52 protein-coding genes and 2 pseudogenes are annotated in these 57,671 nt (G+C 39.9%); 27 read left to right on the forward strand and 27 right to left on the reverse strand.

The features are described 5' to 3' along the window. Positions 1–128 precede the first annotated feature (128 nt). Positions 129–1,769, reverse strand: a complete 1,641-nt coding sequence (locus tag ABMQ40_RS12465; RefSeq protein WP_370900072.1) for an AraC family transcriptional regulator — start codon at positions 1,767–1,769, stop codon at positions 129–131. A 519-nt stretch (positions 1,770–2,288) separates the two neighbouring features. Between ABMQ40_RS12465 and ABMQ40_RS12470 the strand changes: the two genes are divergently transcribed. Then, a complete protein-coding gene (locus tag ABMQ40_RS12470) occupies positions 2,289–2,492 on the forward strand; it encodes a hypothetical protein (RefSeq protein WP_370900074.1) in 204 nt (67 codons plus the stop codon). A gap of 20 nt (positions 2,493–2,512) precedes the next feature. On the opposite strand, the gene ABMQ40_RS12475 is transcribed toward ABMQ40_RS12470, so the two are convergent. Both ABMQ40_RS12475 and ABMQ40_RS12480 read right to left on the reverse strand, forming a co-directional pair. After that, positions 2,513–4,354, reverse strand: a complete 1,842-nt coding sequence (locus ABMQ40_RS12475; RefSeq protein ID WP_370900076.1) for a chloride channel protein — start codon at positions 4,352–4,354, stop codon at positions 2,513–2,515. Between the two features lie 116 nt (positions 4,355–4,470). Then, a complete protein-coding gene (locus ABMQ40_RS12480) occupies positions 4,471–5,751 on the reverse strand; it encodes an NAD(P)/FAD-dependent oxidoreductase (protein ID WP_370900078.1) in 1,281 nt (426 codons plus the stop codon). 125 nt (positions 5,752–5,876) lie between these two features. Between ABMQ40_RS12480 and ABMQ40_RS12485 the strand changes: the two genes are divergently transcribed. The 11 genes from ABMQ40_RS12485 (at position 5,877) to ABMQ40_RS12535 (ending at position 17,839) form a co-directional block, all read left to right on the forward strand. Beyond that, positions 5,877–6,878 carry an aldo/keto reductase gene (locus tag ABMQ40_RS12485; protein ID WP_370900080.1) on the forward strand — a complete coding sequence of 334 codons (1,002 nt, stop codon included), beginning with the start codon at positions 5,877–5,879 and terminating at the stop codon, positions 6,876–6,878. Between the two features lie 289 nt (positions 6,879–7,167). Continuing rightward, positions 7,168–8,112: an aldo/keto reductase gene (locus ABMQ40_RS12490; RefSeq protein WP_370900082.1), complete on the forward strand. Its 945-nt coding sequence runs from the start codon at positions 7,168–7,170 to the stop codon at positions 8,110–8,112. A 336-nt stretch (positions 8,113–8,448) separates the two neighbouring features. Further along, positions 8,449–9,504: an alpha/beta hydrolase gene (locus tag ABMQ40_RS12495; RefSeq protein WP_370900084.1), complete on the forward strand. Its 1,056-nt coding sequence runs from the start codon at positions 8,449–8,451 to the stop codon at positions 9,502–9,504. Between the two features lie 262 nt (positions 9,505–9,766). Next, positions 9,767–11,308 carry a DHA2 family efflux MFS transporter permease subunit gene (locus ABMQ40_RS12500; RefSeq protein WP_370900086.1) on the forward strand — a complete coding sequence of 514 codons (1,542 nt, stop codon included), beginning with the start codon at positions 9,767–9,769 and terminating at the stop codon, positions 11,306–11,308. Between the two features lie 28 nt (positions 11,309–11,336). Further along, entirely contained in the window at positions 11,337–12,518 is a 1,182-nt protein-coding gene (locus ABMQ40_RS12505) for an acetyl-CoA C-acyltransferase (protein WP_370900088.1), read from the forward strand. A gap of 143 nt (positions 12,519–12,661) precedes the next feature. Continuing rightward, positions 12,662–13,486, forward strand: a complete 825-nt coding sequence (locus ABMQ40_RS12510; protein ID WP_370900090.1) for an oxidoreductase — start codon at positions 12,662–12,664, stop codon at positions 13,484–13,486. 110 nt (positions 13,487–13,596) lie between these two features. Continuing rightward, positions 13,597–14,487, forward strand: a complete 891-nt coding sequence (locus ABMQ40_RS12515; RefSeq protein WP_370900092.1) for a helix-turn-helix domain-containing protein — start codon at positions 13,597–13,599, stop codon at positions 14,485–14,487. Between the two features lie 187 nt (positions 14,488–14,674). Then, positions 14,675–15,610 (forward strand): NADP-dependent oxidoreductase, encoded by a 936-nt coding sequence (locus ABMQ40_RS12520; RefSeq protein WP_370900094.1) that lies wholly within the window; start codon positions 14,675–14,677, stop codon positions 15,608–15,610. Between the two features lie 205 nt (positions 15,611–15,815). Then, positions 15,816–16,016, forward strand: coding sequence for a putative periplasmic lipoprotein (locus tag ABMQ40_RS12525; RefSeq protein WP_370900096.1), 201 nt, complete (start codon positions 15,816–15,818; stop codon positions 16,014–16,016). 29 nt (positions 16,017–16,045) lie between these two features. Next, the gene (locus ABMQ40_RS12530; RefSeq protein ID WP_370900098.1) at positions 16,046–16,825 is read left to right on the forward strand and encodes a cyanophycinase; all 780 of its coding nucleotides are present in this window, start codon (positions 16,046–16,048) and stop codon (positions 16,823–16,825) included. A 138-nt stretch (positions 16,826–16,963) separates the two neighbouring features. Next, positions 16,964–17,839 carry an SDR family oxidoreductase gene (locus ABMQ40_RS12535; RefSeq protein WP_370900100.1) on the forward strand — a complete coding sequence of 292 codons (876 nt, stop codon included), beginning with the start codon at positions 16,964–16,966 and terminating at the stop codon, positions 17,837–17,839. A 73-nt stretch (positions 17,840–17,912) separates the two neighbouring features. Here the strand turns inward: ABMQ40_RS12535 and ABMQ40_RS12540 are convergent, their stop codons facing one another. The 5 genes and pseudogenes from ABMQ40_RS12540 to ABMQ40_RS12560 all read right to left on the reverse strand — a co-directional run. After that, positions 17,913–19,328, reverse strand: a complete 1,416-nt coding sequence (locus ABMQ40_RS12540) for an aldehyde dehydrogenase family protein (RefSeq protein WP_370900102.1) — start codon at positions 19,326–19,328, stop codon at positions 17,913–17,915. Between the two features lie 248 nt (positions 19,329–19,576). Next, entirely contained in the window at positions 19,577–20,185 is a 609-nt protein-coding gene (locus tag ABMQ40_RS12545) for a DNA-3-methyladenine glycosylase (RefSeq protein ID WP_370900104.1), read from the reverse strand. A 613-nt stretch (positions 20,186–20,798) separates the two neighbouring features. Then, positions 20,799–20,951 carry a hypothetical protein gene (locus ABMQ40_RS12550; RefSeq protein ID WP_370900106.1) on the reverse strand — a complete coding sequence of 51 codons (153 nt, stop codon included), beginning with the start codon at positions 20,949–20,951 and terminating at the stop codon, positions 20,799–20,801. A gap of 124 nt (positions 20,952–21,075) precedes the next feature. Further along, positions 21,076–21,237 carry a Tn3 family transposase gene (locus ABMQ40_RS12555; protein ID WP_370900184.1) on the reverse strand — a complete coding sequence of 54 codons (162 nt, stop codon included), beginning with the start codon at positions 21,235–21,237 and terminating at the stop codon, positions 21,076–21,078. 4 nt (positions 21,238–21,241) lie between these two features. Next, positions 21,242–21,350: pseudogene (locus ABMQ40_RS12560) on the reverse strand (Tn3 family transposase); the annotation flags it as partial. 204 nt (positions 21,351–21,554) lie between these two features. Here ABMQ40_RS12560 and ABMQ40_RS12565 point away from each other — a divergent pair. From ABMQ40_RS12565 to ABMQ40_RS12610, 10 genes are all read left to right on the forward strand, one after another. Then, positions 21,555–23,699 carry a DUF418 domain-containing protein gene (locus ABMQ40_RS12565; protein ID WP_370900108.1) on the forward strand — a complete coding sequence of 715 codons (2,145 nt, stop codon included), beginning with the start codon at positions 21,555–21,557 and terminating at the stop codon, positions 23,697–23,699. 21 nt (positions 23,700–23,720) lie between these two features. After that, positions 23,721–24,002: a hypothetical protein gene (locus tag ABMQ40_RS12570; protein ID WP_370900110.1), complete on the forward strand. Its 282-nt coding sequence runs from the start codon at positions 23,721–23,723 to the stop codon at positions 24,000–24,002. Between the two features lie 393 nt (positions 24,003–24,395). Beyond that, complete coding sequence (locus ABMQ40_RS12575; protein ID WP_370900112.1) at positions 24,396–24,878, forward strand: hypothetical protein; 483 nt, start codon at positions 24,396–24,398, stop codon at positions 24,876–24,878. Positions 24,879–24,895: 17 nt separating this feature from the next. After that, entirely contained in the window at positions 24,896–25,612 is a 717-nt protein-coding gene (locus ABMQ40_RS12580; RefSeq protein WP_370900114.1) for a hypothetical protein, read from the forward strand. A 139-nt stretch (positions 25,613–25,751) separates the two neighbouring features. Further along, positions 25,752–26,075 carry an ArsR/SmtB family transcription factor gene (locus ABMQ40_RS12585; protein ID WP_370900116.1) on the forward strand — a complete coding sequence of 108 codons (324 nt, stop codon included), beginning with the start codon at positions 25,752–25,754 and terminating at the stop codon, positions 26,073–26,075. A 4-nt stretch (positions 26,076–26,079) separates the two neighbouring features. Continuing rightward, entirely contained in the window at positions 26,080–26,550 is a 471-nt protein-coding gene (locus ABMQ40_RS12590; protein WP_370900118.1) for an SRPBCC domain-containing protein, read from the forward strand. Positions 26,551–26,580: 30 nt separating this feature from the next. Beyond that, entirely contained in the window at positions 26,581–27,159 is a 579-nt protein-coding gene (locus ABMQ40_RS12595) for a YdeI/OmpD-associated family protein (protein ID WP_370900120.1), read from the forward strand. Positions 27,160–27,177: 18 nt separating this feature from the next. Continuing rightward, positions 27,178–27,594 (forward strand): DoxX family protein, encoded by a 417-nt coding sequence (locus ABMQ40_RS12600; RefSeq protein WP_370900122.1) that lies wholly within the window; start codon positions 27,178–27,180, stop codon positions 27,592–27,594. A gap of 1 nt (position 27,595) precedes the next feature. Then, positions 27,596–28,153 (forward strand): DUF4256 domain-containing protein, encoded by a 558-nt coding sequence (locus tag ABMQ40_RS12605; RefSeq protein ID WP_370900124.1) that lies wholly within the window; start codon positions 27,596–27,598, stop codon positions 28,151–28,153. A gap of 135 nt (positions 28,154–28,288) precedes the next feature. Beyond that, complete coding sequence (locus tag ABMQ40_RS12610; protein ID WP_370900126.1) at positions 28,289–28,789, forward strand: hypothetical protein; 501 nt, start codon at positions 28,289–28,291, stop codon at positions 28,787–28,789. 110 nt (positions 28,790–28,899) lie between these two features. On the opposite strand, the gene ABMQ40_RS12615 is transcribed toward ABMQ40_RS12610, so the two are convergent. From ABMQ40_RS12615 to ABMQ40_RS12625, 3 genes are all read right to left on the reverse strand, one after another. Continuing rightward, positions 28,900–30,708 (reverse strand): S8 family serine peptidase, encoded by a 1,809-nt coding sequence (locus tag ABMQ40_RS12615; RefSeq protein WP_370900128.1) that lies wholly within the window; start codon positions 30,706–30,708, stop codon positions 28,900–28,902. Beyond that, positions 30,701–31,495 carry a hypothetical protein gene (locus ABMQ40_RS12620; RefSeq protein WP_370900130.1) on the reverse strand — a complete coding sequence of 265 codons (795 nt, stop codon included), beginning with the start codon at positions 31,493–31,495 and terminating at the stop codon, positions 30,701–30,703. The genes ABMQ40_RS12615 and ABMQ40_RS12620 overlap by 8 nt, the downstream gene beginning before the upstream one ends. 292 nt (positions 31,496–31,787) lie before the next feature. Then, positions 31,788–32,825, reverse strand: coding sequence for a threonine aldolase family protein (locus ABMQ40_RS12625; RefSeq protein WP_370900132.1), 1,038 nt, complete (start codon positions 32,823–32,825; stop codon positions 31,788–31,790). 85 nt (positions 32,826–32,910) lie between these two features. Between ABMQ40_RS12625 and ABMQ40_RS12630 the strand changes: the two genes are divergently transcribed. After that, positions 32,911–33,564: a metal-dependent transcriptional regulator gene (locus tag ABMQ40_RS12630; protein WP_370900134.1), complete on the forward strand. Its 654-nt coding sequence runs from the start codon at positions 32,911–32,913 to the stop codon at positions 33,562–33,564. Positions 33,565–33,617: 53 nt separating this feature from the next. Here ABMQ40_RS12630 and ABMQ40_RS12635 read toward each other — a convergent pair whose 3' ends face one another. The 6 genes and pseudogenes from ABMQ40_RS12635 to ABMQ40_RS12660 all read right to left on the reverse strand — a co-directional run bounded on the left by ABMQ40_RS12635 (position 33,618) and on the right by ABMQ40_RS12660 (position 37,666). Beyond that, entirely contained in the window at positions 33,618–33,848 is a 231-nt protein-coding gene (locus tag ABMQ40_RS12635) for an EamA family transporter (RefSeq protein ID WP_370900136.1), read from the reverse strand. Positions 33,849–33,872: 24 nt separating this feature from the next. Beyond that, the gene (locus tag ABMQ40_RS12640; protein WP_370900138.1) at positions 33,873–34,304 is read right to left on the reverse strand and encodes an EamA family transporter; all 432 of its coding nucleotides are present in this window, start codon (positions 34,302–34,304) and stop codon (positions 33,873–33,875) included. A gap of 97 nt (positions 34,305–34,401) precedes the next feature. Then, a pseudogene (locus ABMQ40_RS12645) lies at positions 34,402–34,521 on the reverse strand (EamA family transporter); the annotation flags it as partial. A 73-nt stretch (positions 34,522–34,594) separates the two neighbouring features. Next, positions 34,595–35,734, reverse strand: a complete 1,140-nt coding sequence (locus tag ABMQ40_RS12650; protein ID WP_370900140.1) for a hypothetical protein — start codon at positions 35,732–35,734, stop codon at positions 34,595–34,597. 17 nt (positions 35,735–35,751) lie between these two features. Then, the gene (locus ABMQ40_RS12655; RefSeq protein ID WP_370900142.1) at positions 35,752–36,654 is read right to left on the reverse strand and encodes a TssN family type VI secretion system protein; all 903 of its coding nucleotides are present in this window, start codon (positions 36,652–36,654) and stop codon (positions 35,752–35,754) included. Between the two features lie 52 nt (positions 36,655–36,706). Then, a complete protein-coding gene (locus ABMQ40_RS12660) occupies positions 36,707–37,666 on the reverse strand; it encodes a type VI secretion system baseplate subunit TssG (protein ID WP_370900144.1) in 960 nt (319 codons plus the stop codon). A gap of 234 nt (positions 37,667–37,900) precedes the next feature. Here ABMQ40_RS12660 and ABMQ40_RS12665 point away from each other — a divergent pair, with 234 nt between their 5' ends. After that, on the forward strand, positions 37,901–38,698 hold the full coding sequence (locus ABMQ40_RS12665) for a S1/P1 nuclease (RefSeq protein ID WP_370900146.1): 798 nt from the start codon (positions 37,901–37,903) through the stop codon (positions 38,696–38,698). A 220-nt stretch (positions 38,699–38,918) separates the two neighbouring features. Further along, complete coding sequence (locus ABMQ40_RS12670) at positions 38,919–39,785, forward strand: sigma-70 family RNA polymerase sigma factor (RefSeq protein WP_099767369.1); 867 nt, start codon at positions 38,919–38,921, stop codon at positions 39,783–39,785. Positions 39,786–40,501: 716 nt separating this feature from the next. Here ABMQ40_RS12670 and ABMQ40_RS12675 read toward each other — a convergent pair. The 9 genes from ABMQ40_RS12675 to ABMQ40_RS12715 all read right to left on the reverse strand — a co-directional run bounded on the left by ABMQ40_RS12675 (position 40,502) and on the right by ABMQ40_RS12715 (position 54,557). Further along, on the reverse strand, positions 40,502–41,281 hold the full coding sequence (locus ABMQ40_RS12675; protein ID WP_370900148.1) for a phytanoyl-CoA dioxygenase family protein: 780 nt from the start codon (positions 41,279–41,281) through the stop codon (positions 40,502–40,504). A 660-nt stretch (positions 41,282–41,941) separates the two neighbouring features. Beyond that, a complete protein-coding gene (locus ABMQ40_RS12680) occupies positions 41,942–44,407 on the reverse strand; it encodes a multicopper oxidase domain-containing protein (protein ID WP_370900150.1) in 2,466 nt (821 codons plus the stop codon). A gap of 90 nt (positions 44,408–44,497) precedes the next feature. Next, the gene (locus ABMQ40_RS12685; RefSeq protein ID WP_370900152.1) at positions 44,498–44,971 is read right to left on the reverse strand and encodes a DUF3347 domain-containing protein; all 474 of its coding nucleotides are present in this window, start codon (positions 44,969–44,971) and stop codon (positions 44,498–44,500) included. A 108-nt stretch (positions 44,972–45,079) separates the two neighbouring features. Further along, the gene (locus ABMQ40_RS12690) at positions 45,080–45,457 is read right to left on the reverse strand and encodes an HYC_CC_PP family protein (protein WP_370900154.1); all 378 of its coding nucleotides are present in this window, start codon (positions 45,455–45,457) and stop codon (positions 45,080–45,082) included. 144 nt (positions 45,458–45,601) lie between these two features. Then, positions 45,602–47,815 (reverse strand): TonB-dependent receptor plug domain-containing protein, encoded by a 2,214-nt coding sequence (locus tag ABMQ40_RS12695; RefSeq protein WP_370900156.1) that lies wholly within the window; start codon positions 47,813–47,815, stop codon positions 45,602–45,604. Positions 47,816–47,859: 44 nt separating this feature from the next. Then, positions 47,860–48,669 (reverse strand): 3-deoxy-8-phosphooctulonate synthase, encoded by an 810-nt coding sequence (kdsA, locus tag ABMQ40_RS12700; protein WP_370900158.1) that lies wholly within the window; start codon positions 48,667–48,669, stop codon positions 47,860–47,862. Between the two features lie 233 nt (positions 48,670–48,902). Beyond that, a complete protein-coding gene (locus ABMQ40_RS12705) occupies positions 48,903–49,430 on the reverse strand; it encodes a DUF1697 domain-containing protein (RefSeq protein WP_370900160.1) in 528 nt (175 codons plus the stop codon). A 69-nt stretch (positions 49,431–49,499) separates the two neighbouring features. Then, positions 49,500–50,987, reverse strand: a complete 1,488-nt coding sequence (locus tag ABMQ40_RS12710) for a DUF8728 domain-containing protein (RefSeq protein WP_370900162.1) — start codon at positions 50,985–50,987, stop codon at positions 49,500–49,502. An 87-nt stretch (positions 50,988–51,074) separates the two neighbouring features. Next, positions 51,075–54,557, reverse strand: a complete 3,483-nt coding sequence (locus ABMQ40_RS12715; RefSeq protein WP_370900164.1) for a protein O-mannosyl-transferase family — start codon at positions 54,555–54,557, stop codon at positions 51,075–51,077. A gap of 222 nt (positions 54,558–54,779) precedes the next feature. Between ABMQ40_RS12715 and ABMQ40_RS12720 the strand changes: the two genes are divergently transcribed. Together ABMQ40_RS12720 and ABMQ40_RS12725 are read left to right on the forward strand one after the other, a co-directional pair. Beyond that, positions 54,780–55,817 carry a PLP-dependent cysteine synthase family protein gene (locus ABMQ40_RS12720; protein ID WP_370900166.1) on the forward strand — a complete coding sequence of 346 codons (1,038 nt, stop codon included), beginning with the start codon at positions 54,780–54,782 and terminating at the stop codon, positions 55,815–55,817. A gap of 87 nt (positions 55,818–55,904) precedes the next feature. Then, a complete protein-coding gene (locus ABMQ40_RS12725; protein WP_370900186.1) occupies positions 55,905–57,176 on the forward strand; it encodes an aminotransferase class I/II-fold pyridoxal phosphate-dependent enzyme in 1,272 nt (423 codons plus the stop codon). A gap of 132 nt (positions 57,177–57,308) precedes the next feature. Here the strand turns inward: ABMQ40_RS12725 and ABMQ40_RS12730 are convergent, their stop codons facing one another. After that, entirely contained in the window at positions 57,309–57,671 is a 363-nt protein-coding gene (locus ABMQ40_RS12730) for an iron chaperone (RefSeq protein WP_370900168.1), read from the reverse strand.

Genomic DNA, 57,671 nt, shown 5'->3' on the forward strand with positions numbered 1-57,671 from the left:
TGGTGGATCACAGGGCAGACCATTTTTGCCAACGGAGGATATACTACCAGATAAGCTGAATCATTCCGGACAGAATGCCGGAGAATAAATATACAATTGGCTGCCTCACATTGTGGAGCAGCCTCTTTTCATCTTTTATCAGCATCCATTGGATCATTACCTTCCTTCTTCAGCTGGTTGATAAAATACGAGGGAGAAACACCCGTCTCTTTTTTAAAGATCACCGCAAAAACCTCTCTGGATGAAAATCCGCATGCTTCGGCAAGATAGCTGATCTTATATTCCCTGTAGACAGGATTTTCATATAGCTTGTTGGTAATATAGCGGATGCGCAGACCATTAATGTAACTATTGAAACTCTTTCCTTTATGTTGTTTAATAATTTCCGAAAGATACCGGGTATTGGTGTTCAGGGCATTGGCCAGGCTGGTCAGCGTAAGATCTTTTTTAATGAATCTTTCGGATCTTTCAAATCTGGAAAGTTTACTGAGCAGGGAAAGAGAAGTATTTTCAGCCATGCTCAAAGGTGTTGTCACCCTGTCTGCGGCTTCGCTGCGGATATCCGACTGTAATGGAGAATTTTTTCTTTCCTTATTCAGGCTCCTGATTATGGATTGATATCTTTTGTGCAGCACGGTCTGATTCCTTTTCCATAAAAACCAGCTGCACAGCATTACAATAAGAAGAGCAGCAACGGCTATATAGACAATTCTGAGCATATTGCTCTTATGGACTTTCTCTTTTACCGTATTCATTTTTTTCACCGTAGAATTGGTTGTCTGCTTACCTACATAGCTTAAGCTGTCACTAAGATTGGTATACAATTCCATATATTTTATTGTAGAATCTTTATTTTTAAGACCTTCATAAGAATTGGTGGCTATTATATAAGCCAGAAGCCTGTCCCGTGGAGATTTTTGTTTTTGCTCGATCTCCAGGATTTCCCTGGCATAGCCTAAAGCCTTATCGTGTTTATTCTGTACGGAATAAAACTGACCCAAAGCGGCCAGTATAGGTAATTTATTGACATTAATACGGGTAAATTTCCGGGTATTGACAATTTTTAATGATTTTAAAAGATATTCTTCTGCAAGATCCAACCTCCGGGGTGTATAGTTCATGGTATAAAATATTCCGAGGTTCATGCTGATATAAGAGATCATATCATATTTTTGCTCAATCTCTTTTATATCCTCACTCTTGTCCGTCATCTGCTCAGCTTCATACAAACTTTTCTTCAGGCAGGAGAGGATGGTATCCTGGGATATTTTTTTAGGGATATAGTAGCCGGCAGCAAGTCCCTGATAAATAACCGACATATGATAATGCTTTTTATTCAGATTATTAAACTTGTTCACATATTGTATTGCCGTCTGTAATTCATTATAGGATTCATCAGAAAGTCCCAGCGCCGAAAATACCGTCGCTCTTTGTGTGTGCGCCACTGCAACGGACTCATAATCATTAACCCCTTTTGCCACATGCTCTACTTCATGAGTATATTCAATTGCCTTTTCCTCCGCTCCCAGACCGTGATAGATAAATATTAAATACTTTCCGCTTTCAATGATCCCTTTTTTATATTGGATGCTTTTGGAATTACTGTTTATTTTTAAAAATATATCCAGTGTTTCGGAAGGACTGCTAATATATATATTTTCCCCTCTGGCCAGTTCGTGATCAATACTTTTTGGAGTTATAACAGCCTGGGTGTAATAATAACCGAAAAACAAACATAGTGTAAGAATAATAATTTTTTTCAGGGTCATCTCATTGTTTTAGGCACAATTTTACCAATTATTTGTAAATGTAGCAGCTGATATATCGTAATAATTTCTGATATTATCACAGAACATTTTACATTTATATCGCTAACAGTCAAAGAATTTAACTATTGGAATGTACCAAAACAGCCACCGCTGATCATGGCCTTTTTACTGTTATGAACTCCTTTTCTCTCTGATACAGAACGGATTTTTCGAGGCAACATTGCCATAATATTATGAATCTATGAATTTGATCCGGGCAAAAATATACGGGTGACAGACCGACCTGCCGGAAACCTGTTACAATTGCAGAAATCATTACCGGCTTTGTTTTTACCGTCAGGTGGAAATCCATAAAATTGCCATACATAAATGATCAAAGAATTGATTTAATTTTTAAACTGCGGCTTTTTCCCTCATCAGGCATTAAAATCCTTCTTCAGTAAAAAATTTACAGGATCAGCCTAATTGAAGCTATGATCCAGATAAATGATAAAACACTAATTACCATTCAATATAAAAATGCACCAGAATCATTATGAAGAACTCATAGGGAAAACAATACCCGAAGCGACGAACTTTTTAAAAGGGCATAAGATTATAAAAATCCAGTCTGTGGAATACGTATGCATTCTTAAAAGCTATTTTTTCGGGCTGTTCAAAAAAAGGCTGTTTTTGTACTGTACCGATGATAAGGTGAAAGATTATTATCTGATCACCTATTGATTCTTATCTTAACGGAAACCCTAATCTGAATATTCTTTCAGAAGTTGCCGGTAGCTCATCAGGATGGAAGATTTTGAAATAAACCCTATGAATTGATTGCTATGATCGATCACCGGTAAATTCCATACCCCGGTATCATCAAAGACCTGAAGGATTTCCAAAGGCTGGTTTTCCGGGTAAATAACCGCCGGAGGAGCTTTCATGATCTGGCTGATGCTTTTAGGCATATCATTGTCCCCAAACAGATATGGGCGGATATCATCAAGGGTAAAAACCCCTCTGAGTATTTTCTTATCATCCACGACAGCGAAAATGTTCTTGTTACTTTGCTTTAAAAGATCAAATAATTCAGTAACTGTGGCGTTTTCATTAATCGTCAGGGAATATCTATCAATAAAGGCTTCTGTACGCAATGAAAACAAAATGTTCTTGTCATGTTTGTTGGTGAAAATTTTCCCCTGATCCGCCAGCGATTTAAGCTCGGGAGATATCGGAGAAAACCATTTTGCAATAAGGTAAGACATTACGGAAACAATCATCAGGGGAATGAAAAGATCATAACCGAAGCTCGATTCCGCTATGAGAAATATTGCCGTAAGCGGGGCATAGAGAACGCCGCTCATGGCTCCTGCCATACCTACAAGAACAAGATTGGTCACCGGAACCCCGGTAAACCCGATTTGCTGGCAGACTATGGCAAACAGATACCCTACCGTACCCCCGGCGAAAAGGGAAGGAGCAAAGTTCCCGCCGTTCCCGCCGCTGAAAATGGTAAAAGAAGTTGCAAATGCCTTTAAAAGACAAACAAGGACCAGGAATACAATGATCGTCCAGTCTTCAATTTTAAAATACCTGAAAAAACTGTTTTCAATAATAGAGTGGGTGTTGCCATTGGTAAAAGCCTTTACGGTATCATACCCCTCTCCGAACAGTGGAGGAAAAAGTACACAGAGCAATGACAAAACCGCTCCTCCGAACATGGCTTTCCGTAGCCTTGACATCTGAAGCCTCTTAATAAAGTGCTCAACCTTCCTGGAAATCACAACAAAATACCGTGCATACAAGCCTGTCACGATCCCCAGTATAAGATAATACGGAACATTCCGGTAATTGAAAGGCTCTCTGGTGTAAAACCTGAAAAGCACATCCTCCTGCAATAAGATCCTTGATAATAAGCTGCCACAGACAGCGGCAACGACCAACGGGATGAAATCCGTAAAAACCACACCCGTAAGCAATATCTCAAACGCGAACATCATCCCGGCAATCGGAGCATTGAATGCCGAAGCGATCCCTGCGGTAGCCCCGGCCGCCAGCAATAACGTGCGTTCCTTATAGCTTAAACGGTAGGTTTGTGCATAATTGGATCCGATGGCGGCCCCCGTAACGGCAATGGGGCTCTCCAGTCCGGCAGACCCACCAAGGCCCACCGTTATAGCACTCTGAACGATCTGTGAGTACATTTTAACCGAAGATACGATACTTGAATTCTGGGCGATCTCATAAAGAATAGCCCCGATCCCTTTCCTGTCCTGTCCCTTGAATAAAGTAAGAACAATACTCGTGGTGAGAACAATTCCCAGAAAAGGAAATATAATATAAAAGAGGATCTGATATTCAAAATGAATGCTGGTGATGAAATAGTGGATATTATGAACCAGTGTTTTCAGTAAAACACCGGCCAGTCCTGCCGTACATCCTACAATAATCCCCGAAAGCACAAGAAACTGGTTTCGGCTAAGCCTGTTGTTCAGCCAATGAAGAATAAGCTCATAGCTGCGTGCCTTTTCCAGCCCATACTTCTGAAAGTCTCTTTTAAACTTAAGAAAGCTCAGATACTTCCTTTTATTATGAATTTTCACTTACTGCAAGGATTTTTACTCAGATTATTTTAATCCGTAAAGTTATGAAATATATATCAGGAATCCTGAAATATGATCCGGTATGATTCAGCAGGGTTTGCTGTTTACCAGAACGGTTATGATTTCTCTGTACCGTTCCCGTTATTCCTTTTCGGCTGAAGGATCAGTCTGATAGAAGGGTTATTGGTGATGAACAGCCGCAACCAGTTCAGGGCCAGACGAATTTTATTACTGAATCCCACCAAAGGAATGATATGGATAAAGAGCCAGGTAAGCCATGCCAAAAACCCTTTAAAGGAAAACTTAGGCAGATCGACCACAGCCCGGAATTTTGAAATGATCGCCATGCTTCCCTTATTATTGTAATGGAACGGGATCAGCTCCCTGTGTTCCTCCATACGCTTAATATTCTTTGCTAAATTCCCGGCATGCTGTATAGCCACCTGGGCAAGCTGCGGGTGTCCTTTCGGGTATTTTTCGTCGGTAAGCTGGAGGGCAATATCACCCAAAGCAAATATATCTTCAGTTCCATGAACTCTGTTATAAGCATCTACAAGTATTCTCCTGCCTCGTCCGATGCTCTCCTCGGGAAGTCCGGGAACCTCACGCCCTATCACTCCGGAAGTCCAGATGAGGGTCTCTGTCTCAATCGATTTTCCATCTGATAAGATTACCTTTCCGTCAACATAATCCTTTACTGAAACATTAAGAAGAATCTTCACCCCCAGCTTTTTCAAAGTATCATAAGCCGCCTGCTGGGCCATTGTACTCATGGACGAAAGCAGGGCCGGCAAAGCGTCGATAAGGTATAAACCTGAAAGGCTGAGCCGGATCTCGGGGTATTCTTTTTCTGCAATGTATTTACCCATTTCCGCAATCATACCGGCCAGCTCCACTCCTGTGGGGCCGCCTCCCGCAATAACGATATTCTGTATTTTTTCAGCTGCCTTTATATCCTTGTTCCGTGCTGCTTCTTCCATGTTCAGCAGTATATAGTTCCGTAAATAAAGGGCCTCATCAATGTTTTTCATAGGAAGGGCACACTTCCGCACATTTTCCATCCCAAAGAAATTGGATTCTGTTCCCAAGGCAAGAACAAGATAGTCATAGCTCAAATCGCCCGTATCTGTTTCAATCGTCTTGGTTCCGGGATTTATCTTGAGAAGGCTTCCCATATGAAAACGGACATTCTTGTAATTTGAAAATAATTTCCGGAAAGGATAACTGATATTTGATGGCTCAATAAAAGAAGTTGCCACCTGGTAAAGAAGCGGCGGGAAAAAATGATAATTATTCTTATCTACCAGAGTAACCATGAATCTTTCATCATTTCTTAAAGATTTGACAAGGTTGATGCCTGCGAAGCCTCCGCCAACGATTACTATGTGTTTTTTCATATCTCTTAATTATTGAAGTGGTAATGTTTTACTTCAATAATAAGACCAAAGGAAGCTAATATAGTGTTAAAATATCTGCACGATGTTTGCTTCTCTATTTAATATCCAAATTAAAAATAAAAAATATGAGTACTGACATTCTAACAGAAAAACACAGACTGGGCCTGGGTGGAGTAGCCATTGGAACGGCCTTTGACGATCTTACGGATGGTGAATCTTATGAGGTGCTTCAAAAGGCTTGGGATCTGGGGATCAGATATTATGATACCTCGCCCTGGTACGGGCTTACAAAAAGCGAAAGAAGGTTCGGCAATTTCCTTCACGGGAAAAGCAGGGAAGAGTTTGTATTCTCCACCAAGGTAGGAAGGCTATTTGTGGAAGTTCCGGAATCTGAAGTTCCTCCTACCATGTGGAAAGCCCCGCTGAACTATGACTTTGAGCACAATTACACAGCTGATGCCGTAAAGCGTTCCATTGAAGAAAGCCTCGAAAGAACACGTCTTAATCATATAGATATTATTTATATCCATGACCTCTCCGAAGACCAGGTGGGAGATCGTTATCCTTATTTCCTGGAGCAGGCAAAAAAAGGAGCTTTTAAAGTATTGTCAGATTTACGGGATCAGGGAGTGATAAAAGCCTGGGGAATGGGAGTCAATAAAATAGAACCCATCCTGGATTGTATTGAAGCTGCTGATCCGGATATCTGTCTTTCTGCCACACAATATTCCATCCTGGATCATGAAGATGCCGTTGACAGGCTGCTTCCGGCTGTAAAGAAAGCCGGTGTGAAGCTGGTTTCCGGAGCAGGCTACAATTCTGGATTCATAGCCGGCAGAAACCGCTACAATTATGTGAATGTGATCCCGAAAGGAATGACAGAAAAGCGTGACCGTATTGCAGAAATTGCAAAAAATTATGGTACAGATATCGTTCATGCGGCACTTCAGTTCGTTCTTGCCGCAGAGGAGTTTGTGTCCATCATTCCCGGGGCCAGCAAGCCGCAGCAGGTAGAGGACAATGTAAGCGGGCTTAACGAAGCCATTCCTCCTGATTTCTGGAAAGAGCTAAAAGCTGAAGGCCTGATCTATGAAAAAGCCCCGACCCTGATGAAAAATAAACCGTAATTCCGGATATTTACCCGTTTAGATTCCGCTCCTGATTGAATTTTTGAAAACTTAAATCTTCCCAGCTTTATATCACAAATAAAGAAAAAACTGTATTGATTATTGGCCGAAGCCGTAAGTTTTTAAAATCACCCGGACGGATCACAGAAGCAATCAAAAAGAAGCGGGCAGCGGTAACAGAAAAACCCGGGTAAAAGGTAGCGCTTGTCTGCCGGATACCAGACAATAAAGATTTGACACATTTAAAAACAGTATGATACTCTGTTGAAAGATTAATAAAACTATATTTATGGAAAAAAGGAACATAAAAAACACTGATTTGCTTGTTGCTCCCATTAATTTTGGAGGCAATGTTTTTGGCTGGACCCTGGATGAAAAGCAGTCTTTTAATATACTGGACAAGTTCGCGGATGCAGGCTTTAATTTTATTGATACTGCAGACACCTATTCCTGGTGGGTGAACGGTAAAGGCGGACAATCTGAGGAAATTATCGGGAAATGGATACAGAGCCGCTCTAACAGGAATGATATGGTAATTGCTACTAAGGTAGGTTCCGAAACCAAGGAACATGGCTATGACATCAGCAAAAAACATATACTAAATTCCGTAGATGAGTCATTGCAAAGGCTAAAGACCGATCATATTGATCTTTACTATACCCATTTTGATGATCATAAAACCCCTGTGGAAGAAACCCTGGAGGCCTATGATGAAGTTATCAGGGCAGGAAAAGTTCGCTATATTGCAGCATCCAATCTGTCCCCCGAACGGTTGAAAGCATCCTTTGAAGCCGCTGAAAAGAATAACCTTCCCCGATATGTGGCTTTACAGCCTCATTATAACCTGATGGAAAGAGAAAATTTTGAAAAAAATTATGCTTCTTTGGTCAGGGAATATAATTTAAGCGTATTTCCTTACTGGTCTCTGGCGGCAGGCTTTTTAACAGGAAAATACCGTAATGAATCTGACCTGGCCAAAAGCCCGAGAGGTGAAGGAGCAAGGAAATACCTGAATGCCCGGGGAATGCTGGTATTGAAAGCTTTGGATACCCTCAGTGAAAAATATGACACCCAACCGGCTACCGTGGCATTGGCCTGGCTTCTGGCTAATCCGTTAATCACGGCACCTATTGTCAGCGCCACCAGCGAATCCCAGCTCGAAACTTTATTTGATGCGCCCGGCCTGGATCTAAGTACCGAAGATATTCAACTCCTGATGAAAGCTAGCAGCTAGCAATATAAAGTAAGGCGGGATATTTTTTATTCCGTCTTATTTATACTTCTTATTCCCAATGATACCTCAAAACCCTTTTAGAGATCACTCTGTTCAGCCCTGTCTTATTACAGAAAATTCTTCCTCTGCCAATTTGATCAGCTCTCGTACGGACTTTGTTTATCTTTTGCATGATTCCCGACACAGAAAACTGAAATCTTTCCGTTCAAAATATTAAATTACATATCAGGGAAAAAAGTACAATAAAAACGCAATTTTATACCTTTACTAAGGTTGCTTATGCGCCATATCTTTGTCTCATCAAAACAATGAAACAATATTTAAAATTAATCTATTATGAAAACAGCATTTTTAAAAGGTTTGGCACTATCAACAGTTGTATTTTTAAACCTAAACTCAAATCTTTCCGCACAACAGGCTAATATTCCGGCGGATCAGGACCCTAACATTTCAAGAGAGATCAGAGGCTTTCTGAAAGTTTTAAACAGTGGAAACGGAAAACCACTGGAGACATTACCTCCTAAAGACGCCAGAATGGTTCTGGTAAATGCCCAGAAATCCGTAAACTTCGACTATTCAGATATTGAGGAATCTGAAAGAACCATTACCGTGGACGGGCAAACCGTAAAAATTCATATCGTAAAACCCAAAGGAGCTAAGGCAGGCCTTCCGGTATTTATGTTCTTCCACGGCGGTGGCTGGGTATTGGGAGATTTTCCCACCCATAAAAGACTTGTAAGGGATCTTGTTGTAAATAGTGGTGCAGTAGCCGTTTTCCCGGATTATACACCTTCACCTGAAGCAAGGTATCCCGTTGCAATCAACCAGGCTTATGCCGCTACCAAATGGGTGGCAGAGTATGGGAAAGAAATAGGTGTAGACGGTTCCAGGCTGGCCGTTGCAGGAAATAGCGTGGGTGGTAATATGGCAGCCGTAGTTTCCCTAATGGCCAAAGATAAAAACGGACCTAAAATTTCCCAGCAGATCCTTCTATGGCCGGTAACTGACGCAGATTTCAGCAGAGCTTCCTATACCAGATTCGCACAGGAAAGATTCCTTACCACACCTCTGATGAAATGGATGTGGGATAACTACCTTCCTGATCTTAATGAACGTAAAAATAAATATGCATCTCCCGTACAGGCATCTTTGGAAGAATTAAAAGGATTGCCGCCTGCTTTGGTACAGGTTGCCGAAAATGATATCCTTCATGATGAGGGTGTAGCCTATGGCAGAAAGCTGGATGACGCGGGAGTGCCCACCACCATTACAGAATATAAAGGCTTTATTCATGATTACGGGATGCTCAATCCTTTAGCCAACATCCCCGCTGTGAAAGAATCTGTGCTGGATGCCGCAATAGTATTGAAAAAAGCGCTCTTTACGAAATAGTACCGGACTACCGGAATTTATAAATCTTATTCGCAAGGATAAGATTTTTTGCTGTTCAACAGTTTAAAACTATTAAGAATTTTCATAACATCTATATTTTAAATATACCGATCGGTATATTTTTTTATATATTTGCTGCTTCTAACAGATATGAATATGATTTATCTAATCCACAAGCCCGCCATGATCAAGGAGCTGATAGCTCTTAAAACAAATCTATTTTTTTACCCTTGAATATACCGATCGGTATAAAATAATCGACATGAACAGAATAATACTTATCATTACCGTAATATCAGCTGCCATTATGGAGCTTATCGATACTTCCATCGTTAATGTGGCGTTAAATTACATGAGTGGGAATCTTGGGGTGACCTTAGAAGATATTTCCTGGGTCGTAACTGCCTATGGTATTGCCAATGTGATCATCATTCCCATGACAAGCTTCCTTACCAATAACCTGGGACGAAGAAATTACTATATAGGTTCCATTATCCTTTTTACCTTTTGCTCTTTCATGTGCGGAAACTCCACCAATATCTGGGAACTGGTGACGTTCCGTTTCCTCCAGGGTATTGGCGGTGGTGCACTCCTTTCCGTTTCAGCCATGGTGGTTTATGAATGCTTTCCAAAAGAACAGCAGAATATTGCAAGCGCCTTATTCGGGATAGGAGTATTCATTGGCCCTACCATAGGTCCTACCTTAGGAGGCTATATTACAGACAACTTTTCCTGGAGATGGATCTTCTACATCAATATTCCCATAGGCTTATTAGCTACAATATTATGCTTCCGGCTGCTCCCTGAATCTCCAACCCGACAGATCATCAAAAAAATCGACTGGCTGGGAATTATTCTGCTGATCATAGGAGTGGGCTCATTGCAGACCGTACTGGAACGGGGTGAGATAGATGACTGGTTTGCGGCCCGGTATATCATATTCCTCAGCGTAGCTGCGGTTTTATCCCTTGCATTATTCATTTACTGGGAACTCATCACTCCTTATCCCGTGGTTAAGCTGTCCGTACTCAGGCATCCTTCGCTCAGCATTTCAGCTGTTCTTACCTTCATCACCGGGATCGGCATGTTTACCTCCATTTATCTTACCCCTGTTCTGGCGCAAAGGTTTCTGGGATTCAATCCTGCACAGGCAGGTTTATTATTACTGCCGGGTTCCATCATTGCAGTATTTGCCCTGATCATTACCGGTCGTTTGCTGCAAAAAGGAGTGCCTCCCGCATTCATTGTACTGCTGGGATTTTGCTGCTTCATTTATTTTAACTGGTCTATGTCCCGGGTAAACCTCCAGGTTTCATTTGCCACCATATCTATAAATCTCATATTCCGGGCCATAGGAATGGCATTGCTCACCGTACCTCTCGCCACGCTTGCTGTTTCTTCCTTAAAGGCAGAAGATATGCCGCAGGGAACGGCAATCAACAATATGATGCGGCAGCTGGGGGGCTCATTTGGCATATCCCTTATCAATACTTATATCGCCAGGAGAATAGCATTACACAGAACAGACCTGATCTCTAATCTGACTCCTGATAATCTACAGGCTATGAACAGGCTTCATACTTATACCACCGTATTTCAGAGCAAGGGCTTCGGCCTTCCCGAAGCCCGGCAAAAGGCAGTAGCGCTGATGGAGAAAATAGTTGTACAGCAATCATCATTTTTAAGCTATATAGACGCTTATATGATCATAGGACTGGCTTTTACCTTCGTATTGCCGTTACTGCTGTTCTTCATGAGAAAGAATAAAAACAAAAAAATGGTAATAGTATCGGCAGATCATTAATTATTAAAACTATCAATACATCAATAAAATGAAAGAAACATTTATCGTATCAGCAAAACGCACCCCGGTAGGAGGGTTCATGGGAAGCTTATCGGGATACACGGCCACACAGCTGGGTGCAGCCGCCATCCAGCAGGCATATGAAAGCATCTCCTTGGCTCCGGAATTCATAGACAGCATATATATGGGAAATGTTTTAAGTGCAGGATTGGGACAATCACCGGCAAGACAGGCCGCAATATTTGCCCGTATTCCTCAGGACAAGGATGCAACCACCATCAATAAAGTCTGTTCTTCAGGAATGAAAGCAACCGTGCTGGGGGCCCAACAGGTCCAGCTGGGCCTTGAAAATATCGTTGTAACAGGCGGTATGGAGAGCATGAGCAATGTTCCTCACTATGCTTTTTTAAGGAATGGAAAGAAACTGGGGGATACCGGCCTTACCGACGGGATGATAAAGGACGGCCTATGGGATGTGTACAATGATTTCCATATGGGAAGTGCCGCCGAACTGGGAGTGAAGAAATACGGACATACGCGGCAGGAACTGGATGACTTTGCCATCTTATCCTACCAGAAAGCGCAGAACGCAACCATCCGGGGTAAATTTAAAAATGAGCTCATCACCATGGAAAGCAATAAAGGCAAACAGGATTCCATTATAGACAAGGATGAAGATATCGACAAGCTCATTCCCGGAAAAATATCGCAGCTGAAACCAGCTTTTGAAAAGGATGGCCTGCTCACTGCCGCAAATTCCAGCAACCTGAATGATGGTGCCGCAGCATTAATCATCGCTTCAGAAGCGGCTCTGAAAAAACATCAGATAAAACCTCTCGCGAGGATTGTTTCCTATGCAGACAGCGCACAGGCCCCGGAATGGTTTACCACTTCACCTTCCCTGGCCATCCGGAAAGCCCTTGGCAATGCCGGCCTGCAACTTTCAGATATAGATTTTTTTGAAATCAATGAAGCATACTCTTCCGTAGTACTATCCAATCAGAAAATTCTGGGCTTTGATCTTGAAAAAACCAATGCATATGGCGGAGCTGTAGCAATCGGCCACCCGATAGGGGCTTCCGGTGCGAGGATTATTGTTACCCTTCTGAATGTATTGAAGCAGGAGAATGGAAGATACGGAATCGCAGCCATATGCAACGGTGGCGGCGGAGCTTCAGCAATCATCATTGAAAATTTGAAGACCCTGTAAAATCAGATGTACAGCCCGTTGACACAAATTTATAGATCTGCGTAAATATGTGCTATTATTCCGCTGAAATGGGCTAAACCTTAAGTTACTCCATAAAGTAACTTTGTTGTATCAAAATAAATATAACAATATAAAATAAGACAATGGCAAGAACAGTTTTTATTACAGGTGCATCGAGAGGTTTCGGGAAACTATGGGCAGAAGCTTTTCTAAAACGTGGTGACAGGGTAGCCGCATCGGCAAGGAATATTTCTGCATTAGACGATCTGGTGGAAGAATACGGAAACAGCATTCTTCCCGTTCAACTGGATGTCACTGAAAAGAATGAGGTAACCAAAGCCGTTGAAAAGGTAAAGCAGCATTTCGGCAGCATTGACATCCTGATCAACAATGCCGGTTACGGGCTTTTCGGAACGGTGGAAGAAACTACGGAAGAACAGGCAAGAGCCCAGATGGAGACCAATTTTTTCGGGCTGTTATGGGTGACACAGGCCGTACTCCCTGTGATGAGAGCCCAGAAAAGCGGCCATATCATCCAGGTTTCCAGTTTCCTGGGGCTTACCACATTACCCCTGCTGGGATTGTATAATGCATCTAAATTTGCCGTTGAAGGCCTTAGTGAAACCATCGCCTCAGAGGTGGCTCACCTGGGGATCAGATTCACTCTGATCGAACCAAACGGTTTTGCTACGGAATGGGCAGGAAGCTCGGCCATCCAGACCACCTCGGATATTGCTGATTATGATCCTGTACGGGAGGCATTTTCCGGAACTTCTGAAAATGCGGAAATATGGGGTAAACCTGAAGCAACGGTAGAGGCCATTCTAAAGGTTACAGACAGCCCGAATCCTCCGCAAAGACTATTGCTGGGCAAGATAGCCTATCACACGATGCATGATGTCTATACCAGACGCCTTAAAGATATCGAAGCCTGGCGGGAAGTAAGCATCGCAGCACATGGGCATTGATATTATTGCTATAAATACACGTGTATCTATTCATTTTAAGTTCATTTTAATGAGATCGGGCATATTCATAAGGTATGCCTGATTTGTTGTAATTTAGAAAAAATATTCCGATGAAACATTATAAAACCCTTACCGAGCTCCATTTGGGAAACGGATGGGAAGCGCCCCAGCATCCGCTTCTCGGTATGATCGGCTGCCAGTCTGCCTGCCCGCTGGGAAACCGGGAATTTACCACAGACTGCTATATCATTGCATTCAAAAAAATAAAATCCGGAGTTTTTATGTACGGACGTACTCCCTACGATCATGATAACGGATGCCTGTTTTTTGCCAGACCCAGACAAATTATAGAAATGAAAGACCTGGAATTTGAAGAAAAGGGATATATGCTGATGATCCATGAAGATTATCTCAATGGGCATGAGTTGCATAAAACCATCGGCCAATACGGCTTTTTTGATTATGAAGTCACAGAGGCGCTTCATCTTTCCCCCAGGGAAGAACAGATCATTTTGGAACTGCATGATAAAATCCGGAGCGAATATTTTAATAACCCTGATGAATACAGCCGTGAGATCATACTCAGCCATATTTCGTCCATCCTGAAATACGCTCAGCGTTTTTACAAAAGGCAATTTTTAGACCGTACACAGGTTACGGGCAAAACGATTTCCAGGTTTGATGAAGCATTAAGGCAGTATGTGAATGACGGCAACCTGGAAAGGAAAGGTTTGCCCAATGTTGCTTATCTTGCTGAACAGCTTGCCGTTTCGCCACGTTACCTCAGTGATCTGTTAAAGCAGGAAACCGGGAAAACGGCAATGGAGCTGATCCACATATTTCTGATCTCAGAAGCTAAAAACCTGCTCAGGCTGGGAGAAAAGGATGTCTCGGAAATTGCTTATGCGCTTGGGTTTGAAAACGCTTCCTATTTCACCCGTCTTTTCAAAAAGCAAACCGGTATGAAACCCCTTGAATTCAGGAAGACGAATTTGAATTAGTATTCATAAACGGTAACATTTCCTGCACGGCAGAGGATCTGTCTTTCATGAATTACGTAATTCTGTACCATTCTTCAGCTCAAACAGGTTATTTTTCAGCCCTGATTAGCACTAACTTTGTTCCATTATAAAACAAAACGGAAGCACTGAAAAGCTGAGAAATTTACATCAATAAAATAAAAACCATATGAAAGCAATCGTATTAAAAGCACCAGGAGGAGTGGAAAACCTTGAATACAGGGATCTCGAGAAGCCAGAGATCCGGGAAGGGGAAGTGCTGGTAAAAGCCAAAGCCCTGAGCATCAATCCGGTGGATGTTAAAAGCCGTTCGGAAAAAGGGGTTTACGGAAGAATTAAAGATGAATCGCCATTGATCCTAGGCTGGGATATTGCCGGCATTGTAGAAGAAAGCAAAAGCCCTTTGTTCAGGTCCGGAGACGAAGTTTTCGGGATGGTCAATTTTCCGGGACATGGGAAAGCTTATGCAGAATATGTGGCAGCTCCCGCAGACCAGCTGGTACTAAAGCCGGAAAACATTTCATTTGAGGAAGCCGCAGCAAGTACATTGGTGGCATTAACAGCCTGGCAGGCCCTGGTACATAACGCCAATGTCCGACAAGGACAGAAGGTCTTGATACACGCCGCATCCGGAGGGGTAGGACATATTGCGGTACAGATCGCAAAATATCTCGGAGCGGAAGTTACCGGAACATCTTCTTTGAAGAACAGGGATTTTGTACTGAGCCTGGGCACCGATCATCACATTGATTATCAACACTTCAACTGGTCTGAAGCTCCTAGGGAATTTGATTTTGTGCTGGATACGATTGGTGGAGACAATATTGACAATTCTCTGGAGGTCACCAAAGAGAACGGTACAATCATCAGCATCCCGAGCGGATTAAATGAAGAAGTAACAGAAAAAGCTGCTGCCAGAGGCGTAAAAGGCTATTTCATTCTCGTGCAATCCAGCGGTAAGGATATGGAACAAATAGCATCACTACTCGAAAAAGGAAATATAAAACCGTACGTTTCCAGGGTTTTTCCTTTTGAAAAAATGGGTGAAGCACACCTGGAGCAGGAAACCGGAAGAACGGTAGGAAAGATCGTTATCTCCCTCTAATTCATAGCAGGAATAGACTTCCAAAAACATTTTGATCCGCGATACTCCTGAAAGGGCCTGAATGATATCAGGCTCTTTTTTGTGTAAAACAGCTTCATCGACCGGTCAGTAATTTTAAGCAATTTTATCCGGTCATTATTGTGATTAAAGTCATAAGGTATCAATTATATACTGTATAAGTTTGAGATAATCAAATTACATTATTATGAAAAATATATTTTCTCTTTTTTTATTGATCTGCTTATTGACAGGCTGCACAAAGTCTGAAACACAGTACAGAGACCAGAATGACAAGAAAAGCACCGTGAACAACGCTTCTTCGGATACCATCCGGACCTTACCCGAGCTATCGGATACCCTGAACCTCGGTAAAGACAGTGCCAGAGTAACTACCGACAACGAATAGCCATGTATAATCACTTTAAAACAATTAGTATGGTTCCAAAAGGCAGGTTAATCATGATAGGCAGTGCACAGCCTGAAAATGCGGATAGCTCCCTGTGCAATATAGCTTCCCGTGAAGCTCTTAAGCTCCTGGTAAAGGAAAAGGACGATCGTATTGAAATCATAACGGCTTCATCATCAAAAGATCTTCAAAAGGAATACCATAAAGCGTTGACTGAAGTCGGGTATCATAATTTTGATTTCCTTTGTGTGGATATAGAGGAACATAAGTTACCGGATGAAAATCTTTATGCAAGGAGGCTTGCAAAAGCCCGCACCGTTTTTTTCGCGGGAGACCGGTCTGAAGTTTATACAGCTCTGAAGAATACTGCCATTACAGACTTTTTACGTAATAAGTATCTGCATGAAGATCATTTTACCTTGGCGGGAATAAATGCGGGAGCCATGTACATATCCGATATGATGATGAATGGCTTTAATTTGTTGCCAGGTCTCGGCTTTATAAACAATTGCATCGTAGACACCCAATTTGTTCACAGGACAAGATTCGAGAAGCTTGCCCATGCAGTTATACTGCATCGTGAATATCTGGGCGTAGGCCTGGGCGAAGGTACCGCTTTGATAATAGAGGAGGGCTACCGGGCATTTTGTAAGGGATCAGGGACCGTTATGGTAATTAACGCCAAAGACGTAAAAAAATATAACGTTGAATCAGTGAAAAAAGGCCGCTCCGTATATGTTAAAAATCTGAAAGGGCATATTCTGATCGACGGTTGTACCATCAATTTAAGCAATGGCCGTGTGGCATAAAACCGATCGCTGATTGAAATCATCATCCGGAAAAAATCCTATCCAGATCTTACTTCAGATTTGACTACGTAAAAAGTATATTTGGCTACATTTATTTTTGATAAATCAGAGAACTTTGTTCTATCAAAAAATAAAAGTATGAAAGTATTTGTTACAGGAGCCTCCGGATTTATCGGTTCTGCCGTGGTAAAAGAGCTGATCGGGGCAGGACATCAGGTAACCGGTCTGGCACGCTCCGAAAGTTCCGCCAAAGCTGTTTCAGATGCGGGAGCAGAAGTACTGATGGGAGATCTTGAAGATCTTGATGTCTTAAAGCAGGGTGCATCCCGGGCTGAAGGCGTCATCCATACGGCATTCATCCACGATTTTTCACAGTATGCAAAAGCAAATGATGCAGACAAAGCCGCAATCAGGGCAATGGGAGAGGTGCTGGCAGGAACACAGAAGCCATTTATAATCACTGCCGGGATCCTCGGACTTTCAAAAACGAACAGGCTGATCACCGAGGATGATCTGTCCAAAGATTCTCCGCGCAGCTCCGAGGCCACAGCAATGGAATTGGCTGAAAACGGCATCAATGCTTCTGTTATCCGTCTGCCTCCGTCCGTCCATGATAAAGGAGATAAAGGCTTCATCCCGTTCATAATCAGCCAGGCCCGTAAAAACGGAGTATCAGCCTATGTAGGTGAAGGAAATAACCACTGGCCGGCCGTACACCGCCTGGATGCGGCCAAACTGTTTCGTCTGGCAATGGAAAAAGCAGAAAGGGGAATGCGGTATAATGCAACAGGCGACCAGGGTATCCAGTTAAAAAGAATTGCAGAACTGATCGGTGAAAAGCTGGAATTGCCTGTACGATCCTTATCAGGGGAAGATGCTCAGAAGCATTTTGAATGGATGAGCGGTTTTATTGGAATTGACAGTCCTGCAAGCAGCCTCAAAACCCAGGAGCATTTAAACTGGAGACCTGCGCATATCGGCTTATTGGAGGACATGCAGGCGAACTATTTTTAATCCGAACAATACAATAAGATCAGGAAACACCTTCCTGATCTTATTTATATAAGACTATATTATATACTATGTATCAATTTATTATAACCTTAAGTTCAAGCATTTCTTCCAGTCCGTACACTCCGCCTTCTCTTCCGATCCCCGATTCCCTGAATCCTCCAAACGGGGCAAAAGGATCGTGATATAGCGTATTGATAAGGACTCTTCCTGCATTGATCTTCCTTGCAATCTTTTCGGCTCTTTCAGAATCTGAAGAACTTATATAAGCCTGTAGCCCATATACGGTATCATTGGCGATGCGGACAGCCTCTTCATCAGAGTTATAAGTAATGACCGACAATATGGGACCAAAGATCTCTTCCCGGGCAATGGTCATTTCAGGAGTTACCCTTGTGAAGACCGTAGGTTTTACAAAATAGCCTTTTTGCATATTTTCAGGCTTACCCAATCCTCCAACCAGCAATTCAGCCCCCTCATCGATGCCTGACCTGATATAATGCTGCATCCTGTCAAATTGCTTTTTATTGGCAAGCGGCCCTATCAATGTTTTTTCATCATGCGGATCTCCTATTCTCAATGATTCTACTTCCCTGATGAGCAGTTTTTTTATTTCAGGTAATAGTTTTGCAGGAACAATCAGACGGGACCCGGCTATACAGGCCTGCCCATTATTCATAAAGCATGCATTAACGGCCATAGGCACAGCTTTCTCCAGATCTGCATCATCTAATATAATGTTGGGGGATTTGCCGCTCAGCTCCAGAGTAAGCCTTTTCATCGTATCCGCAGAGCTCCGGGCAATGATCTTGCCCACCGCTGTAGAGCCCGTGAACAGTATTTTGGATACATCAGGATGCTTAGAGATCACGGGCCCAAGAACATCTCCCTTGCCCTGGACCATGTTGATTACGCCTTCCGGCAATCCTGCCTTTTCAAAACATTCCGCAAGGATCTGGCTTTGTATTGCACTTAATTCACTGGGCTTGATCACCGTTGTACATCCCGCAGCAATGGCAGCCGCCAGCTTAACACATATGGAGCCTGAATTTGAATTCCATGAAGTAAGAATTGCCGCTACGCCCACAGGAACCAAAGTAAGCAGGGAGGTCCCGACGGTACGGTCGAACTCAAAATCTTCCAGCACTTTTTTAAAGTTAAGAAAGATCTCTGCCGCATAGCGGTTAGACCATAAGGCTCTCTCCACGGTAGCCCCGTATTCATCTATAGTAGCCTGTTGCAAATCATCAATACGCTCCATAATCGAATCATGAAGATCCTGCAGGTACTGCATTCTCTGGACTTTTGTCGTTTGTGAGAATGAGGGCAGGGCTCTTTTTGCACTTTCAATGGCATCCAGAATATCCTGCTCGTTACCCAGCTGTACCATTCCCAATATCTCTTCATTAGCCGGGTTTACAATCATCATCGTTTCTTCACCCGTAGGGGTTACAAACTGTCCGCTGATAAAAATGTTGTTTATTGTTTTCATTTTCATTGATAACCGTTATTTAACAGTACAAATTTATCGGGCGGGCCGCATTGCCTGCTTGTCCCTAAAGCTCAATTTTATTTTGTTGAAAAGCTCACTTTTCTGTATATCAACCGTGAAGCTGCTTTTTCGGATTTGAATCTTCAGGCCTGGGTAACCTTGTTGGCCGTCTCTCCGTGCCAGGTATGGTACGGAATCTTAAATAGGTCAAAAGAACAGGCATAAAAGCAGTCCGGCTTATTTGAAAATCATTTACCGGGCTTATGTCTGCTTACATATTTATTATTCTTTACAAAAAACCGCCACGGCAGCAGGGCATCTTCCCGGGCATATGCAACTCCTATGCGGGGAGCCGCAACGATCTCATCGGGAGCATACCTGATGCCATGATCTTCGATCCAGATCTCATCCCCGGTTAATTCCTTTTTGTTGAAAGAATAATCAATACCCAAAGCTTTAGCCGCAGAACCCGGACCGGCTGTAATAGCTGCCTTATCAGCAGGCATGTTTCTTCTGAGTTCCATTATTTCTTTCCCGATCAATGGTTCTATCGCTCTTATCAAGACCGCATGAGGCTCATCGCGGACTGAAGTGACCACATTAAAAAGGTAATGGATACCATAACACAGATAGACATAAGATACGCCGCCATGGCTATACAGGGTTTCAGTCCGGTTGGTACGCCTGCCGCCATAGGCATGGGATGCTTTATCCTGTACACCAAAATAGGCTTCGGTTTCTACAATAATTCCTGCAGTGATCACATCGTTGATCGTGGTGAAAAGCACTTTTCCCAAGAGATCTCTGGCCAGGAAAATTACATCATTATTCTGATAATAGGGAAGTGGTAATTTCAAGTTTCTGGGGATTGTTTATGTTCTTTGAAAATATCTGTAATCAAGCAGGTAAAATTAATAAAATTAAAGGAGAAAGAATTTTCAGATAGACTTAATATTGATCATTTTACAAAAACCCGTTATGGTAATCATCAATTTTTTAAAGCGATGCTTAACCGGTTTAAATAATTTTAAAAATATTTTGATAGAAGCCAGTCTAATGACATGTGGAAAATATTCCATCCAGATTAATAGTTTTCCAATAGCATATTTTACTTCGATAAATGATTTCTGAGAAGGAACATATGCCATTAGAGCTTCTTAAGAATGATGGATAATGATGGGATTGTATGCTCAAATATTACAATGATAGCGTGCGGAACGTTTTAAAGAATCAGCTGTACATACAATTTAACATAATATAAATTATAGGACTTTTTATAAGTTAGTGTTACAGAGCATTTATCATAATTTTTTACAGTCTCCGGAAATCTTAGCTTTCATTCCCAACTTTATTTTTTTAAAATAAAAAATGGTATTATTATATGTTATTTTAAATGAAAAGGATTAATATTTAATACTCAATTTACTTTCTTAATTTAATAAATCTAATGTCATTTTTAGTTACTCTCGATTATAATCCAAATGCGTTGCTATAATCTCTTGCTATAATTTGAAACTCTTCAAAATCAATGTTAAATTTCTCTTTTACCTCTTCATCAGAAATTCTCACTCCTAAATCATTACCTATTTCTTCAATGATGTAGTTGAAAATAATCTTCACCATATTTAAAGATTTAAAAATTCACAGAATTATTTCTGCTTATCTCTAATATAGGGGTCAGCTCACGAAAAGTAAAAAAAACCGGATTAATGACAAAATCTATCAAACTATATTATTTTGATAGTTGTTATGAATTATTTAATCTCAATGGTCTAAGTTCTCCCGGTTTTAATGTTACTTTATTATTCCAGATATAATCCCCTGTTAGATGGATGTGTTCCCAGCCTAAAGGTGAAAGATACTGGAGTAATTCTTCATTAATATCTTCGCCCTGTTCTTTAAGGTGCATTTTTTTCATTCAGATCTCTTATCCTGGGAGCAAATTTAAATCCTAATAGATGCATTAAGGCAAATATGATCCGTGAATCCCGCAGTATCCGTATAATGCTCTTCAATCTGAAGAAGTTTTACCTTCACCCCAATATCCCGAAAAAGGATGCTTGTACTGATAATTTATAATTTCTGCTAGAGCTGAAGAATATTATATCAGTATAAAGGTAATATACTGTCTTTATTAATAAACTACCTTGTATTACATAGTTCTTTTTTATATATTGTATTACACAGTTCTTTTTTATATATTTGTTAAGACAAAAAAAATCAAATATGAAAAATGAAACAAAAATAAAAGCCCTTGCTACAACTGTAAAGCGGCTTGAGTTAATAGATGCCTTAAGAGGAATTGCTCTTTGTGGAATTATTTTTATGAATATAAGCGGGTTAATGGATATTCCATACAGAGAAGAAGATCAGCATCTGGTTGATATCTTTGATACTATTTTTAAAGCTAAGTTCTATCCTATTTTTAGCTTTCTTTTCGGAGTAGGGGCTTTTATTTTTATGGATAACATTAAAAAGAAAAAGAAAAACCCATGTCTTTTCTTTGCAAAAAGGCTTATATTCTTACTAGGAGTAGGAATATTACATTCTTTATTACAACCTGGTGAGGCATTAAAGGTATATGCTATTATTGGGATTATCCTTTTACCCGCGTATTCACTACAGCCTAAATGGAATCTTATGGTTGCATTAATCTTATTATTAATCTCTTGTTTTCTGGTTCCAACGTATATATCAATCTTAGGTTTATTTTATCTTGGATTTTATCTTGGGCAGATTGCTTTTTTTTATCATTCTAAACGTTACAAAAATATACTGATTGGAATTTTTATCATTTGTACTATAATCGCAATATATGGTGATTTTTTACTTCCGAAATATAGACCTACTAATTATTATTTTAAAATACTCACTTTTACAGGTATTATGCAGTCATTTGCTTACATGAGTATTTTGATTCTTTTATACAATTATGTGCCAGTTATTAAGAAGTGTATCAATATATTTTCACCAATGGGAAAAATGGCATTTACCAATTACATCATGCAAACCCTTTTAATTATTTTGATCAGTAATATTTTAGGGTTAAAATCTAATATAGCTTATAGGGATACAATAGGGATCTGTCTAAGTATTCTAGTATTCCAGATCATTCTGAGTAGAGTCTGGTTTCTGTATTTTTCTTATGGTCCATTAGAATGGCTATGGCGTAAATGGACATATGCAAGTATAAAAGTAGGAAACAACGGTATAAATATGTTGTTTATTTTGATTGTATTATCTATAACGTCATGTGAAAACCAGCCTAATTTAGAAATCAGTGACGTTCCTGCATTCGATGCATATTATAATCCTAAATGGCAAAAAATTCCAAGGGAAACAAGACAAGGAATTGCTCAGACTGTACAATATCTATCAGATATAGAAGCTAACCCAGTAGGCTTTGGTAGTTCATGGATTACTCCAATGCCTGCAATCGTATATGATATAAAAGATAAATCTCCGAATGCTCCAGCTTATTTAGTAGCATCTTCTTTACTCTCTAAAACGAGCCAATTTAACCTTATTAGAAAAAAGATCAGTGAGATATCCAAAGATAATTATTCGGAAATACCTTTGCCGTTTGGATTACAAAATTCTGGTACTGTAATAATACGTTTCTTAAAAAAGGATCTTCCGAATTTGAATGATTTGCCCAACCTTCCTTTACCACATTTATTTTATAACTTACTGCCTGTTGCTGATCTGGAAAATTATTATATACTAATAGTTCCTTTGGATCTGTCAGATAATATTACAACTCCCCGTAAATGGAGCTTAACCGCAGTAATGGTACATGAACATTTTCATCTAGTACAGAACAACTATAAAATACCCTATAGTCTGGAACAAGCTATGGAGGCTTTTCCATCAAAAAATATAGATTATTTAACTCTTAGTATTATAGAATCTCGTCTTTTATCTGAACCAGTAACAACTCAACTTCAGGCGACCCAATTACTTCAAGATTTTTCAGATTTACGAGCTCTCCGGGATAATATGGCGGAAAAATTTAGGTATTATGAAAAACAGCAGGAATATAATGAAGGGGGAGCAAGGTATATAGAGGATGAGTATTTAAAACGTAGAGGATTGCCTATTGAACACAGCATTGCCTACATTGAAGATTGTAAAACTAAAATAGGAAATATCAAATGGGGAAATCGACTGTATGCTGATGGAGCAAACCTTCTTCACTTACTAACTATAGCAAAAATAGATTGGAAAGAAAAAGTATCTCAAGGAATCCCTCCATCTACCTTAATTAATACGTTGTTTCCTCCTGCAACAGACAGAGCCTATAAAGTTGCTGATAGATATGAGTTTCAAAAGGAAAAAAAACTAGCAGAAAAATGTATGAATAATCTTTAAGGAAAAAAAGGATTCCTTAGAATGCTCCTATGTGGTATTCTTGGAGACATAACCGTAAATTTCACAGATAATTCTAAAACTAAATTAGAAAGGAGGGGTGCTGTTGATTATGAACCAGCAGATAAAGATGAATATTTCTTTAGCAGAAAGCCATTTTTAGAATGGACAATAACGGGAGTCATTATACATTGGAATACGGTCTACCTCGAAAGAGCTGTAAATTACTTGAAGAGTAATGGAACGATAATCGATGAAAATCTTTTCAGTATCTTTCACCTTTGGGCTGGGAACACATCCATCTAACAGGGGATTATATCTGGAATAATAAAGTAACATTAAAACCGGGAGAACTTAGACCATTGAGATTAAATAATTCATAACAACTATCAAAATAACATAGTTTGATAGATTTTATCCTTAACCCGGTTTTTTTTACTTTTCGTGAGCTGACCCAATATAGTAAAACCAATCGAAAAAACAAATTGTATATTTACTTAAAAAATTTGCAGATATTTTTTTGTCTGTTATGTAATCCAGACCTCAACAACCCGAATAACACGCTGTAACAAGCATATTACAATCAATTTTCAGGAAAACTTTTTATAAAAAGTTGCACTCATTTTTATAAAAAGTTCAGGAATCCAGGATGGTCTTTAATGCCTTATGGATAATTTTACCACTCTAAATACGTGAAATATGAACTTTATCTATCCCTTATGCTTTACCTTTTGTTTTTTTCCGGGAATATCAGTTTTCGGGCAGCAGGCAAAAACTGACAAAAGAACCCAGGAAGCATTGTCGCAACGGTATGCGGCGGATAAGCTGTATGCTGATTATCAAAGAGGTATCTACAACCGTGAGGCCTGGAAAGCTTCATGGGTGGGCTTAAAACTCTCGGATCTCTACAAAAGCTGGGGAGTTCCTACAAGAACCACTACCGATGAAAACGGCGGAAAAGTTGTGGTATATGAAAACGTTACCAATACTGCCGGCGGCAGCTATACCCCGGGGTATATCGAGACTGCTACAAATGGTTTCGGACAGACCGTGATAACCGGCCAAAAAGCAGCGGAAGACACCAGATGGAGCAGCCAGTATGTAACGATAACAACGGTGTACGCAGATAAAAACGGTGTAATAACAAAAGTAGATTTCGATAGTAAATATAGCCGTAATTAACAAATCAATTTTTTGTGATGAAAATTATTAAAATAACCTCTTTCTTTATCTTTTTTGTTATAGCATCCCCTGCCAGCGCACAGGGAAAATACTTTGAGGTAAAGCTGGAAAAAAATCAATTCAGCTCCGGATATATCGGGAAGGTCCTGCCGATACATGACCGCGAATATGTAAAGCTTGCTTATCCAGGTAAAACTAAGGAACAACTTTATGATGCCGTTCTCAATTATGTAAAAAGCCATAGCGGGCTTAAGCTGGAGTATTCGGACAATATAAAAAAAACATTTTTGGCGTACAGGGACTTTGCCACCATTGGTGACAAGAAAAAATGTTCTGCCGACCTCGTATCGCTGGCTTATATTGAAGTGGTAACAGATGTAAAAGATACCCTGCTTGTAAGCTATAGCCCTAATTCTAAGATCTTTTCGACTATTTTTGACGCCAAATTATTGATAAGTCCTGGCAATGACGTAATATCAGAAGGTGATATTCCTTTCAATGAATATAAATTTGTTCAGCCGGAAGACGGGAGAACTCAAAGCAGTATATCTCCTAATGGCGGGCTTTTAGGCGCTGTTACTTCCCGGAAAATTAATTATAAGCTGGCCTATCCTGAAAGTATTTTTGATCCCGGCGGTAAGATCGTCAATTCCAATAATAAAAAAATAATTGAAGATTTTTTTGACGGCTATATCATTGATTTAAAAAGTTATCTGGACAAAAATCTGAAATAGTTGATAATATAAATATAATTGAGCCATCCCTTGTAATCGTACGGTTACAAGGGTTTTTAGTAATTATATAAAAAAATTATCCTTCAAAACTTGCGTAGTCAAATAACTTCATATATATTTGTAGTCAAATAGCTACACAATGAATTTAAGACGTGATGTTTTTCAGGCCATTGCAGACCCTACCAGAAGATCCATACTTATGCTGGTGGCTGTCCAATCCATGACGGCTGGCGCTATTGCCTCGCATTTTGATACCGCAAGACCTACCGTATCAAAACACCTTCAGATTCTCACCGAATGTGAACTGTTAAGACCTGAACAAAACGGACGCGAAATCATATATCATCTTAATCCGGACAAAATGAAAGAAATAGCCGATTTTATCGAACCTTTCCGCAAAATGTGGGACGACAGGTTCAACAAACTGGAAAGTGTCATGAAAGCTTATCAAACAAAAAAATAAACATATGGAACTTAAAACGAAAATCCATGCTGAAGACGGTAAGCAGGAAATATTTATTACAAGGGAATTTGATCTGCCCGTGGAGCTTCTTTTCAAAGCTTACACGGAACCTGAGATCGTGGAACAATGGATGGGTACAAAAGTTTTAAAACTCGAAAACAAACAGCATGGCGGCTATCAGTTTGAGACCTCAAATCCACAGGGTGAAGTGGTTTTCCGGGCTAATGGAGCCATTCATGAAATTGTTCCCGACCAGAGAATCATAAGAACTTTTCAGATGGAAAACACCCCTTTTCCTATTCAGCTGGAATTTTTAGAATTTGAAAGGCTGACAGATGAAACCAGCCGGATCACCATCCATACCATTTATAAATCAACCGATTACAGAGACCAGATGCTTAAGCTGCCTTTTGCACAAGGCATCAATATGGCCCATAACCGTCTTCAGGAGGTTGTCGGTAAACTGAAAGATTAGAAAATAAAGAACGAAGAAATAAAGAAGAATATGAATCCCAAAGTAGACTTTTTCTTTGATGAAGCAGGACAATGGCAGAAAGAATTTCAAAAATTAAGAACGATAGCTCTGGATACAGGTCTTGATGAAGAATTAAAATGGGGATGTCCGTGCTATACCTATCACGGTAAAAATGTAGTTCTGATTCATGGATTTAAAGAATACTGCGCGCTCCTGTTCTTTAAAGGAGCCCTATTAAATGATCCTGACAACATACTGATCCGGCAGACCGAAAATGTACAGGCAGCAAGACAGATCCGCTTCACCGGTCTCGATGAGATTACCGGCCGGGAAAAAGCATTAAAAGCCTATATTTATGAAGCTGTTGAAGTAGAAAAATCAGGAATTAAGGTTGAAATGAAGGAAACCAAAGAATTTGAAATGCCGGAAGAATTCCGGAGAAAGCTTGATAGCAATCCCTCATTGAAAGAAGCTTTTGAAGCGTTAACTCCCGGAAGGCAGCGAGCCTACCTACTCTACTTTTCATCCGGCAAACAGGCTAAAACCCGTGAATCCAGAATTGAAAAATATATTCCCCGGATCCTTAAAGGAAAAGGAATAAATGATTAACAAAAAAAATTAAAAACAATGGAAACACCAAGCAAATCTCCAAAAAGAAAAAAAATCATCTATTGGATTTTTACCTTATGGATGTCATTGGGAATGATATCAACAGCCATAGTTCAGCTAATGAGGAATAAAGATGAAGTGGAGAGTTTCACTACATTAGGCTACCCTGTCTACCTTATGACCATCATTGGGGTCTGGAAGATAATGGGCGTTATTGCCGTACTTATTCCAGGCCGGCCGTTGCTGAAAGAATGGACCTATGCAGGATTTATCTTTTTAATGTCGGAAGCCGTGCTCTCCCACATCATTGTGGATGATCCTCTGAACAAAACATTTCCGGCGCTATTACTGTTGGTTCTGACAATAATATCCTGGTACACCAGGCCCGCTGAAAGAAAAATATCCTTATTGAATAATCTGTCTAATCCGATCTGATATGAGTAAAAAGAAATTGTCTCCCGAAAGAAGTGAAGAATTATTAAAAATTCTGAAAACCCGTTTTGAAAAAAATATGAACCGTCACCAGGGTCTCGACTGGAATAAGATCCAGGCCAGGCTGACCGAAAATCCGGAAAAGCTTTGGTCCCTGAATGAAATGGAAGAAACGGAAGGTGAACCGGATGTAGTAGACTACGATGAAAAAACCGGTGAATATATTTTCTTTGATTGTTCCCCCGAAAGCCCCAAACGGAGAAGCTTATGCTACGACTATCAGGCATGGGAAGCCAGAAAAGCCCATAAACCCGAAAGTAATGTGATAGACAGGGCTACAGAGATGGGAATTGAGCTCCTGACCGAAGAACAATACCGCTACCTTCAGAAGCTGGGGAAATTCGATCTAAAAACCTCCAGCTGGGTAAAGACCCCTCCGGATATCAGGGAGCTTGGAGGCGCCATTTTCTGTGACCGCCGTTACAATACCGTTTTTATGTACCATAACGGGGCTGACTCTTATTATGCAGCAAGAGGTTTCCGGGGCCTCTTAAGAGTTTAGGAATCCGGCATAATCATCAATCGTTTATCATTCAAATAAACATCTGTTTATTCTGTTTATTTATATTTAATTTGTTCATATACAAATACTATTATTATTTTCGTATCAAATTTGATTTATTATAACAATTGGGATATGAAAAAAATAATTGTATTAAGCGCATTGACAGCTTTTCTGATGAACTGCAATAAAAAAGCAGAAGCTCCAGAGCCAAAACAGGAAACAGATTCCACAGCCATCACTGAAGAGACGGTGGTAGACACACTGGGCCCCAAATCTTACTGCTATATGGGCGTAACAGGAAAAGATACCGTTTTTGCCAGTATTGATGATAACCTGGGAACAATCACCGGGAAACTGGTTTATAAAAACAATGAAAAAGACAGTTCAAAAGGTGATGTTACAGGTTTTAAATCAGGGGATACCCTGAAGCTTATCTACGAGTTTGAATCTGAAGGCTCTAAAAGCAAAAGAGATATTTATTTTATCCAAAAAGACAACACTTTGCTGGAAGGAATCGGTGAACAGAGAGATGATAACGGACAGATGAAGTATGTGAGCGAAAAGAAGATCAGCTACAAAGGACAAAAACTTGAAGCTACCCATTGTGAGGCAATCTCAAAAGCTCTGAAATAAGAAATAAAGCCCGGATTAAGATTGAGCCCTCAAAGAGTTAATTCAAAAAGAAATCCTTACTTTTGAAGTAAGGATTTTTAGGGTACTATCAGATCAAATAAATAATCCTTTTATCTTTTTAAGATTTTTTGTACAATTTTTTCTTTATTTGAAAAAGTGAGTTCAACTAAATACTGCCCTTGTGGCAAGCTATTTAAATTGATACCAGTCTGCTCAAATTCCATATAGGATATTTTATCTTTCATAATTTCCCTGCCGGATAAATCATAAATGGTGATATTAACCGTGTCATCTTTTAAATATTTATTGCTTTTAATGAATAGATTTTTTTCCACAGGATTAGGATATAATTCTGCTGGATTCTTCTTGGCCATTAAAGTATTTTGAGATTGATTCTTATTTTTAGCATTTATATTTTTGCTTGAGGATGAGAAGCTAAAGCAAGTGTCATCACCTATATAAAAGCTATTTACCTTATCTGAACCCGGCTGGATTAAAACACCCTCATCAAGGATTATATAATCTTTGGCTTTTATTTTTATGTCAGAATTATTAATAAATGATTGATTTTTAATTCTTACTTTCTGAGGAGAATTTGTTAATTCGAAATGCCACCTATCAAAATTTCTATCTGAAATCACAATCTCCCCTCCGTTATTCGGGTTCATTTGCCATGCCATTTTTGTAGCTTTTCCGGCCTCTATTCTTCCGGCACCTATTTTACCGATATATGGTGAGTTTTCAGGAATCAATTCTGTATTAAATGATGTAAGCTTAAGAATTGTTTCTACTTCATCCGGGTTTAAACAATTGTTTACAGAAAATAGCAGTGCTACAATACCAGATACCTGGGGAGAGGATAATGAGGTCCCCCAGGCTCCGCCATATGAGCTGTCATCAACAGCTGTAGCTCCAAGAACGTTAAACCCTGCAACAGATACATCAACCATATCATTCGTTTGATGTGTAGTGCTAGGATCGCCTATTACCTGCTCTACCCGATCTCGCCAGCCTACAGGCATATTATTGTACATATACCCTACCTCTTCATATCCGACACTGGAAACACCAATTACATGATTATAACTTGCAGGATATACGTAATTAAATGGTCCCCCGCATGTTCCGCCATTTCCCGCTGCTGCTATTATTACTGTGCCATTTTTATATATCTCATCAATCACGGCCTGCTCTATACTATCATAATAGCATGTGCTCAGCCAGCTCGCATTTACAATTCTCGCTCCATTTTGAGATAATTCCAATAGTTTATCGATTCCTATATAGTTATAGAGTACTTTAGAATTAAAGCCTGTCCCCGGGATACCTAAGCCATTATCCGTATTAGCAGCAGCATGGCTTGCAACGGCAGTTCCATGGGAATCTGAATACGTATAGCTAACCAGACTAGTCACTTTTCCCACTAAATCCTCATGGGTCAGCCTTATAGGAGTATCACTTATGCCTATTTTTATATTTGGATCTCCATGAGTGTAATCCCAGGCATCTTTTATGTTAATCAAATCCAAATTCTTATGCGGATTAGAGCTTCCTGCAGGATAATTATAATCATTGGGAGTATACAATAATTGTGGGGCATAAGTTTCTCTGACCAAAGGAAAATAATTTTTATAATTCTTTAAATCATCAGTCATTCCTCCTTTGTCAGTTTCTACAATATAAATATTCTGCAAAAATGGTGTTACGGATGTGGGAAAGGCTTTTTCAAATTTATATATGATATATTTTGAAAAAATCTCAGTAACGCCATTGTCAGTATGCTTTAAAAGTAATCTACCCATATTGCTCTCTACACTCGGAACATCATTTTTATCGGGAATCTCAATATAGAAAAGCTTATTTTGGCCAAAGAAAAGAGTAGATACAACGGTAAATATTAAACATGCTAATCTATTCATGGTTATGAAGCTCTAGTTTCAGGTTATCGATTTCCTTTTTCTGCTCAATCAGATGGAGTGTCAGTTCTTCAATTTTTTTCAAAAGAAGAATATTCATCTCTTTTAATTCTATCCCATTTTTAATGGCTTCTTCAGTAGATGGCACTTCTGGAAGATGACCATTTTCAAGGATAAATTTTTCTATTTCTTTCAGTGGCATTAATTTATAATCTTTTTCAAAAACATAGTCTGCCCACCCGTTATTTGCAGCTATATCCACCTTTATCTTCTCAGTTCTGATACCATTTTTTATGAAAACCCGGTAATCATCGCAATCTGAACAGCTAGGATATTGATTATAATTTCCAATGAGTAATTTTCCATTTGCTTTTAACGAGAATATTCCTTCCCAGTTTCCTGGCGCAGTGGGTCCGGTAATATCTAAGATTCCCGGATTGTTTGGCTGATATTGAGTGTAATTTAGCCAAACTAAAGAAGAGCCGCTGCTTATATTAGAGCCTGAATTTCTAACCTGAAAAGTATCACTATCAATGCTTGATAAAAGCTGGCTTCGCCCTTGTACCCTGAAAGCAACGTTGGGATCAGGGCTTGTACCAACGCCAATATTGCCATTAGAATTGATCCTGATCCTTTCAGTATTATTGGTTTTCAAGACCAAGTCCTGATTATCTGTTGTTCCAACGAAATTAACGGAACCATTAGTTCCTGAGTTTCCTGAAAGATTCCACGATTGTGCATTATAGAATACACAAATAAAAGTTCCCAAAGTTAAGATTAGTTTTTTCATAAAATTTTTACATATTTAATTGTATATATTCATTTTCCTAAAATAAAAAAAAATAATGATTTTTTTATTAAAAAACCATTATTTTTTTAAAACTTACATTAAAACGAATAATTAAATCTACCTTCTCAGACATAATACTGTAAAATATAAGGTTTTGAATCTGAATACTCGGTTTATAATGTTATAAGCCACAATACTTATTCCATAGGAGAAACAAAATATTGTAATATAACATCAAAGCGTAGAACTAATGTCATATTAGTCTGAGTCAATAATAAATATATAAGTCTTCTTATTGGGGATAATTGACCGCTATAACTTCAATAAAATCATCCACGGCCTGGTCACTCGTATTCCAGGAAGTAATAAGACGCACCGCAGAATGATGCTCATCAATCTTCTTCCAGACATAAAATTCAAATTTTTCAGATAAAACCTGGATCATATGATTACTTAGGATCGGGAAGATCTGATTGGTATAGGTATCGGAGAGAAACCGCACTCCCCTTTTCCTCATTGCCTCTTTCATTTTCATAGCCTGATGATTGGCATGTTTCGCAAGGTCAAAATACACGTCATTCTTCATAAGTTCCAGGAACTGGATCCCCAGCAGCCTTCCTTTGGCCAATAGTGCTCCTTTCTGCTTGATATTAAAGGCAAAATCTTCCCGGAGATCCGGATTGTTGATTACTATGGCCTCTCCCAGCAAAGCGCCGTTCTTGGTGCCTCCCAGGTAAAAGACATCAGTGAGCTCTGCTACCCTTTCCAGGGTAAGATCGCTGATCTCGGAGGTCAGTCCCTGCCCCATCCTGGCGCCATCCATAAACAGATACAGATTATTTTGTTTACAGAAAGCTGAAAGCTCCCGAAGCTCTTCCGTATTATAAACCGTACCCAATTCCGTAGAGTTTGAGATATATACCAGTTTAGGCATTACCTGGTGCGGAATGTTTTTATGATTCTCAAGGATCGGAATTATATCCGATGGACGTAATTTTGCATCTTCCGTTTCAATACCCAGGATCTTGTGCCCGGTAGCTTCTATGGCACCGGTCTCATTATTTAAAATATGCCCGGTAGATGCAGAAATCACACATTGATATGGTCTTAATATGGAGGAAATGACAATCAAATTAGCCTGGGTTCCTCCGGAAACGAAGTGGATATCAGCATCGGGATTCCTGATTTTTTCCCTGATCAGCGCTTTGGCTTTTACAGAATATTCATCATCGCCGTAGCCGGCCTGCTGATCCAGATTGTACTCTGAAAGTGCTTTTAAGATATTCGGGTGGCATCCTTCGGAATAATCGTTTTTAAATGAAAATTTCATAGGCTAAAATTAAAAAAAGTTAAAAGAACAAAGCCAGGATTTCAATAATATTTTGTTAGATTTGTATAGAAAATCATCTAACATTTTGAAAGCAACATTAACGGAAGAAAATTATCTGAAAGCTTTGTTTCATCTGGTGGACCATGAAGGAAAGGTGACGATCAATGAGCTCAGCAAATTTCTGAATGTGAAAATGCCGAGTGTCAACAATATGATGAAGAAGTTTTCGGAAAAAGGCTGGGTGATTTATGAGACCTACAAACCTCTTGTTGTCACGGAAAATGGACGCAGGGAAGCCGCTCTGGTGGTAAGAAAGCACAGGCTTACCGAAATGTTTCTGGTAAAAAGGATGAATTTTGGGTGGGAAAATGTACATGAAATTGCAGAACAGCTGGAACATGTACATTCCCAGGTCTTTTTTGATAAGATGGATGAGATCCTGGATCATCCCAAGTTCGATCCCCACGGGGAACCCATTCCCGATAAAGATGGCAATATCATTGCCCAGGACTTACAGAAACTAAGCAGCTGCGAAGCAGGCGAAACCGTCGTTTTCACTTCTGTTACCCTTTCCGATGATGCTTTTTTAAATTATCTTAACGAAAGACAACTACTGCTGAATACCAGAATAAAAGTCGTAAAAGTAGAGGATTTCGATAAATCCATGACTATTGAAATCGAAGGAAAAAAAGAGATCCTCAGTAAAAAGGCTACTGAAAAGATCCTGGTAAAAAAATAAGCAGTTTTATTCCGGATTTCACATAATGGTTTCAAGGATAAGTTTTTATCCTATCAGCCCGCTTCTTTCTTTTTATCCGTTTTCCTGCTTAACAGGAATACAGTTGAAATAATAAAAACGCTCCCAATCCAATCAATCGTGGTAAAAGAGACATTCAGCCAAAGGACAGCCAGAACAGTAGCGGAAAGAGGTTCCACAGAAGCCAGCAGGCTGCTCTTCTGCCCACCTATGATCTGTACGGCAGTGAGATAAGAATAAAAAGCGATCAGCGTCCCGAATATCACGATAAAAGCAGTTCCCCAATAGGTCTATGCATCCCATATCCCTTCAATAGCCCACGGCGCTTTTACAAAGCTGAACACAACACCTCCGCAGAACATTCCCCAGCCTATAACAACGGAAGATTTATATTTGGACAAAAGTTTCACCGGCTGTAACGTATAAATAGCCAGCGTAATGGCTGAAGCGATCCCAAAAAACAAAGCGGTGGGAGAAATGGAAAGACTTCCGATATTGCCATGGGTCACCAGCAAAAAAGTTCCCGCAACTGCCAGAATAATGGCAATGACCTCTAAAAACAACGGCAATTTTTTATTTCTGAAAGCAAGATAGATCGCTATGAAAACAGGTCCTGCATACTGAAGAACCGTTGCCGTGGCGGCATTGGAATGTTTGATCGCTGCAAAATAAGTGTATTGAACGGCAAGCATTCCCGTGATGCTGAAGGTAACCAGCTGCAACGCATCTTTTTTGTTTTTCCATATCCCGAACAGGCTCAGCTTTTCGCCAAATCCGGCAAAAAAGCAGCAGAAATATCCCTGAAATCAGCATACGAATCGTGATCATCCACTCTATATTAATGCCCCGCTCCTGAAACAGGAACTGTCCGCACGTTCCGGATACTCCCCAAAGCAGGGCTGCCATCACCGCCAAAAAGATACCTTTAAAAGAATTCATTCCAACATTCACTATTTTTCAAACAAAAAAGCCCTGAAAAACAGGACTTTTGCTATTTACAATTATACTTTTGTTAATCTAAAACGCTCCAGCCCCTCTTCGGATTGGTACTAGAAGAGACTTCCTGCTCATTAACGATAATATTTTCTTTTCTCTGACCGATATAATCCAGTTCGCTCAGTTTTGAGAAAATGGTTTCAAGGCTTCTCAGCATCTGCTGGATATACAGGAGCGGTTCCCCGCAATTATGATGATCATAGTTGGTTTCAGCGACAATCGATAGCTGGTTCAATAAAGTGTGTGGGGCGATCTCGCTCCATTCCAGACTGTAATTCAACATTTCTTCCAATTCTGCCGGAACCAGCACCTGGGTTGAATTATACAGGCGAAGCGCCAATTTAGCAAAACATTCGATCAGGAATACAGGAGGTTGCCAGGGAATAATATTTCTGAACGGGAAATAAATATCCCCGAAAGTATTGATCATCGTATTACACAGGAACTTTACGTTCTGCGCCAAAGCGGTGTTCTGGTTTTTATGTGATGCTTTCTGGATGATCTTAAAGGCATATTGCTGCAAATTCCCGATAGATTTGGCAAAACTATTATAATAATCCAATAAAACGGGATGGCTTTGGACAGAGGTACAAGGCGGAATAAAATTAGAATCCACCTGGGCTATGTTCCCTTTCAGATCCACCTTACCGATGATCAGGTAATTCCCCCCCGAATAGCTGCTGTTCAGGGAAGTTACAGGAAGCAGCTCTATATGATAATTGGGCTGGGCACTCGGATGGCGGGGCGGGATCTCCTCCGGATCAATATCACCAAAAGGCACTTTATCAAAAGGGTTTACGGAAATCAGAATATAATATTCTCCGTCTGCCTGTTCCTCGCTCATGGATTTGGCCAGCGATTTTACGCTTACCCTTCTGTCATTCAGCTCAATTCTGTAGCCGGCCATGGTAACGGCACTGCAACGCTTGATCACCAGCTGCACATCATTGGTAGCGGTATTGTGAACGTCGAAGATGGTTTTATCCGTAAATTCATTTGAGATAGGCAAAAGCCCGTAATTATATGTTGTGATCCCAAGCGAATTGGAATCTCTGATGGTATCAATCAGAAAGTTATCCTGATCATTCAGGTGTCTTTGGGATACTTTCATCCCATCTACCCAATTGATGGCAAAATGTTTAATAGGCTGTATCATATTAACTTTAATTTGTGTTATGATTTTCTCGCAATTCCTTCTTCCTCATGCTGGATCACTCTTTTACAGATAACCACTTCATTTTCTGAAATCCCGTTGGCTGAGATATCCTGATCAAAATCAATATATTTCCTGAAGCTGAAGAATGATTTTTTTGTATAGAAGATCCAGTAATAAGCTTCTTTATCTTTGTCTGTAAGATGAATGATTGAATTGGGATTTTTATGATTATAGTCGTCCACAACCCTGTAGAACCAGTCTCCGAATGTTACTCCCGTAGGCAATGTTTTAGCCTTGATCCTGAACCTGTTGCTTTCTTCCAGATTTTTGCTCAGCTCAACATTCAGTACCATCAGACGATCAAAATCGGCACCTTCAAAATCCGGAAGTTTTTGATCGGGTGAATACCGCCAGGTTTTATAAATATCGAATGGAATACTGATGAACTGTATATAACAGTAATAGAATACCATTGGAATAAGGAAGGCCAGCATACTTGTCGCTGCCATCACGGCATATCCCGTTCCTTTGCTCATCCAGTTGAAGATCAATGTAAAAAGATATCCTCCGAAAGCAATACACGTTAATGAAAGCAATGACTCAAACAATATGCTTAGAGCTAAGGAATCAATATGCTTTTTAAAATATTTGTCCAGCAAATTCACATGGATGATCCCGAAAACAAGGTAAATAATCTGCGCGATAAGATACCAGTAAGGATTGAACAAATTTCCCGCAAAGCCGAAAAATCCCGGCAAAGCAAGGCATAAGCCGCACAGCAGGACATATATAATAATAACTTTAATTTTAATAGCAGGTTTATTTCTTCTGATGATTCCCAGAATAACCATCATGATCACTGCAATCAAAGGCATTAAAATATACCTTAAAAAGATTCCTTTTACTGAAGAAATTTCCATCTGTTTTTTTCAAATTTACATTTATAGGTGCTCGTAAAGATAACAAAATATTTTACAGAAAAGTAGAGTAACCAAGACGGTTGGCATTTCTTTCATCATCTTCAAGGCAGAAAGAATATTCCTGCTTTTCCGTGATAAAATTCTCTTCCACATTTACCGTTACCGGAAGGAAATAATCATATATAGCTTCAAGCACTTTCCGGAACGGATTCCCCTGAATATACTTTTTCATATCCTTGTAAGGGATCGGGCCAATATTTACTACCCAGTTCCGCTGCCCGTCCATATGTCTTCCGCTCGGAATAAAGGTAACGCCTAACCTGGCATTTCCCAGCAGCATGGAGTCATCATTCTCTTCTATCCCGTCAATTACATTAGGAGCAAAGGTAACTTCCACCGGTACCTGCAAAAAGGCGGTCATGCATCTCTCAAACCAGCTTTTGTCTCCACGGATCTGATGGAAAAACGGAAGGATATAGATAAAGATGCAGGCGTTCTGCTTGTCCAGCATTTTTATCAGGGGCCATAACTCTCCCACCGTTTCAAGCAAGGTATCCGTATCACTGGAAATCTCAAAGTCAAATTCTTTAAGCAGGGCGCTGATCTCCGTGAAGAATATTTCAAGCTCAAACGGGCGGAAAAACTTCCTGGCATCATCTTCTACCTTTTTCTGCCTGCGGATTTCCTTAACGATATTTTCCACATTTTTCCTGGAGGCACCAAGGGATGGCGGATGAAACAGCCCTTCCGGCAGATAGTCATAAATACCTTCCCTGTAGGTTTCTATGGTAAATACCTCTTCATCAAAACCCAGGTAATGGCTTGAAATACTTTTGATATCCTTAAGATAAGCCCTGTCGTTTATCCCGATCCGCTCAATAAAAATATTGCTTACCGCCCTGTGATATTTCAAAAGGTTAACCGCCACAGCTTCCGCCTTGAAATCTGTCTGCAGCTTATTGTAATCCATATCTACAATATTATTTCCATACATGGTATTCCCTGTGATCATAGCCTGTAAAGGTAATATATCTCTTATTATTGAAAAAATATTTCCCGGATAATTTTATTCTAAAAATAGTAATTTATTGATATTAAAAGAATATTATGATGCAGAAATAGTAAAAATACGGATAAAACAAAGCTACATCCGATGCACAGATTAAAATTAAGTTAATTTTTATCCCGGCTTTATCATCTTATCCTTCTTCTTGGTGTATCTTTGCAGCCTGAAAATGTTATTTAAATGAAAAGTATGTATTCTAAAATCCTGGTTCTGGCATTCATCTCCGCTTCCCTGTATTCTTATGCCTGGGGACTAACGGGACACAGGATTATTGCAGAAATTGCAGAAAATCACCTTTGCGGAAAAGCAAAGAGGGAGATCAGAAAAATCATGGGAAAAGAACGCCTCGCCTACTGGGCAAACTGGCCGGATTTCATCAAATCAGATACTACCGGAGTCTGGAAGCAGGCTTCTGCATGGCATTACGTAAATATTGATCCGCAAAAGGACTTTAAAGCATTTGAGCAAAACCTGAAAGCTCAGGCAGGGCCGAATCTCTATACTCAGATCAATACCCTTTCCAGCCAGATCAAGGATAAGAGAACTTCTGAAAAAGACAGAAAGATCGCCCTGATTTTCCTTATCCATATCATGGGAGATCTTGCCCAGCCTCTGCATGCAGGCAGAGCCGAAGACCTGGGTGGCAACAAGATCAATGTAACCTATTTCGGTGACAGGACCAATTTGCACTCCGTATGGGATGGAAAGCTGGTGGATTCACAGAAATACAGCTATACGGAATATGCAAAACTTCTGGATATCAGATCAAGGGATGAAGTAAAGCAGATCCAGTCCGGAACACTGGAAGACTGGCTGTATGATTCGCATAAGATTGCAAACAGAATTTATGCACAAACCCCGGACGGTTCCAAATTATCTTATGACTATCAGTATAAATTCAATGAAACGCTTGAAAGACAGCTTCTTTATGGAGGATTACGGCTGGCGAAAGTATTGAATGATCTTTTTAAAGCGTAAAGAACAGCCTTTTTATAAGTTCGTCCAATTGTTATAAATTAAAAGTGAAGCTCCGGCTTCACTTTTTCTGTCTGCACAAATGCTTTCCGGATTGAAATAAAGAAAGGTGGGGATTTACATCAGCATATACAGATTTATTTCAAAAAAAGTAAATCTTTTGTAACCTTTTCCCGTTTTCAAACGTATACTATATAGTAACTCTTTTTTGAGGATAAAATAAATGAGACAGTTAAAAATTACTAAGCAGGTAACCAACAGGGAAACTGCTTCATTAGACAAGTATTTGCAGGAAATTGGTAAAGTGGAACTTATTACTGCAGACGAAGAAGTAGAATTGGCACAAAAAATACGGGCAGGTGACAGAGCAGCACTTGAAAAATTAATCAAAGCCAATCTTCGTTTCGTAGTTTCCGTATCCAAACAGTACCAAAACCAGGGTCTTTCTTTACCTGATTTGATTAATGAAGGTAACCTTGGATTAATGAAAGCTGCAAAAAGATATGATGAAACCAGAGGTTTCAAATTCATCTCTTACGCGGTTTGGTGGATCCGTCAGTCAATTTTACAGGCTTTGGCAGAACAGTCAAGAATCGTAAGATTGCCATTAAATAAAATTGGTTCAATCAACAAAATTAATAAAGCATACGCTCATCTTGAACAGGAGAATGAAAGACCGCCTTCCCCTGAAGAATTGGCTGAAGTTCTCGATATGAGCGAAGAAGACATCAAAGAATCCATGAAAAACTCCGGCAGACACCTGTCTATGGATGCACCTTTGGTAGAAGGTGAGGATTCTAACCTTTATGATGTATTACGTTCAGGAGAATCTCCAAGCCCGGATAAGGATCTGATGCTTGAATCCCTCCAGATCGAGATCGAAAGAGCATTGAATACGCTGACTCCAAGGGAAGCTGACCTTGTGAGATTATACTTCGGACTGAACGGAAAACACCCGATGACCTTAGAGGAAATCGGTGAGACTTTCGATCTTACAAGAGAGAGAGTTCGTCAGATTAAAGAAAAAGCAATTAAAAGACTAAAACACAATACCAGAAGCAAGATCTTAAAATCTTATTTAGGTAAATAATTAGTGTAACAATGAATAAACGGAGCCCGAAAAATCGGGCTCCGTTTTTTTATAACCTTTTCAAAAATAATTTCAACTAATCTCAAATAGACATCTGGCATTTCTGAACAAGTAAGAATCTCAGCTATTAAACCCCTGTCGGCAGAATGATAAAATTTGGTTCAAGTCTAAAAAAGAAAAACTTGTACCATTATCAACTTGTAACTTGCTGTTATTCTGATAAATATACATTAACACTGAATTTATCTTCGGGGTTCGATGTTGTGCCTTGCAAAATGACAGAAATTTAGGGGAACATCGAACCCATTTTACTTGTTTTTCTCTAACACTATTAATTATCTACTGTTTATCAGTTACTTATACGGTTTTATTAAATATCCGTTTCATTTTCACGGGCAAAGGTAAATCAGTATTTTTACGCTTTACAGGGTCAAGCCTTCGGTTTGCTAAAAAATCTCAAACCTGCAGATAGTATTTTTTTCAGTCCAAACCTTGTTTCAGCTAAACACTGACCCTTTTTAGCCTATGAAACGAAACATAGCATACTCCGACCTTTGAACGAATAAATGAGCAATCGCAATTAAGGTAATTCCGCACCTCAAAATGTTCACCTGAACAGAGCAAGCTGTGTTTTGAGGCACTCGAAATCCAAACTGTGCCTCAAAACTACTTGTTTCTACACGTGATAAAAACACCTTCCGAAGTCGGTTGTATAACTAATCTAACGCTAAGCGAATAGCCTGTTCAACTGGAGCATAAGCATCAGTAGAATCTGAAATAGATAATTCTCCTTTCAACAGCAATGGCGGTTGTGCCATAAATTTAGGAACGTCTCCTCTATGAGCTTGAGCCGAATGAACTAAAAAAGGGTGACATAAATAAACCGTACCTGCTCTACCTGTTGCATACACCTCTTTCCTTTTAGGCAGTGTGTCTAACTTACTTGCAATTTCCATAAATGAAAGACCTGAATCACCTTCGTTCATTAATAGCTTCGCTATATCAATGTGCGAGCCTTCATAAATAACCGTTGGCGCATCATTTTCGCTGACATCCGAATACAATACGAGCATCAATAAAGCTCTGCCCTTTGATTTTAAATTGGATCTCCATTCAAAATAATTGCCAGGATCATCTCCAGGAAAACTTACATCAACGTGTTTACCTGTATCGTTCGGTTCCTGATCTGAAGGGAATCTTACAGGGAATGTGCCAACACTTCGGCAAGGTATCCATCTGTCTTTACCAATCAATTGGTTAAAAATTAAATGCATTTTTTTGCTATTTAGCGACTCGACAAAGGGTTGTTGGGTGTACATGCCCAAACGTATAACAGGTTCAGTCCAAGTGGAAGGATTAAACCTATCACAAGGAAGGTCATTCCATAAAATATCTAAAACTGCATCTGCAATTTCTTGAGAAAATGCATTTTCAATGCGAACAAAACCATTAAGAACGAACTGTTCTATTTCCTTTTTATTTAGTATTTCTGACATAATTTTTTCGAGATATAAACTAATACAAGGAGCAACAATCACCTGTTGACCAATTAGTTTAGAATATTAATAAAATTCTACAAATAGAAAACCACGCTACGTAGATAGTACAAAGCGTATTGCTTAAGAACTAAGCCGAAAAGGATTTTATAACATCACAGTCATTCTCATTTGACAAATGTAATGATTATTCTTGTTTTTAAAGAATATAAAGGTTCTTAAAAACCGGATTTTTTGTTTATAATATGCTCCACAGATGCACCAAGCCGACAATGCAATGAAAAATTCAGGGATTAGCAATGTTCGTTTTATCATCTATAAAGACGACATTTTTACATATGACAAAGCATTTCCTTAAAATCATCCTCTTTCACCAAATACTGTAAATCGGGGTCATTTTTGATACGCTCCATTTCGCTTTCCACAATCTGCAAAACTTCCGATTTTTATAGCCTTAATCTTCCACAAAGAGTTCGAGTTTTGTACCAGCGGGTTCACAGAAGAAAAAAAGCAAATCCTATTGTTAATACGAATTGGAAGATCAGACAACTTTCCCAAGGGAAAACTCTCTGCATAATTTTTCATGAGAATGGTTCCGGAAAGTACAAATCTGTACAATTTATGGGAAATAAAAAAAGACCGCAAAGCAGTCTCTTTTATTTAGTAGGTTAAAGTAATCCCGGCACCCCATCCCATTTCATTATCATAATTCCCGGAAACGGATAACCATTTCTGTAATATATACCGTAATCCCGTATTGAACTCTCCGTCAGAATTTACTGTAAAATATCCTCTCAGCCTTCTGGAAAGCGGAATATCTTCCCGACTTAGTTCCAGCAAGACCTTTCCGTTCTGATCTATGCTAGCATCTGCCGTAATCAGCATGGGCAACAGGTATTGTACCCCTATAATGAAATTAGCCCTATTCTTCGATGCTTTTTGCTGCCCGAACCAGGTTTTCTTCCCGTGAAAATCCATTTCCATATCTTCCGCCATTTGACGCTCCATGATTTCATGATTTTTCTGAACCCTGAACCCTGCATAAGGAAGTGCCCACTGAAATTTCCCTACATATCTTCCTATTTTAAAATTCCCTTCGAAATGATCAAATTCCCAGTTGGAATGAAACTCATTCAGGTTGGCCCATCTTGGCCCGAACATCGTCATGGTTTCCGCATGTATCTTATTGCTCTGGATATCAAGCATTGCCATCGAGCTTATCATCCTGTTATCTTTCAGAAAGCTTTTCCAGGCCAGCTTTTTGTCCGGAAGCTCCGGATTCGGTTCAGAATTTTCATAGCTGAAAACCCTGCCCATTCCGGCCATCATATGATACAAAATATGGCAGTGAAAAAACCAGTCCCCATCCTGATTAGCGGCAAACTCAATCGTATTGGTTTCCATAGGCATGATATCAACCACATTTTTCAGGGGTGAGTACTCTCCTTTTGAATTAATCAGCCTGAAATCATGACCATGCAAATGCATCGGATGACGCATCATGGAATTGTTATACATAGTGATCCTAAGGATCTCCCCTTTTTTGATCAGAATTTTGTCGGTTTCAGTCACGGTTTTATTATCCAGCGTCCAAAGGTAATGATTCATATTCCCTTCTAAGGTGAATTTCAGCTCCCGGACATTATCACCGGGAAGAATGGTTTTTTCAGGAGATTTTAGAATGTTATAAGATAATCTTTTAATAGATTTTTCTTTCATATCCATTCCGCCGTGTTGGGAGTGGTCTTCTTTTTTTTCATTCTCTCTGGCTTTAATTCCCATCATTTCATTCATGTGCTTCATCGTCATTTTCCGCTGGCTTTCGGGAAGCTCGGGGTACATTACTTCATTCATATCCATCATCTGATTGCTCATGGTCATACTCATGGGCTTCATATTTCCGCTCATTTCCATCATTCCGTTCATCATTTTCATCCCTTCAAAAAGCATTAATCGCGGTAAATCCGGAGCTTTTATTTTTTCACCTGAGCCCAACCAAAGTGAAGCATATCCTATCCTGTCTTCTGATGTTGCCCTGAATTCAAAGCTTTTATTTTCAGGGATCGTCACTTCAATATCATAGGTTTCCGAAACTCCGACGATCAGTCGGTCAACTTCCACAGGCACCACTTCATTCCCGTCATTGGCGATCACTTTTATTTTTCCGCCGCCGTAATTCAGCCAGAAATAGGTGGAAGAGCCGCCATTCGCTACCCGCAGCCTTACCTTATCTCCTGCTTTCAGCCCGGAATAGACGGAAGACGGAAGCCCGTTGATCAGAAACTTATCATAATAGACGTCACTTACATCCATGGCTTCCATCCTTTTCCATTCATTCAGGACCTTTGTTCCGAAATTCCCGGATCTTATGGCTTCCCAATAGCTCTGAACGGCATTCTTTTTTATGGCATACCAGTCTGTATTGGCCATATGGAGCCTTCTGGCGATCTGTTTTGGATTTTCATCGCTCCAGTCGCCCAGAAGAACAGGAATTTCAGCGGTATATTCAGATTGAGGAAGGCTTTCTCTTTTTTGAAAGACCAGGATCCCATTCATCCCAATCTGTTCCTGAAGGGCTTCATGGGAATGATACCAGTAAGTTCCGTTCTGTGAAATCTTAAATTTATATAAATGTGTTTCACCCGGCTTTACCGGTCTTGTTGTAAGATAAGGAACCCCGTCATATTCATTGGGCAGGATCACGCCATGCCAGTGAAATCCTGTATTTTCTTTCAGCATGTTGTGAAGATAGATTTCTGCCGTATCTCCTTCCGTAAAGTATAAGGTGGGAGCTTGCAGTTTTCCGTTAACGGCTATTGCCCGTCGGCTCTTGCCCGTAAAATTGACAAGGGTGTCTTTTACATACAGATCATAACGGACGGTTCTTCCGCCAAAGGATATTTTCCCGTTGGCCTTATTTTTTGTAAAGGAGGATCCTTCTTCATTCTGATGATTATCCGCCCTATGCTTATGATTTTCTTTTTCAACCAGATCCATTCCGCATTTCGGGCATTTTCCGGGTCTATCCGAAACGATTTCCGGATGCATCGGACAGGTATAGGTTATAGCTTGTGCAAAGGCAAAAACAGAGAACAAAAGCATCAGAAACATTATTATTTTTCTCATAATATTCCGAATCTTTTAAAGCTGTATAACTGAGGACCGGAATGATTCCGGTTTCAGCTATACAACTTATATTTTAAGGTGTGCAGATGATTATTTAATGGCAGACTTTACGCTTCCACATGTAAGCATGGTGCTTCCGTAGTATGGATTTACAATTTTTTCCTCATTGCTCAGCCAGCTGCTGTCTGCCATGGGGCAATACTGAATATAAACGGGCTTATCAGAAAGCCTGAACTGCCTGGTCAGGGCGATCATATTATCTGAAAGGTTGGAGAAAAACTCCCTCTGGGCCGTGATATTCCTTGCTTCTGAAATAGCAGTGGCATCTTTTCTGAGAATGTTGAGATTACCTTCAGAGATCACTTTATAATCAATGACAGAAGCTGTTTTAATGAATTCTGCTGCTGCCTTTGAGGTCTTGCCGGCATCGTCAGAAGCTAAAGCTGCTTTTATCGCAATATAATTGTAATACAGTTGGGTAACCCTGGCGTCTTTTTTAGACTGGGCAGCAACCGAAATCGCTGAAAAGAAAGTAAACAAAGCTGTGATGATATATGTTTTCATTGTCTTTAAGATTTAGAATTTAATAATAGTTGTTTTAAAGGTATTCAATCGCATAGCGCGACAGGGCATGCCGTTCTTGATAAGGATCAAAACGACAGAACTATTATTCTAAATTCTAAAGTTACAATGAGAAATAAAAATGGGCACCGGCCTTACTTCAGGTGGTGCATTGATCTGTATCCGGATGTATCTGGCAAGTGAGAAAAGCTGATCCGGAATAAAGAAATGATGCTCCCGGACTTCCGGGATCTGCTTTAAAAAGTCGATCTTTAAAAAATCAGATTTTTGGGAATCACTTACTTTCACTACTTTGATTTCTGTTTTGCAGCAGTCTTTTTTGGTCTTAACTCCGCATTTGCTGCAAACATCATCAACTTTCTGACTTACAGAAGCTAATTCCCGCATGCAATAATGAAAACTGAAAACCGCTCCGGAGGAGAACCCGAAGTAGAAAACAGAGAACAGTATGGCAAGAATCTTTTTCATTGAAGCAAAATTAAAAATATCTAGGGAATGGAACTTATAAAATTCAGTATTATTGTTATAAAATTCGGGTGAAATAAAAAGCCCCCGGAAATCCAAGAGCTTTTAAAATATTTATTGCCGCTATCCGGCTGTTTATCAGTATGCTTATTTAATTTTAAACTCAAGCTTCACATTAAAGAAACGGCCTGTCAGCCGAACGGGAACGGGATACATCAGGTTAGTGGCAGAATCCGTGATCCATTGGTTGGCAACCGTATTTCTGATATTAAAGGCGTTAAAAATCTGCACTCCCAACGTCAGCTCATCAAAATTTCCCCAGAATCCATAAGGCTTGTCTTTGCTTTTCGGATCTATGAATACTTTGGAAAGCCCTATATCTACCCTTTTATAGGAAGGCAGTGTTCTCTGGTAATTGTAAGGATTGGTAAAGACAGGCGCCCCGGTTGGCAGTCCCATGGCATAAACCAAAGTCAGATTTACCCGCATGGAAGGGAATTTCGGCATATAGTCCTGATAAAACATTGCGAATCTGAACCTTTGGTCCGTAGGTCTGGGGATATTACCCTGCCCGTCAATATTTTCATAAACTCTGGCATAACTCGCCGATAACCAGGAATCTACTCCGGGAACAAATTCCCCGAACAGTCTGGTGTCAATTCCGTAGGCATACCCTGAAGCATTATTCTTTCCTGAATAACGGATTCTCACATTATCCATATAATAAGGAATCAGATTATCCATTTTTTTATAATAGGCTTCGGTAGTTAATTTAAACGGCCTGTCATACATTTCAAACTCAAAATCATTGGCCAGAATAGCCTGAATGGACCTTTGGGATTTTATGTCACTGTTGAAATTACCATCAAGGTCTTTGATCTCTTTATAGAAAGGAGCCTGATAATATACCCCTCCCGAAAGCCTGAACAGCATATCGGTATCCCAATCGGGTTTTATGGCAAACTGTAGCCTTGGTGAAAAAATAGTTTCTTTATTAAAGCTCCAATGCGAAATCCTTGCTCCGGCATTGATAAAAACTTTATTGGTACCCCAGAAAAATTTCTGTGAATATTGCGCATAGGCAGACAGCCTGGTCGGCTCAATATGATTCTTACCTGAAATACTATAAAACAGATCAAGGTCTGCAATATCTCTGGGATCGTCAATCGGCCTCGGCATACTGTATCCTGCTGAATCCACCAGCTTCCATTCATTGGTAAGGTCTTTCAGGTTTTCTTTTTCATATTTGAATCCCAGCTCTATATCGGTATTCACGTTTGGAGAAAAACGGGTTCTGAACTGAGTACCATAGGTCCTTACAAACAAATCATTTCTTGCGTTCTCGATCTGGCTTCCTATATCATATGAGGTAATGGGGTCTCCTGTAATAGGATCAAATGTCTGCAGGATATAGCGAGAGGCAATGGAGTAATATTCTCTTTCACGGTTCTGGTAAGCAAAACTGTCCAGTGTAAACCTCCATTTGTCCGAAGGCTTGTAATTGACGGAAAACGTCCCCATCATGTTCTTATACTTATCATCTTCACGCCCGTTATAATCAATGGACACATTAATAGGCCTTTGAAGCGACCCGAAATCAACACTCCTTGTTTTGGGAATCATTTCGTAGTCGTTTTTTGAATAGTACCCTATGAATGATAATGAAAATTTGGAACTGAAATGATAATTGAGATACGTCTGGAAATCCATATACTTAGGATTAAAGTCCGTATCTTCTTTTAAAGTATTAAGGACAAGGTTGGTATTCCTGTACCTTCCTGAAAATAAAGCAGTGAATTTCCTGTTATCATCCTTATCCTTTCCGGAAGCAAATCCGGCCGTGAGTCTACCGCCGATCAGACTTCCTTCCCCGGAAAGCTCAAACTTTTGGGGCTCACGATAGTAGATGTTCAGTGCGGAGGACATCTTATCTCCGTACCTTGGTTCAAATCCTCCTGCTGAGAAGTTTACGGTAGATACCATATCAGGATTAATGATGCTTAAGCCTTCCTGCTGGGAATTCCTGATCAGGAAAGGCCTGTAGATCTCAATATCATTGATGTAGATAAGGTTTTCGTCATAGTTTCCACCACGCACCATATATTGCGAAGAAAGTTCCGTATTGGAGTTTACGGAAGGTAAGGTTTTGATGACCCCTTCTATACCTCCGGAAATGCTCGCTACGTTTTGAGCGTCTTTTGCCGAAATCTTAACAGTGGTAAGGTCGTTGGTTTTTCCTGTGGCTTTTTTCTGGAAAACAACTTCCTCTATATCAGTTACTTTTGTTGTATCTCTTTTTTTAGTCTGAGAGAACACCAACACGGGAACCATAAGGCTTAGTGGTAAAACTATTTTTTTCAAAAGAAATGTTTTAAGAATTTCTAAAATTAATTATTTTTTAACAATTACAAAATGGATTCTCTAATTCTTGTTAATTTTTGTAACAGATCTTCTAATAAATCAAGTTTTAACATATTGGCCCCGTCAGACAAAGCTGTTTCCGGTGTAGGATGCGTTTCAATAAAAATACCGTCTGCTCCCACGGCAATCCCTGCTTTGGCGATAGTTTCTATCAGGTCCGGCCTGCCACCCGTAACTCCGGAGCTCTGGTTAGGCTGCTGTAGGGAGTGGGTTACATCCAGAATAACCGGCGCATATTGCCTCATGGTAGGAATGCCCCTGTAATCAACGATCAGATCTGTGTATCCGAAAGAGTTTCCTCTTTCAATGATCGCTACTTTCTGGTTATCAGAATCCGTAATTTTCTGAACGGCAAACTTCATGGATTCCGGAGAAAGAAACTGCCCCTTCTTAAGGGTCACACACTTTCCGGTTTTAGCCGCAGCAACCAATAAATCCGTCTGGCGAACCAGAAAGGCGGGAATCTGCAAAACATCCACATACTGTGCAGCGAGGGCAGCATGCTCATTTTCATGGATATCCGTTGTGGTGGGAATATTAAAGGTCTCCCCTACTTTTTTAAGGATTTCCAGGGATTTCTCTTCCCCGATGGTCGTGAATGAATCTACCCTGCTCCTGTTGGCTTTTTTAAAGCTTCCCTTGAAAATATAGGGAATTTCATATTTATTGGTGATCTCCACTACCTTTTCGGCAATTCTTAGTGCCATATCTTCTCCTTCAATTATGCAGGGTCCGGCAATAAGAAAAAAGTTTTTTGAATCTTTGTGATGGATATTTTCTAAATATTGGATCATTATTTTGTCTCGATTAAAAGTTCAGTAAAAATACTGAGAAAGTTCCATACTCGGAAATTATTTAAAGGCTTTGATTGGAAGATGCTCATAATTGGCTTACTTCCTTGTTTGGATATAACACCAGATGAAGGAACCAGATGTCAAACAGTGAAATGGTATTAATCAAAAAATACGTGAAATTATTTTTGATGCTTCGGTGAATGGCCGGCATAAACTTTATGGCTCAATCAACTTCAGCCTATCTTTTTCAGAATTTTTTCAAAGGTATTGATATTCCTGCTGGTAAACCGGTCTTTCAGACTTTTCTTCCCCAATACTTTTCCGAATGTGGAATCCAGAGTATTTCCTTTCGGGACCTGCCAGTAAAAGATGTTGTTTACAATTTCCGCTCTTTCGTTTTCAGTTTTGGAGGCTTTCTCAAATTCTTCCATTAAAATATGTTCCACCCCCGGCACTCCTACAAAAGCATAAATATGAAGGTCTTCGTTTTTTACAAAAGGATTCCCGTTCCAGAAAATTTCTGTTTCTTCCTGTGATTTCACGAACAGAAAAGCTTCATAAGAAAAATGTTCAGACATTGCCTTTTCCAATATGACCTTTAATTCCGTAGCATTTTTATCCGAAGAAAAAACAATGTTCCCGGAAGCCAGTACCGAACTTACTTCTTCCATTCCTGCCCCCCTGAAAACCCGGCATACCTCGGCCATTTTCATATTGGTTCCTTTTACGTTGACCCCGCGGAGAAAAGCACAGTATTTCATTATTATCAATATTTGATGTTACATCAGGCTGAAAGTATCTTTTTAAGCTCTGCCTGCGATTTTTTATATTCAATCTGTTCTGATATACAGATTATAGTCTGTTCCCGAAGGCTTTAATATGTAAATCTTTTCCAGTATCTTATTATCACTTTTCAGGTGATCCTTCACCCGAAATTCCTTTAATAATCTGTAATGGGCTTTGTAGTAATCCGTATTTTTGCCTTCGAACAGATCAGCGTAGGAAAGCAGATACTTGGGCTTTCTTTTTTTTACCGTATTAATCCAATAATTGGCCTTATCCTTCTTTATTTCCTCCTGGATCTGCTTGTCTACCAGCCCTACTTCATCAATTGCTTTCAGCCCTGAAAAATAAGGCACATAACCTGCCGGCTCCAGTAATATCCATTGATTCTTATCTTTTTCGTAGCGGTTTAGAAAGAGGCCAATGGTTCGTCTGTAATTCCATTCCCCGTTCCCAGTTGCTATCGAATGCACGGTCTGAAAAGCCAGCATCGGCAGAATATAGAACACGATCAGGGCAGACAGCCATATATTTCTTTTAACCTTTTGCTCCAGGACAAAAATTAAAACCGGGACGAAAAGAAGGATCTGCGGAACCCAGTAATACCAGTCAAAAAGGCTTTTCTGGGAAAGGAAGACCAGCTGTTTCACCCATCCGAACAGAAATATCATCCACAGGAAATAATTTCTTTTTTCCCTTTGCCTGATAAGGTAAATAAAGCACAACAATTCAAAAACCAGTAAAACAACGGTAAAGGGATTAAAATCACCGGGTAGCTTCAGCATTCCCCAGAAATTACCGTAATTCAGTCTGAAATATTCAATATCCTGGGCTAATGTAAAGTGGTGATCGTAAGCCAGCTTTTTGGCAACAATGGTATTGTTTACTATTTCCCCGAAATAGAACCAGTTGAAGGCCACAGCCGTCAGAACTCCCAGGATCCCTCCTGATATATACGCCCATCTCAGCTTTTTATTCCAGAATGTATCCACCAGAAATACTATTCCTAGGAATATTGCGGTGTCGATCCTTGTAAAGAGTATTAAAACCGGAAGTACAAGCAAAGCCCATTTTTTATCTTTCCTGAAGCCATAATACAATAAAGCCATTTCAAGAAAAAAAAGGATTCCGTATTCCATTCCTAAAATAGAGATCTTTATGGCCGGAGGTAAAATACCGGTCAGAAAAATGAAGATGGCCTTATGCCATGGATTCTTCAGGAGCAAATGAGATAGCAAGAGGCTTCCTATGGTAAAAAGTATGGAATTGAATATCAGAAGCGGCTCAATGAAATTATCCTTTCCGAAGATCAGATTGAACAGACAGGATACGAAAACATAAAGATGCGTTGTGGATGCGGATATTTTAACATTCCCATTAAATCCTATCACTCCGTAATCCAAAAGGTTCTGGGCAACCCTCCAGGTAATGAAAGCATCTTCCTGGATATAATGGGTCAGCAAAAACAGGAGCTTGAAAAGTACTGTGAAAATTACAGCATATACCGGGAGTCTGCTATTTTTTATTTCGGCCATTGTGCTTTTTATGTTTGCGCAAAGATAATTCTAAAATTTTTGAATCCCAATAATAAAAAACGGAACCGAAGTTCCGTTTTAAATATTTTATTGTGTTGCCTTGATGATTGCCGTTGTAATCTGGTTTTCTTTTTCTTTTGAATATGTGGAATCAAAAGGCTCCATTATGTCAAACAGATATTGGTAGAAAGGTGTGATCTTCTGCACATTTTCAGATTCGCTCATTGCCTTTTCTTTACCCATCTGCTGAAGGTCCTTGATAAAGACATTGAACTTTTTGTCAATAGGCTCTATTGATTTTACAAGATAATCATAGGCTTTTTCCTTCTGACCTATTTTTGTATAGGCATCTGTAACGGCTGAAACTACCAGCGAATATTCCATAGGTTTGGTTCTCATTTGTCTCCTTACGTAGGTCTGATCCGCTTTGCTCAGGCTTAAATAATAATCATACTCGTCAAAAATTCCTTTTTTGAGCACTTCAGCCAGCTGCAGGCCTTTTTGTTCCTGCCCGGCCACGATATAGCCATATACCATGGAGCTCAGCGAACGCGGATCATTGTATTTCTCGGCAGGAATTTCCTTGGCTGCCAGGTCCAGCAGCTCAATGGCCTTAGCCTTTTGGCCTATCGTTGCCAAAGCTGCCGCCGCCCTGCTTGCTGAACTTCTGTAACTGATGATGTTGGATGTAGCTGTTTCATCGAAATGGGCATTCAGATCTTTAAAATTACCCCATCTGAAGTTTTTCACAACGTTATACAGTGAGTTAGGGTCTACCCTTCCCATCTCACCGTCCGGCGTTTGCGGAGTATGGATAGGAACCAGCCTGTAGCTGAAGCCGTCAAACTGAAGATATTCATCCAGGTAGAAAATATTTTCGCTGTCATAAATACCCCCTGAGGAGAAATTGATTGGCCTTTTCCAGTCGAAGTTGGCCAGAATATCAAGCATGATCAGGTTATTCTTATACAGGGTATTCCCTTTATAGCTGATCATAATCTGATTCACGGTATTTGAAAGATCGGACTGGTTGATAATTCCCGCCCTTAAGGCATTGTCTTTATTCACCGGAAGAATAAATTTGTTTACCGGAAGAATATTATATTTCTCATACTTTTCTTCACCGAAATACAGCTTTAAAAGTTCATCTTTGGCCGGAGATTTATATTTGATAAAGTTTAAGGCCTCTTTCAGGGTCATAGAATCCTGGGTAAGGTATTTTCTGAACTCCGCAAATGTAGCTTCGGCACCCTGTTCTTTAGCCATAGAGAAAAGACCTTCCCAATCGTCTTTTTTCATCAGATAGATCTGGTCATTCACCCCGTCTCTGTAATCATCATGTGTCAGCTGGCTCGGGATCGGGTCGGCATTATAGGTTTTTCTTTTGATCTGGTCAATATTCCACGGTGTTGAAGCCAGAGTGAAGTTCACAACTTTTACATCATCTCTGAACCGTTCCGTTTCCTGGATTGCCCAAACCGGATACGTATCGTTATCTCCGTAAACAAATAAAATATCTTCTTTCGGCAACGATTTCAATACGGAATAAGCGTAATCATAAGCCGTATATCTGTTGCTTCTGTCATGTACGTTATAATTCTGGAAGCCCATCATGAAAGGGATTCCCAACAGTACTACCCCGGCTGCGATATTGGCTGCATTCGATTTTATTTTTGATTGTAAAAACCATAGAATTGCTCCGGCTCCCAGCCCTATCCATATGGCAAAGGCATAGAAAGAGCCTACCATGGCATAATCCCTTTCTCTTGGCTCGAACGGCTTCACCCCGGTATAGAAAATGATCCCCACACTGGTCAGGATAAACAAAGACAACAGGGCATAGAATCTTCCGAAATCCCTGTTCAATTGGAAAAAGAAACCGATCAAACCTAAGATTAAAGGTAAAAAGAAGAATTTTACCGTACTTTCATTCTTAAATTTCGCAGGCATTTTTTCCTGGCTTCCCCATAAAGCGTCGTCGATAAAGGAGAAACCGGAAATCCAGTTTCCTTTTGTATTTTCCATATTCCCTTCAAGATCATTCTGTCTCCCTACAAAGTTCCACATCAGGTATCTTACAAAGTAATAGGTATTCTGGAATGTAATGAAATAATCCATATTCTGGGCAAACGAAGGCCTTTGAACATTGATCAGGTTATAAGGCTTTACCTTGAGGTAGTCTGCTGCGGTAATGGTTTTATCTTCGTATTTCTGTCTCAGCTCATCAAAGATCTGCTTGGCTTCCGGGCTGTTGGCTACATCTTCGTTGTCATAGTTAAATGTAAAATCCGGTGCCCCATACATAGAAATATAGTTGGCCATCACATCTTTATCTTCATTGAACATCCTCGGCATCAGGCTCACATGAGCTTTATTGAAAACATAATTAAATCTGTCCCCGGTTTTTCTGTATGTCCCGGTCTTTTCATCTTTTTCATAAATTTCTCCCGTCTTCTTAGTTTTGAAGCTTCCATCCTCGTTCTTCTCAATTCCATTAGCATCAAGGAAAGCGGTATAGTTCTGTCCATAAATGGTTGGCCAGTCTCCATATTGTTCCCTGTTATAATAATCCAGCATACCGATCGCCGTATCAGGATCATTAAGGTTCATTGGCGGATTGGCATTGGCTCTGATCGGGATCACCAGCCAGCAGGAGAAACCAATGATCATGTAAACTACTGATAAGGCAATGGTCTGATATACGTTTTTCTTTGTTTTTCTTGCATATTTAATTACCAGATAGCTGATAAGAACCATTAAAATAAATGCGGCAATGGTTCCGGAATGGAAAGGAAGCCCAAGGCCATTAACAAAGAATATTTCAAGTTTTCCGAACAGGGTCATGATCACCGGGAAAATGATCTTGAAAACAAAAATCAAAATTACCAGAGTGATAACGTTGGCCCATATAAAGTTTTTCCAGGTGAAAGTATAGTTTCTTGCATAATATACCAGACAAACGGCAGGGATTGCCAGCATGCACATCATATGAACTCCTACGGAAAGCCCCAGGATAAAGAAAATAAGGATGATCCACCTTTCGTTGTCCGCTTCTTTATATTCATTTTCCCATTTTGTGATCAGCCATACCAGAAGTGCTATAAACATGGAAGCCATGGAATATACTTCTCCTTCCACCGCAGAGAACCAGAAGGTATCTGAAAAGGTAAAGCATAAGGCTCCGATCACTCCGGCAAATAAAATGGAAATTTCCTGATGTCTTGTGATCTCATCAAAATCTTTGTTCAGAAGTCTTCTTACGAAATGGGTGATCGTCCAGAACAAAAATAAGATTGTAAGGGCGCTAAACAATGCAGACATCGCATTGATCACGATGGAATAATTTTCGCCTTTTCCTAATGCAAAAATGGCTGCTACGGCACCCACAATCTGAAATAAAGCAGCTCCCGGAGCATGCGTTACCTCTAATTTCACTGCAGAAGAAATATACTCGCCACAATCCCAGAAGCTGAAATTAGGTTCTATGGTCGACAAGTACGTGAAAAATGCAATAACGAAAATCACCCATCCCAAAACGGTGTTCCATTGCTTAAAAGTCCAATTTTTCATAGTATTAAATCAATTATGCGAAAATAAGGCTTTTATATCATTTTGGCCTGATTTTAACAAAATTTAAAAATTTTGGCGCGGAATTTGCGACATTTGTTGAGCTAAGATTTACAAAAAAGATGATTTTTATTCAATAGATTCGTACTCATCCAACAAAAGTTTAAAAATTATTTATTTTTTTGTATTTTTGCCGTCAGATTTTTATTGAAAAATAACAAACTAATGAGTAATGTTTACGATAATATCCTTGGCCTGATAGGAAATACTCCTATGGTGAAGCTAAATACTGTTACGAAAGATATTCCTGCAACCGTTTATGCCAAGTTAGAATCATATAATCCTGGACATTCCACTAAAGATAGAATCGCACTTCATATTATAGAAAACGCTGAGAAAAAAGGTTTATTAAAAGAAGATTCTGTAGTTGTAGAAACTACTTCCGGAAATACCGGATTCTCACTTGCCATGGTTTGCATCATCAAAGGATATAAATGTATCCTTGCCGTAAGTGACAAGACAAAACCTGAAAAAATTGCCTACTTAAAAGCACTTGGCGCTACTGTGTATGTTTGCCCTGCTAACGTACCTGCGGATGACCCTCGATCTTATTATGAAGTAGCTAAAAGAATCGCTTCGGAAACTCCTAACTCAGTGTACATCAACCAGTATTTCAATGAGCTGAATATTGATGCCCACTATCAGACCACAGGCCCTGAAATCTGGGAACAGACTCAAGGTAAGATCACTCACCTGTTTGCCTGTACAGGAACCGGGGGAACTTTATCCGGGTCCGCCAAATTCTTAAAAGAAAAAAATCCTGATATAAAAATTATCGGTGTGGATGCCGATGGCTCTATTCTGAAAAGCTATCATGAAACAGGAGAGGTCCATAAAGAAGATGTACATCCTTACCAGATTGAAGGTATGGGGAAAAACCTGATCCCTTCTGCCCTGCTTTTTGATAAAGTAGATGAATTTGTAAGAGTGAATGACGAAATGTCGGCCTACAGAACCCGTGAAATCGCTTTAAAAGAAGCCATTATGGGCGGTTATACCACAGGAGCAGTTACCCAGGCCTTATTGCAGTACGCACAATCCCATGAGTTTTCAAAAGATGACGTCATCGTTTTGATCTATCCGGATCACGGCTCAAGATACATTACCAAAGTGTACAGTGACAAATGGATGGCTGAGCAGGGTTTTGTAAACAACTGCGTGCATAATTACGACGAAGTTTTCAAAACGGAATTCATAAAATAGAAGTTAAATTAAAAAGAACACGATATAGATCAAGCCTTTTTTGTAGATCATAAAAGGCTTTTTTACTTAAAAAAATACTTTAAAATGTTGGATATTTTTGAAAGAATAAAAGAGAATCCAGGACCTCTTGGACAATTTGCAGATTATGGTGAAGGTTATTTTATATTCCCGAGATTAGAAGGGCCTATTGGTCCCAGAATGAAGTTCCAGGGAAAGGAAGTCATCTTCTGGAGCGCTAATGATTATTTAGGATTGTGTAATCATCCTGAAGTAAAGGAAGCAGATGCCAAAGCTGCTGCCGAATACGGAATGTTTTATCCGATGGGTGCAAGAGCAATGTCCGGAGAAACAGAGCAGCATTTACAGTTAGAAAGGGAATTGGCTGACTTTGTTCAAAAAGAATCCGCTTATTTATTGAATTTCGGCTATCAGGGAATGGTTTCTACCATTGACGCTCTGGTCAACAGAAATGATGTGATCGTTTATGATGTGGACTCTCATGCCTGTATCGTGGACGGAGTGAGACTACATGCCGGTAAAAGGTTTACCTACAGACATAATGATATCGCCAGCCTTGAAAAGAATCTCGAAAGGGCAACACGGGTGGCGGAAGAGACCGGTGGCGGTATCCTCGTCATTACCGAAGGGGTTTTCGGAATGAGGGGGCAGCAGGGAAAAATTAAAGAGATCTGCGAACTAAAATCAAAGTATAAATTCAGGCTTTTAGTGGATGATGCCCACGGATTCGGAACATTAGGAAAAACGGGAGCAGGAGCGGGAGAAGAACAGGGTTGCCAGGATCAGATCGATGTGTATTTCTCAACTTTTGCCAAATCTATGGCAGGTTTTGGGGCTTTCATCGCCGGAGACAAAGAAATTATCAGATATTTAAAGTTCAATTTAAGATCCCAGATTTTTGCCAAATCCCTGACCATGCCAATGGTGATAGGAGGATTGAAAAGGCTGGAGCTTTTAAGATCAAGACCTGAAATAAAAGCCAGGCTCTGGGAAAATACCCACAAATTACAGAACGGATTAAGAGAAAGAGGGTTCAACATTGGTGATACCAATACTTGTGTAACTCCGGTGATGATGCAGGGAACTCCTGTGGAAGCCACTCTCCTGGTAAAAGACCTGAGGGAAAATTACAGGATTTTTACCTCCGTAGTTGTTTATCCCGTAATCCCTAAGGGAATGATCCTGTTAAGACTGATCCCTACAGCTTCCCATACTGACGCTGAAATTAATGAGACCCTGGCCGCATTTGAAGCCATCCATGATAAGTTAACAGGCGGATATTACAAAGAGCAGGAACAAAAATTATTACAGGAACAGGGGCTTAGCTTTAAACCTATTTAACAGCCTGTGATTTAAACATAATAAAAGTATCGGGAACTCATTCCCGATACTTTTTTTTCAATCCATCATCATCTTATTTTAATTCAGGTGAGAAACGCAAACTGCAAAAATCCTGTATTCCACGTTCATTTTTCAACCTGCTACTTCCTTTTGCCGGAATTCTACTATTTTCTTGATAAAGCCTAGCGGTAAAGGCTTGTCATTAGGGAACTGAATTGCAGATTTGCTGACCTTCAGCTCTTTCAGCTCTTCTTCAAATTCCCTCAGTAATGCTTCGCTCCAGGGGCTCGAAAGGGATATATGTTTTGTAAAGCCTGCATAATATATCAGAAATTTCTTACCCATCCTGAAAGCGGGGATCTGATAGCTGATCACACCTTCTGCTTCAGGAGCAACCTGACTGATGGTTGCCCGTATTTGCTCCAGTTTCTCCCGGACTTCATCCGGAAATGCATCATGATACTCGTCAATAGTCCTGTAATCTGTTTTAGCCAT

It is taken from the genome of Chryseobacterium gossypii (assembly GCF_041361455.1).
In the GTDB taxonomy this organism is placed as follows: domain Bacteria; phylum Bacteroidota; class Bacteroidia; order Flavobacteriales; family Weeksellaceae; genus Chryseobacterium; species Chryseobacterium gossypii.

Coding starts and splice junctions, on each gene's coding strand:
- ABMQ40_RS12485 (WP_370900080.1), top strand. CDS start 5,877: ATGAGTACTGACATTCTAACAGAAAAACACAGACTGGGCCTGGGTGGA.
- ABMQ40_RS12510 (WP_370900090.1), top strand. CDS start 12,662: ATGGCAAGAACAGTTTTTATTACAGGTGCATCGAGAGGTTTCGGGAAA.
- ABMQ40_RS12550 (WP_370900106.1), bottom strand. CDS start 20,951: ATGGTGAAGATTATTTTCAACTACATCATTGAAGAAATAGGTAATGAT.
- ABMQ40_RS12655 (WP_370900142.1), bottom strand. CDS start 36,654: ATGGAAATTTCTTCAGTAAAAGGAATCTTTTTAAGGTATATTTTAATG.
- ABMQ40_RS12690 (WP_370900154.1), bottom strand. CDS start 45,457: ATGAAAAAGATTCTTGCCATACTGTTCTCTGTTTTCTACTTCGGGTTC.
- kdsA (WP_370900158.1), bottom strand. CDS start 48,669: ATGATCCAATATTTAGAAAATATCCATCACAAAGATTCAAAAAACTTT.
- ABMQ40_RS12570 (WP_370900110.1), top strand. CDS start 23,721: ATGCTCCTATGTGGTATTCTTGGAGACATAACCGTAAATTTCACAGAT.
- ABMQ40_RS12505 (WP_370900088.1), top strand. CDS start 11,337: ATGAAAGAAACATTTATCGTATCAGCAAAACGCACCCCGGTAGGAGGG.
- ABMQ40_RS12575 (WP_370900112.1), top strand. CDS start 24,396: ATGAACTTTATCTATCCCTTATGCTTTACCTTTTGTTTTTTTCCGGGA.
- ABMQ40_RS12600 (WP_370900122.1), top strand. CDS start 27,178: ATGGAAACACCAAGCAAATCTCCAAAAAGAAAAAAAATCATCTATTGG.
- ABMQ40_RS12720 (WP_370900166.1), top strand. CDS start 54,780: ATGAGTAATGTTTACGATAATATCCTTGGCCTGATAGGAAATACTCCT.
- ABMQ40_RS12670 (WP_099767369.1), top strand. CDS start 38,919: ATGAGACAGTTAAAAATTACTAAGCAGGTAACCAACAGGGAAACTGCT.
- ABMQ40_RS12535 (WP_370900100.1), top strand. CDS start 16,964: ATGAAAGTATTTGTTACAGGAGCCTCCGGATTTATCGGTTCTGCCGTG.
- ABMQ40_RS12730 (WP_370900168.1), bottom strand. CDS start 57,671: ATGGCTAAAACAGATTACAGGACTATTGACGAGTATCATGATGCATTT.
- ABMQ40_RS12660 (WP_370900144.1), bottom strand. CDS start 37,666: ATGATCACAGGGAATACCATGTATGGAAATAATATTGTAGATATGGAT.
- ABMQ40_RS12620 (WP_370900130.1), bottom strand. CDS start 31,495: ATGAAAAAACTAATCTTAACTTTGGGAACTTTTATTTGTGTATTCTAT.
- ABMQ40_RS12680 (WP_370900150.1), bottom strand. CDS start 44,407: ATGAGAAAAATAATAATGTTTCTGATGCTTTTGTTCTCTGTTTTTGCC.
- ABMQ40_RS12555 (WP_370900184.1), bottom strand. CDS start 21,237: ATGCACCTTAAAGAACAGGGCGAAGATATTAATGAAGAATTACTCCAG.
- ABMQ40_RS12530 (WP_370900098.1), top strand. CDS start 16,046: ATGGTTCCAAAAGGCAGGTTAATCATGATAGGCAGTGCACAGCCTGAA.
- ABMQ40_RS12610 (WP_370900126.1), top strand. CDS start 28,289: ATGAAAAAAATAATTGTATTAAGCGCATTGACAGCTTTTCTGATGAAC.
- ABMQ40_RS12685 (WP_370900152.1), bottom strand. CDS start 44,971: ATGAAAACATATATCATCACAGCTTTGTTTACTTTCTTTTCAGCGATT.
- ABMQ40_RS12665 (WP_370900146.1), top strand. CDS start 37,901: ATGAAAAGTATGTATTCTAAAATCCTGGTTCTGGCATTCATCTCCGCT.
- ABMQ40_RS12625 (WP_370900132.1), bottom strand. CDS start 32,825: ATGAAATTTTCATTTAAAAACGATTATTCCGAAGGATGCCACCCGAAT.
- ABMQ40_RS12605 (WP_370900124.1), top strand. CDS start 27,596: ATGAGTAAAAAGAAATTGTCTCCCGAAAGAAGTGAAGAATTATTAAAA.
- ABMQ40_RS12715 (WP_370900164.1), bottom strand. CDS start 54,557: ATGAAAAATTGGACTTTTAAGCAATGGAACACCGTTTTGGGATGGGTG.
- ABMQ40_RS12540 (WP_370900102.1), bottom strand. CDS start 19,328: ATGAAAACAATAAACAACATTTTTATCAGCGGACAGTTTGTAACCCCT.
- ABMQ40_RS12520 (WP_370900094.1), top strand. CDS start 14,675: ATGAAAGCAATCGTATTAAAAGCACCAGGAGGAGTGGAAAACCTTGAA.
- ABMQ40_RS12675 (WP_370900148.1), bottom strand. CDS start 41,281: ATGTCAGAAATACTAAATAAAAAGGAAATAGAACAGTTCGTTCTTAAT.
- ABMQ40_RS12615 (WP_370900128.1), bottom strand. CDS start 30,708: ATGAATAGATTAGCATGTTTAATATTTACCGTTGTATCTACTCTTTTC.
- ABMQ40_RS12470 (WP_370900074.1), top strand. CDS start 2,289: ATGCACCAGAATCATTATGAAGAACTCATAGGGAAAACAATACCCGAA.
- ABMQ40_RS12495 (WP_370900084.1), top strand. CDS start 8,449: ATGAAAACAGCATTTTTAAAAGGTTTGGCACTATCAACAGTTGTATTT.
- ABMQ40_RS12515 (WP_370900092.1), top strand. CDS start 13,597: ATGAAACATTATAAAACCCTTACCGAGCTCCATTTGGGAAACGGATGG.
- ABMQ40_RS12565 (WP_370900108.1), top strand. CDS start 21,555: ATGAAAAATGAAACAAAAATAAAAGCCCTTGCTACAACTGTAAAGCGG.
- ABMQ40_RS12525 (WP_370900096.1), top strand. CDS start 15,816: ATGAAAAATATATTTTCTCTTTTTTTATTGATCTGCTTATTGACAGGC.
- ABMQ40_RS12490 (WP_370900082.1), top strand. CDS start 7,168: ATGGAAAAAAGGAACATAAAAAACACTGATTTGCTTGTTGCTCCCATT.
- ABMQ40_RS12595 (WP_370900120.1), top strand. CDS start 26,581: ATGAATCCCAAAGTAGACTTTTTCTTTGATGAAGCAGGACAATGGCAG.
- ABMQ40_RS12500 (WP_370900086.1), top strand. CDS start 9,767: ATGAACAGAATAATACTTATCATTACCGTAATATCAGCTGCCATTATG.
- ABMQ40_RS12590 (WP_370900118.1), top strand. CDS start 26,080: ATGGAACTTAAAACGAAAATCCATGCTGAAGACGGTAAGCAGGAAATA.
- ABMQ40_RS12580 (WP_370900114.1), top strand. CDS start 24,896: ATGAAAATTATTAAAATAACCTCTTTCTTTATCTTTTTTGTTATAGCA.
- ABMQ40_RS12585 (WP_370900116.1), top strand. CDS start 25,752: ATGAATTTAAGACGTGATGTTTTTCAGGCCATTGCAGACCCTACCAGA.
- ABMQ40_RS12710 (WP_370900162.1), bottom strand. CDS start 50,987: ATGGCCGAAATAAAAAATAGCAGACTCCCGGTATATGCTGTAATTTTC.
- ABMQ40_RS12465 (WP_370900072.1), bottom strand. CDS start 1,769: ATGACCCTGAAAAAAATTATTATTCTTACACTATGTTTGTTTTTCGGT.
- ABMQ40_RS12650 (WP_370900140.1), bottom strand. CDS start 35,734: ATGATACAGCCTATTAAACATTTTGCCATCAATTGGGTAGATGGGATG.
- ABMQ40_RS12480 (WP_370900078.1), bottom strand. CDS start 5,751: ATGAAAAAACACATAGTAATCGTTGGCGGAGGCTTCGCAGGCATCAAC.
- ABMQ40_RS12705 (WP_370900160.1), bottom strand. CDS start 49,430: ATGAAATACTGTGCTTTTCTCCGCGGGGTCAACGTAAAAGGAACCAAT.